The organism is Bacillus sp. FSL R5-0593 (assembly GCF_038603755.1).
Taxonomy (GTDB): domain Bacteria; phylum Bacillota; class Bacilli; order Bacillales; family Bacillaceae; genus Bacillus; species Bacillus velezensis.
In genome coordinates this window covers 1,478,207-1,535,877 of the sequence record NZ_CP152011.1, presented here as the reverse complement: position 1 = coordinate 1,535,877, position 57,671 = coordinate 1,478,207, and the positions used below count along the sequence as shown (strand labels likewise).

General features: G+C 44.6%; 29 protein-coding genes (2 of these 29 running past the window's edge). 8 read left to right on the top strand and 21 right to left on the bottom strand.

The genetic code is table 11. From position 1 onward, the window contains the following. The 6 genes from NYE36_RS07790 to NYE36_RS07765 all read right to left on the bottom strand — a co-directional run. On the bottom strand, positions 1 to 6,682 hold the 5' portion of the coding sequence (locus tag NYE36_RS07790; protein WP_094032411.1) for an SDR family NAD(P)-dependent oxidoreductase. It extends 323 nt beyond the left edge of the window; 6,682 of the gene's 7,005 nt are visible here — the first part of the coding sequence; it begins with the start codon at positions 6,680 to 6,682; its stop codon lies beyond the left edge, outside the window. After that, positions 6,675 to 15,383: a type I polyketide synthase gene (locus tag NYE36_RS07785; RefSeq protein WP_094032410.1), complete on the bottom strand. Its 8,709-nt coding sequence runs from the start codon at positions 15,381 to 15,383 to the stop codon at positions 6,675 to 6,677. Before NYE36_RS07785 ends, NYE36_RS07790 begins: the two co-directional genes overlap by 8 nt. A gap of 47 nt (positions 15,384 to 15,430) precedes the next feature. Then, a complete protein-coding gene (locus NYE36_RS07780; protein WP_094032409.1) occupies positions 15,431 to 20,203 on the bottom strand; it encodes a type I polyketide synthase in 4,773 nt (1,590 codons plus the stop codon). Further along, complete coding sequence (locus tag NYE36_RS07775) at positions 20,203 to 32,463, bottom strand: SDR family NAD(P)-dependent oxidoreductase (protein WP_265450910.1); 12,261 nt, start codon at positions 32,461 to 32,463, stop codon at positions 20,203 to 20,205. The genes NYE36_RS07780 and NYE36_RS07775 overlap by 1 nt, the downstream gene beginning before the upstream one ends. A gap of 21 nt (positions 32,464 to 32,484) precedes the next feature. Beyond that, positions 32,485 to 34,791, bottom strand: coding sequence for an ACP S-malonyltransferase (gene fabD / locus NYE36_RS07770; protein ID WP_144463976.1), 2,307 nt, complete (start codon positions 34,789 to 34,791; stop codon positions 32,485 to 32,487). Between the two features lie 456 nt (positions 34,792 to 35,247). Further along, positions 35,248 to 35,886: a YkyA family protein gene (locus NYE36_RS07765; RefSeq protein ID WP_032865273.1), complete on the bottom strand. Its 639-nt coding sequence runs from the start codon at positions 35,884 to 35,886 to the stop codon at positions 35,248 to 35,250. Between the two features lie 244 nt (positions 35,887 to 36,130). Between NYE36_RS07765 and NYE36_RS07760 the strand changes: the two genes are divergently transcribed. Both NYE36_RS07760 and def read left to right on the top strand, forming a co-directional pair. Next, entirely contained in the window at positions 36,131 to 36,310 is a 180-nt protein-coding gene (locus tag NYE36_RS07760; protein ID WP_007409651.1) for a YjcZ family sporulation protein, read from the top strand. 111 nt (positions 36,311 to 36,421) lie between these two features. Then, positions 36,422 to 36,976, top strand: a complete 555-nt coding sequence (gene def, locus NYE36_RS07755) for a peptide deformylase (protein WP_053573396.1) — start codon at positions 36,422 to 36,424, stop codon at positions 36,974 to 36,976. Between the two features lie 34 nt (positions 36,977 to 37,010). On the opposite strand, the gene NYE36_RS07750 is transcribed toward def, so the two are convergent. After that, positions 37,011 to 37,784, bottom strand: a complete 774-nt coding sequence (locus tag NYE36_RS07750; protein WP_061581544.1) for a Cof-type HAD-IIB family hydrolase — start codon at positions 37,782 to 37,784, stop codon at positions 37,011 to 37,013. 354 nt (positions 37,785 to 38,138) lie between these two features. On the opposite strand from NYE36_RS07750, the gene NYE36_RS07745 reads away from it, so the two are divergent. Then, positions 38,139 to 38,348: a DNA-dependent RNA polymerase subunit epsilon gene (locus NYE36_RS07745; protein WP_003154548.1), complete on the top strand. Its 210-nt coding sequence runs from the start codon at positions 38,139 to 38,141 to the stop codon at positions 38,346 to 38,348. A 5-nt stretch (positions 38,349 to 38,353) separates the two neighbouring features. Then, on the top strand, positions 38,354 to 40,021 hold the full coding sequence (gene rnjA, locus NYE36_RS07740) for a ribonuclease J1 (protein ID WP_003154550.1): 1,668 nt from the start codon (positions 38,354 to 38,356) through the stop codon (positions 40,019 to 40,021). Between the two features lie 32 nt (positions 40,022 to 40,053). Here rnjA and ade read toward each other — a convergent pair whose 3' ends face one another. The 5 genes from ade to NYE36_RS07715 form a co-directional block, all read right to left on the bottom strand. Then, on the bottom strand, positions 40,054 to 41,787 hold the full coding sequence (ade, locus tag NYE36_RS07735) for an adenine deaminase (protein ID WP_094032406.1): 1,734 nt from the start codon (positions 41,785 to 41,787) through the stop codon (positions 40,054 to 40,056). A gap of 148 nt (positions 41,788 to 41,935) precedes the next feature. After that, positions 41,936 to 42,601, bottom strand: a complete 666-nt coding sequence (gene ktrC, locus NYE36_RS07730) for a Ktr system potassium transporter KtrC (RefSeq protein ID WP_003154554.1) — start codon at positions 42,599 to 42,601, stop codon at positions 41,936 to 41,938. Positions 42,602 to 42,641: 40 nt separating this feature from the next. Continuing rightward, entirely contained in the window at positions 42,642 to 43,469 is an 828-nt protein-coding gene (locus NYE36_RS07725) for a gamma-glutamylcyclotransferase family protein (protein WP_015239773.1), read from the bottom strand. A 1-nt stretch (position 43,470) separates the two neighbouring features. After that, positions 43,471 to 44,775: an ATP-binding protein gene (locus NYE36_RS07720; protein WP_064108138.1), complete on the bottom strand. Its 1,305-nt coding sequence runs from the start codon at positions 44,773 to 44,775 to the stop codon at positions 43,471 to 43,473. 172 nt (positions 44,776 to 44,947) lie between these two features. Continuing rightward, positions 44,948 to 45,232, bottom strand: a complete 285-nt coding sequence (locus NYE36_RS07715) for an AbrB/MazE/SpoVT family DNA-binding domain-containing protein (protein WP_003154557.1) — start codon at positions 45,230 to 45,232, stop codon at positions 44,948 to 44,950. A 270-nt stretch (positions 45,233 to 45,502) separates the two neighbouring features. On the opposite strand from NYE36_RS07715, the gene mreBH reads away from it, so the two are divergent. From mreBH to NYE36_RS07700, 3 genes are all read left to right on the top strand, one after another. After that, positions 45,503 to 46,510 carry a cell shape-determining protein MreBH gene (gene mreBH, locus NYE36_RS07710; protein WP_003154558.1) on the top strand — a complete coding sequence of 336 codons (1,008 nt, stop codon included), beginning with the start codon at positions 45,503 to 45,505 and terminating at the stop codon, positions 46,508 to 46,510. Between the two features lie 71 nt (positions 46,511 to 46,581). Continuing rightward, the gene (locus tag NYE36_RS07705; protein WP_003154559.1) at positions 46,582 to 46,716 is read left to right on the top strand and encodes a protein YkpC; all 135 of its coding nucleotides are present in this window, start codon (positions 46,582 to 46,584) and stop codon (positions 46,714 to 46,716) included. A 100-nt stretch (positions 46,717 to 46,816) separates the two neighbouring features. Next, positions 46,817 to 48,049, top strand: coding sequence for an aminopeptidase (locus NYE36_RS07700; RefSeq protein ID WP_094032405.1), 1,233 nt, complete (start codon positions 46,817 to 46,819; stop codon positions 48,047 to 48,049). A 31-nt stretch (positions 48,050 to 48,080) separates the two neighbouring features. On the opposite strand, the gene NYE36_RS07695 is transcribed toward NYE36_RS07700, so the two are convergent. After that, positions 48,081 to 48,989: a ketopantoate reductase family protein gene (locus tag NYE36_RS07695; RefSeq protein WP_064115428.1), complete on the bottom strand. Its 909-nt coding sequence runs from the start codon at positions 48,987 to 48,989 to the stop codon at positions 48,081 to 48,083. Between the two features lie 112 nt (positions 48,990 to 49,101). Further along, positions 49,102 to 50,721, bottom strand: coding sequence for an ATP-binding cassette domain-containing protein (locus tag NYE36_RS07690; protein WP_007409642.1), 1,620 nt, complete (start codon positions 50,719 to 50,721; stop codon positions 49,102 to 49,104). Positions 50,722 to 50,883: 162 nt separating this feature from the next. On the opposite strand from NYE36_RS07690, the gene NYE36_RS07685 reads away from it, so the two are divergent. After that, complete coding sequence (locus NYE36_RS07685) at positions 50,884 to 51,153, top strand: hypothetical protein (RefSeq protein WP_144463977.1); 270 nt, start codon at positions 50,884 to 50,886, stop codon at positions 51,151 to 51,153. Between the two features lie 37 nt (positions 51,154 to 51,190). On the opposite strand, the gene lepB is transcribed toward NYE36_RS07685, so the two are convergent. The 7 genes from lepB to NYE36_RS07650 all read right to left on the bottom strand — a co-directional run. After that, positions 51,191 to 51,772, bottom strand: coding sequence for a signal peptidase I (gene lepB, locus NYE36_RS07680; RefSeq protein ID WP_003154568.1), 582 nt, complete (start codon positions 51,770 to 51,772; stop codon positions 51,191 to 51,193). Between the two features lie 130 nt (positions 51,773 to 51,902). Next, entirely contained in the window at positions 51,903 to 53,807 is a 1,905-nt protein-coding gene (locus tag NYE36_RS07675) for a PTS fructose transporter subunit IIABC (RefSeq protein ID WP_025284667.1), read from the bottom strand. Between the two features lie 14 nt (positions 53,808 to 53,821). Then, positions 53,822 to 54,733: a 1-phosphofructokinase gene (gene pfkB, locus NYE36_RS07670; protein WP_003154572.1), complete on the bottom strand. Its 912-nt coding sequence runs from the start codon at positions 54,731 to 54,733 to the stop codon at positions 53,822 to 53,824. Further along, the gene (locus tag NYE36_RS07665) at positions 54,730 to 55,485 is read right to left on the bottom strand and encodes a DeoR/GlpR family DNA-binding transcription regulator (RefSeq protein ID WP_015417380.1); all 756 of its coding nucleotides are present in this window, start codon (positions 55,483 to 55,485) and stop codon (positions 54,730 to 54,732) included. The genes pfkB and NYE36_RS07665 overlap by 4 nt, the downstream gene beginning before the upstream one ends. A 282-nt stretch (positions 55,486 to 55,767) precedes the next feature. Beyond that, on the bottom strand, positions 55,768 to 56,961 hold the full coding sequence (locus NYE36_RS07660) for an ABC transporter permease (protein WP_015417379.1): 1,194 nt from the start codon (positions 56,959 to 56,961) through the stop codon (positions 55,768 to 55,770). Then, the gene (locus tag NYE36_RS07655; protein WP_007409637.1) at positions 56,958 to 57,650 is read right to left on the bottom strand and encodes an ABC transporter ATP-binding protein; all 693 of its coding nucleotides are present in this window, start codon (positions 57,648 to 57,650) and stop codon (positions 56,958 to 56,960) included. The genes NYE36_RS07660 and NYE36_RS07655 overlap by 4 nt, the downstream gene beginning before the upstream one ends. Continuing rightward, on the bottom strand, positions 57,651 to 57,671 hold the final stretch of the coding sequence (locus tag NYE36_RS07650; protein ID WP_012117453.1) for an efflux RND transporter periplasmic adaptor subunit. It continues 1,116 nt past the right edge of the window; the window shows 21 of its 1,137 coding nt (coding positions 1,117-1,137); its start codon lies off the right edge, out of view; the stop codon is at positions 57,651 to 57,653.

Here is a 57,671-nt window from a genome sequence, read left to right as displayed (position 1 = left end):
GCATCTGATTTTTTATGGATAAGGCAACCTTTATAATACTCGCTATCCCCGCTGCGCTCATTAAATGTCCGAAATTCGTTTTTACGCTGCCTACTCCGCAAAATTGCCTTTCTTCCGTAACCTCCCGGAACACTTCTGTCAGCGCTTTTAATTCAATAGGATCTCCTATCATCGTACCGGTGCCATGCGTCTCGACATAACTGAGAGTATCTGCATCAATTCCGCCTTTTTTCAGGGCTTTTTTTATCACTGCGCTTTGCGCTTTCGGATTAGGTGTTGTCATTCCCATTGTCTGTCCGTCATTATTAACCGCGGATGAGTCAATTACCGCGTAAATTCTGTCACCTTCGGCAAGGGCGTCATCAAGTCTTTTCAAAAGGACTGCGCCGCATCCCTCTCCCGGTACAAATCCATCTGCCTTCTCATCAAATGTATGACATTTTCCTTCAGGTGAAAGCGCCCGAGCCTCACTCAGCATGACGTAAGGCTTTTGATCCAGCAAAATGTCAACTCCGCCCGCAATCGCCATATCTGACTCTTTTAACATCAGGCTTTGACAAGCGAGATGGACGCTGACCAATGAAGAAGAACAAGCCGTGTCTACAACCAGATTCGGTCCTTTCAGATTAAAAAAGTGTGAGATATGCGCGCCTATGAAATTTTGTCCTATACCCACGATCGTATTTTTTGAAGGGGAACCTATTTTGGACATAAACGTCCCGGTCCGCGAACCGATGAAGACGCCGACTTCTTTGTTTGATACTTCTTCTTTTGTATAGCCGCCGTCTCTCAATGTCTGGACACTGACCTCAAGGCATTTTTTGATTAACGGATCAAGCTCTGATGCCTCACTTTTGTTCATATTAAAAAACGCGGGATCGAAAGACTCAATATCTTGAAGAAATCCGCCCCACTTACTGATACTTTTTCCCTTTTCATAGGTGTCAGAGTAGTATGAAGAAATATCCCATCGCGACGCCGGGACTTCGCGGACACTATTTTGTCCTTTCTTCAAATTTGTCCAGAACGTTTCTGTGTCCGGAGCATCCGGAAACTCACAGCCCATTCCGATAATAGCGATTTGGTTCAGACTGGTTTGTTGTATTTGAGATCCGCTGTCCCGTACTTCGGAAGCATTTTGATTTATATGTTGCTCTTTTTTCCGAACCTCAATGTTTTCTGAATCAATTTGAGGACTGATCCCCTCACTTGCAAATAATTCGTTGAAATAGACACCCAGTTGTGAAAAACTCGGATACTCCAGAAAAGCTGATGGTTCAATTTTTATTTGAAATGCAGCTTCCGCTTTTTTGACAAGCTGAACCAGTAAGATTGAATCAACACCGTAATCCGTAAAAGACGTATCCTGATCTAAATTCTCATAAGGTATTTTCAGCTCCGCGGAAAAAATCTCCATTAACTTCCTGATCATAGCTTCATTGTCTCCCTGACCAGAGATCTCTTTTTCTTTAGCATCCGGGTTATTTATAGCAGCTTGAATTCTTGTCTGAAGCAGCTGCTCCAGATTGAATTTCTCCGGATGTGTCTTTGCCGGCATAAGGCAGGGGTATCCGTTTATCGTCATCATTTCATCCAGCATGGCAATACCTGTTTCTGTTGAGTGTGAAAGTAAACCAAGTGCCTGATATGATGGACTGGTCACCTCGCCCATCCCAATGTCCTTCCAGCTCGGCCAGTTAATTGATTGATAATACGTTCTGCCGGCTGCATGCTGATACGCCGCAAAGTAATCCATAAAAGCGTTCGCTGCGGCATAGTCACTTGTTCCGGCGCCTAATAAAGGAAAGGCGCTCGCAACAGATGAAAACAAAATGAAGAAATCAAGTTTGTCATCAATAAAAATGTCATGAAGTACCTGCATCCCCTGTACCTTTGGCTCAAATACTTCTCTTATTTCTTGATCAGATTTATGAATAAAAGCCGGATTCGAATGATTGGCTGCACCAGCGCAATGAATCACCCCGCCGATTTTGCCGAACTTCAGTCTCACCTTTGAAAAGAAGCGTTGTAATGTTTCTTTTTCCGTGAGCGGCCCGGAATACACTTCCACCTGAACTCCCTTTTGATCCAACTCATGCAGCAGTTGTAATTTCGAATAAAGAGATGACTTTTCATCGGTGTCTTTTAACATGCCGGCTATTTTATCAGATTCCGGAAGGTCGGTTACTCCCATCAACACAAGTTTTTTGACTCCCTTGCCGGCATAATGTCTGGCAAGTTCTGCTCCGATCCCTCTTGTTCCCCCTGTAATAATCAGGGTTTGATCCGTACGGCATACTGGCAGACCGGATAGTTTCCGGTTTATTTCCGCTGCATGTAATTTCTCGACGTATGGAATATAACGTTCACCGTTCCGGTAGCAGATTTCACTATACAGCCCGTCAGCGTAAGCTTCATCTGTGATTACCTGTCTCAATTCCGCCGCAGTCCCGACATGACCGTCTACATCTATTGTTTTTGATTTTATCTTTTGATACTCCGCACTCAGCATTTTATATAGTCCGGCTGTTTCGGCTCCGGCTAACGACGGCTTGTCATTCAGAAATGTCTGCAGCCCTCTGGTCACATGTAAAACGAAAAGCTGTTTACGTGTCTTTATGATTTCCTGCAGCAGTGTCAGCTTCCCGATTGTGCCGGTGCGTGCCCCGTTTTGATCACTCCGCAAATCTGACAGGTCAATCATGCCGATGATTTCCGGATTTTCTTCTATGACCGCTAGAGCCGTTTTTTTGGCTTCCCCATCCGAATGATCCCAGTTATCTGCGCAAATGACAGCGGATTCAATCAGAGGATCTGAATCAAACAATTCGAATGCAAGCCGCTCACTTTCACTATTAGCCAGGATCATCACCTGTCCTTTCGTAAAAGCGGAGGGCGCAGCCTTTTGTTTTTTCCACGATTTTTTATATACATCAAATGGTAAGTGAGTCGGTGCGTGTGGCAGACTCTGCGGTACGCCTGTTTTTTTCTGTTTCTGTGCAGCTTTTGCGGCAGGCACCCAATATCTGTTCCGTTCAAAAGGATATGCAGGAAGAGAGACAAGCTTCGGTAATTCCGCAGTGTACATCTCTTCCCATTGAACGTCTCCTCCGTTCACCCAGTGAATGGCCATTTCTCTTGCACTTTTAAAGCGGGCGGCTGACAGGGCATCCTTTTGACCAGCGTCTCGGCGGGCCTTTCCCCTATATAAACCGTTTAACTTATGATCTGACCGCAAATACATCGTCAGCTTATTGCGAAGATCGTCAATGCTGCTAACCTCAACAGCGAGCCGCTCTTCCATAGCGTTTCTCCCGGTCTGCGAGGTGTACGCGGCATCAGCTAGTGACGTTTTTGGCCCCAGTTCATTTATATATGCATCAATCAAGAGTCTGAGCCGTTCTTCATTTTTGGCAGAAAGCAGAATAATTTGCGTCTTGTTGCTCTTTACCGTTTCCATCTTTTCTTCATTCTTATACTCTTCGATGATAATGTGGGCATTAGATCCTCCAGCGCCGAAAGAACTGATGCCTGACCTTCTGGCTTGATTTTGCGGCGTCTCCCAATCGGTCAGTTCAGACTGCACGTAAAACGGTGTTTCCTCAAAATCAATATTAGGATTTAAGTTATCGGAATGAAGGGAAGGAGCAAGCTGTTTATACTTCATTTGCATCAGCACTTTTGTGATAGAAGCAATTCCCGCCGCAGCCTCTAGGTGTCCGATATTTGACTTAACCGAACCAATTGCACAACGATAATCGCTTTTCGAGCTGTGCAAAGCTTTGGTTAAACCTGAAATTTCAATCGGGTCTCCCAAAGATGTCCCGGTGCCATGCGCTTCAATATAACTTATGCTGTCTGCATCAATCCCCGCCTTATCAAGAGTTTCACTGATGACGTTTGCCTGCTCGCCCGGATTTGGCACAGTGTATCCGTTTGTTTTTCCGCCGTGATTTACAGATGTTCCCTTAATCACACCGTAAATCCTGTCCCCGTCAGCCTTCGCGGCAGAAAGCGATTTCAAAAGAACGGCCCCGACTCCTTCTCCCGGCACATATCCGTCTCCTCCCGCTCCAAAGCTTCTGCAGCGCCCATCACTTGAAACAAAATGGTTTTGTGAAAGCAAAGTATATTTATCCGGGTGTAAGGATAAATTCACTCCTCCGGCTATAGCGAGGGTGGATTCTCCTCTTTTTATACTTTCACATGCAAAATGAACAGCAGAAAGTGAGGAAGAACACATTGTATCAATTGCAAGGCTGGGTCCGTGCAGGTCAAAGAAATATGACACCCGGTTTGCGATAGACGAATAAGAAGACAAGAGCGCCTGACGTTCCTCATCATCTGAAGCACCGGCTGCAAATAACTGATAGTGGCTGTAGGTGACACCGACAAATACACCTGTCTTATGCCGTTTCAACTTTTTCTTTGTGTAACCCGCATCTTCAAACGTGTGCCATGCTGTCTCTAAAAATAACCGTTCCTGAGGATCAATTAACTCGGCATCACGAGGCGAAATTGAGAAGAACAGCGGATCGAATTTATCAGCGTCTTTTATAAAACCTCCCCATTTGCTGTCATGACGGGCATTGTCACCTGTGTGATAATATTTCCGAAAATCCCAGCGCTCTTTCGGTATTTCCGTTATACAATCTTTTCCGGAAGAAATATTTTCCCAAAACTGTTCCACATCTTTCGCCATCGGGTAGCGGCCGGCTATACCGATAATTGCAATATCTTCCTCGGAAGGTGCGGATGGTATGCGGGAAACGGAAAGCTTCTGCCGTTTCGCCGGCGCCGAATGATCAATTCGCTGTTCGGCTGCCGGTAAAAACGCCTTCTGCAACTCATGCTGATAGTGTTCAAGAAAATACTCTGACAGCTCTTCAACACTGCTGTATTCAAAGAAAAGAGTCTTAGACACTCTTCCAAAATACTTTTCCAGACGGGAGTTAAGACCTAAAATCGTTAGAGAATCAATTCCGTAACGGTCAAACGTATCCTCGGGTAAAATACTGTCCGCCGGTCTTCCCGTTTCCGCTCCGACGATCTCTGTCAAAAGACGAACCGTTTGCTTTTTCAGATCTTTTTCATGTAATTGCGGCAGGTTACTGTTGTTTTCAGGCACAGTCTCTATCTTTTTATGGTCAGTTGAGAGTAATTCACTTATTCTATCTTTGTCTCCGCTGATAACAGCCAGCTGAGAAGCAGAGCGGCTCATACTGTCCTGAAAAGCGGCAAGCCCTGCTTGGGCGGATAAAAGTTCCAGCCCTGCATGTCTTAAAGCCTGCAGCTCTCCCGGCCCGACTGTCATATTGCCCGCATCCCATAACGGCCAATTAATAGAAAGTGTTTTCCCGGGACGTCCCTTAATGCTTCGATACTGGGTGAATCCGTCCATACATCCGTTAGCGAAGGCGTAGTCGCTTTGACCCGCATTAGGCAGAACGGCCGAAAGGGATGAAAACATAACGAAGAAATCTAAAGGCTCTTCTTCAGCTGCTTTATCCAGCCAAACGGTTCCGAATACTTTAGGCGCTATAACTTCTTCTATGCTTTCTTTCGTTTTTTTTATGATAAATGCATCCTTAACAAGTCCGGCACTGTGCAAAATTCCGTTTAATTCTCCGAATGTCTGCTTAATGTGCTTAATCAAAGCGTCCGTCTCTTTTTCCTTTGAAATATCTGCCGGGACATATAAGGCTTCAGCGCCGAGATTTTCAAGAGCACTTAATTTTTGCGCCGTTTCACGGGAGGCCGGGGAACGCCCGGTTAATATCAGCTTGACTTCTGCCTGTTTCGCCAGATATTCAGCAAACAGATACCCGAGACCGCCGGCTCCTCCCGTAATTAAATACACACCGTTCTTTTTTACACTGAAACTATGTTTCTCCCCATCTTCTTTTTTTACTCTTTGAAGCTGCCTTTTATAATAATGCCTCGGCTCATAACAGGTAAAGTGGTCCGTCTTACATTGATTGTTCCATTCAAAAGAGATGACATCTGCAATATGCTGCTTTGTAAACGGCTCGTCAAACATTGATTTCAGCTCTGCAGCCTTACATGTGAAATTCGGATTTTCGGCCTGTACGGTCTTAAGAAAACTTTCAACCGCGTTATAAATCGGCTGAACCTCGCCCTCGGCATTTTCATACAGATACAAAATTTCTGCTTTCGGACAAAGTTTGTTCGCCATGAAGGCCTGAAACATTTGAAACAAGGAATACAGACTTTTATTGAGCTGCTTTCTCATTGCATCTTCTGTATTTTTGAAGAGCCCGGCAGCCAAAAAATGAATAATATGGCGGGGTCTTATATTTTGAGAACGCAGAACCCCGCATAACGCATCATAATCCTCACCTTTTGCAAAGTTCATTGTAAAACGACCGTTCCGGCAATCTTCGAAACGCTCGCCGGAAGTCACGTAAATGAAAGGCGCCTCATAACCTTCAAGCTGTCTCTTCATTACGGTATACATGCTGTCGTCTTCGCAAAAAAATAAAATTGGCTCTTTCGTATGCGGGAATTTTTTACTGCCTTTAAATTCATGTCTATCCCATACCATTTCATATAGATGGGTTGTCCCCAAGCTCTTAATTAATTCCAGCCCTTCTTCAGGCGTCAGGCTGCATTCTTTCACCTTTTTCACGATTTGCTCAATTTGCATCGTTTTTTCATTCATGGAAAAGCAACTCCTCTATCAGCTCTGACGTCTCTTTCGTATTCATCTCACCTGTTTGTGCTTTTTCAAGAAGCGACATGATTTCTCCATCTGCTGTATCTTTATTTGAGTTGTGAAGCTCAGTGTTCGAGAAAGCCTCAGCCTTCTGCGCTTCATCTTTATTTAAATGAATCCAATGTCTGTTCTTACTGAAAGGATAGAGAGGAAGAGACAGTTTAACCGGTTTGAGTTCCTCCTCATACAAGTCTTCCCAGCTGATTTCACAACCGATCGTCCACAACTGAGCCAGTTTGGCCGGCTTGTTTTGCTGAATCAGTGATTGTACATATGCATGACCTTCGGGGCCGCCGAATAAAGGAGCGTACAGACTATCAAAATCCGTTACATTTCCTTCATAAACACCTTGCAGCCTGCTCCCCTGGATGTAACCGTTTAATTTTTCAAGAAGATCTCCTGTATTCGAGCAAGTGATCGCAAGGCGGCATTCAAATGGTTCCCTTCCGGTTTGCAGCGTATATGCTATTTCTTCAAGACTGATTCCGGACTTCTCTCTAAAATTGCCCTTATACGGTTTATCAGCTGATCGATTCCGGATGCTGCTGATATAGCGGCACAGCTCGCTCAGTGTCTTTAATTCCTGAAATATGTCAAGTGATATTTCTGTGCCGTACATTTGGTTTATAAAAGAGATTAATTCGGAATAAGCCAACGGATCAAATCCGAATTCCGAAAGAGGTGTCTTTGCATCTATATCTGCGGTATCTAAACGCAGGATACCCGCTGCCGCTTCCCGAACCGCCTCTTGCAAATCACGTTCCTGCACCTCTTGCTGACTGAATTGAACTGATAGTTCTTCATGTAAAAACGTTGTTAACTCTTTGGCTTTAACCATCAGTCTTTCCTTTGTTTTGGCCGATAGAACAATGATTTGTTCCCGCTCGCCAGTTACTGCTTTATCTTGTCCGTATTCAAATTCTTCCACGATGACATGAGCATTTGCCCCGCCGAATCCAAAGGAACTGACTCCGGCACGGCGCGGAATTTCATTTCCTTTTCGATCTATTAATCTGGCCCACTTCATAGTTTTATTGACAATATGAAACGGTGTTCCGCTTAATTGAATGTAAGGGTTCAGTTCCTTGACATGAAGTGTGGCAGGCAGTGTTTTATACTTCATGGATAGTAATACTTTAATCAGCCCCGGCATTCCAGAGGCGGGCTCTAAATGACCGATATTCGTTTTTACTGAACCGATGCCGCAATATTGATCATGATTCTTTCCTGGATGCGGCTCAAAAGATCCAAACGCTTTTTTCAAGCCTTCAATCTCAATCGGATCTCCCAGTTCTGTCCCGGTTCCGTGTGCTTCAATGTAAGATATCGTATCAACAGGAATATCGGCATTTTTGTAAACAGACGTTAACAGTTCTGCCTGAGCTTCCGGGTTCGGAGCGGTCAATGAAGCAGATCTTCCTCCGTGATTTGCTCCGGTTCCTCTCAGAACTCCGTAAATATTGTCTCTGTCATTCATTGCCGCTTGCAATGGTTTCAATAACAGAACAGCTGCACCTTCACCGCGGACATAACCGTCGGCAAGTTTATCAAACGTCTTACACCGGCCGTCCCTAGACAAAATACCGAGTTTATCAGTATACATATGCGTGACTGGATCTAAAAGCAGCGAAACCCCGCCTGCTACCGCCAGCTCACTTTCACCATTTTGAATCGAGCGCACAGCTCTGTGGATTGCTACAAGACTGCTTGAGCAGGCTGTATCAATGGACTCACTCGGACCTCTGAAATTAAAATAGTGGGATACACGATTGCTGATGAGCGCCTGGCTGTTTCCGGTTCCCGCAAACGCGTGCGCCCCGTCCGAATGCCTCATCAGCAGCTGGCGGTAATCATTAAATTGAATGCCCGTAAACACCCCGATATTTTTGCCAGACAGCTTTGAAGCTTTGTAACCCGCATCTTCTATCGCTTTCCAGGTTTCCTGCAAATAAATTCTGTGCTGAGGATCCATGAGTTCTGCTTCCCGCGGATTAATATTGAAAAACGCCTCATCGAATTTATCGGCATCTGTGATAAAGCCGCCCCATTTCGAATATACTTCGTTGCTTCCTTTGCCTTCGGCGTATTTTTTCCAATCCCAGCGATCCGGGGGAATTTCCTGGATCAAATCTTTTTCATTGATTAAATTGAGCCAAAACTCATCTGCATTTTTTGCTCCCGGAAAAACACAACTCATCCCGATAATGGCAACTGGCTGCTTCTCCGGATGATGGTCAGCCTGTCTTGTTGTCTTTTTTTCAAACGGAAAACTTCGCGGCGGCTTCACGGTTTTCCCCGTGGTTTTCCCAGCGTGCACTACTTTCCTTTTTTCAGAAATGTTTTTTTCTGCATCTGTATTCCCTTTTGCAACAGTACGCAGTTCACTGTTCAGAAATTCTGAAAGAGACTTAATATGGCTGTAAGTAAAGAAAACGGCAGGTGTCAGCTTTAGTTTGTATTTTTTATTCAGTCGGACAGCTAATGTTTTCAAACTGATAGAATCAAAGCCGAGATTGCCGAAATTCTCTGCCGTATCCAGCTGTTCAATGTTAATTTTCAATAATTCCGATACCATTTGCTTCAGTTCTTCCAGGACATTGTCTGTATAAGCCGGTGCTGTATAAGAAATTTCCTCTTGACGAACCGGAAGCGTATTTACTTTTTGATGCGGCAGATCTTTTCTTGCTGGTGTCGTTTCGGCATCCCCGGTAACAACCGAAATTTGCGGGCAGTCACTTGCCAAAATCGTCTCAAAAGCCGCTATCCCTTCTTCCGTTTCCAAATAATCAAACCCGGATGCGGAAAGATATGCTTCTTCAGCTTCTTTGTTTAAATGCATTCCGCCTTTACGCCACAACGGCCAGTTAATCGAAATGCTCTTGCCTTGTCTCTCTTGCCGGCGGCTCTGTTCGGATCTCCAATTTATATATTGATCTTGAAAATAATTGCCCAACGCATAGTTAACCTGTCCAAAATCTCCGAAGACCGAAGAAATAGAAGAAAATACGATAAAGAAATCAAGCGGCTCATCTTTCGTTAATTCATCTAAACATACCGTGCCTTCAATTTTAGCAGTCATGCCATCTGAAAAATCAGCCAGATTCATCTCTGTAAATAACCGATCATCGGCATGACCAGCTGAATGAATAACGCCTTGAATGGAGCCCCAAGTCCGTTTCGTTTCTTCTATGACCCGTCCCATCGTCTTTTGATCTGCGGCATCAGCTTGATAATATACCGCATCTCCTCCAAGCGCCTGCAGCCGGTCAATGTTATGGCGTTTATCAGCTGTTAACGGTGACCTTCCCGTCAATACTAATTTTGCTTGATATTGAGAGGCCAAATATTTTGCGAAAATCAGGCCCAGACCGCCCAAACCGCCCGTTATGAGGTAAATCCCTTCCTGTTTCAGCTGATGAGAGTGCTCTGTATGATTGAATACATAGTCTTTTAATGTCTTAACATACCTCTTGTCATTAATATATTTAACTTCTTCAGCCTGCCGTTCCGCGCCTGAAACCATTTCGTTAAGACAAAATTCAGCCATTTTTTCAATTGATATACGTTCTGAAAAACCGATTGACTTCACATTCTCTGCGGATGGCACCAACATATTTGCCGTTTTTAAACAGCCTGCAAGAGCGCCCGTATACGGATCATTCACGCCTTCTTTAAAAGAGTGAACAAGAAGCAGAGAATGAAGATAAAGAGAGGCGTCACTGCGGGCGCTCAGGGCTTTTAATAAATAAAAAATTGATTCCAGGCCGCTGAGAAGGCGGTCACCCGCGTAAAATGTTTCTCCCGTGTGCAAGATGACATCAGGAGCAACCCCCTTTTTCTCCAATTCTTCGAATAAACGAATGTAATCTGAAGTCACTTCCGGTTTTACACAGAATGTCAGCAGATTTTGATCGGTCTGCCGCTGATCCGGCGTGACGAGAATGACACGGCTGTCTGATTGATTTTTCAGAGCTTCAGCTAATGCTTCATCTTTTGCAAAGACCAGAATTGTTTTTGGCTCCCTATCTTTGATTTCAATCAGAGGGTTTTTTTGATCCCACTTATGCTCATAAAAACGTACATTTTTATTAGGCTTTTCGCCAAAAACCAGCCCGCTCAGCTCCATCAAAATCCCGCCGGCATTGTCTAATACATACACATCATAAGCCGAATCGCTTTCTTCAGTTTGTTCTGCATATACATAAACGGGTTCAGTCTCATGATCAAAAATCGTACATTCCTTAATGTTTTCCGGGAGCTCTCCGGCATTTTCCCCCGCAAGGTATATGACGGCTTGATATACGCTCTCAATCACTTCCGGTTTGATTATGCACCCTTTCGGCGCGGCCTTTGCTTTTATTTTTAAAAGCACCTGTCCGTTCCTGCTGACGCAGTACTCTACCGCTTTCAGACTGTCACTGCAGCTGTATCCGAATTCGGCAAGCCGCTGATAAAACGCTTCGTACGGTATGCGGTCTGCGCGCTGAGACAGAATCGGCTCAAGATGAACATTTCCGTTTTCGTACGCCCCGCCTTCTAATTCGAGCCGCCCTAAGGAATAAATGGATGAGTCGCTCTGTTTTTCTATAGAATACGATGCACCCTGATTATCCGGGGTTAATACAATCCGGATCTGCTCATTGCTTCCGCTTTGTAACATCGGTTCTCTAAAGGAGAGCTCTGTTAATTTAATAATCGGATTCCCTGAAGCCATCGCTCCGGCAGCTCTCGCCATTTCAATCTGGCTGAGAAACGGAAACATTTCCTTGTCTTGATACTTTGTTTTTATATACAAACCGGTATCGCTTACATTGATAAGAAACTTCTGTGCTTTAAAATCAGATATATTGCATGAAATGTAAGGGTGCAGATCGTTATTAACGTTCATCCGGCGGCTAACCATATTTTGCGCATCTATTCTGCACAGCTCTTTGGCAAATGGATATCCGGGTGCTGATACCCGTCTCAAAGTGACATCTTTATAAAGTGACAGCCAATCTACTCCGTTACCGCCAACCCAGTATTCAGCAATCTTCACAAGATCCCTGTTTGCGGCTGCTTCTTCAATTTCAGCTTTGTTCATCCTTTGAGCTTCTGTTGTGTCTTTGCCGCTTGTAAAAATATGATCCCTCGCATTTCCGAGAGTATAGTCTGTCAGCCCTTTAAGCAATTCATCTCTTGTGGAGGCGATAACAGCCAATCTGTGCGGCATTTCTTCTCTCCCGGTTTGTAAAGTAAATGCTGTATTTCTAAGTGTTTCTAATGAATAATCTCTGGCTGCTATTTGTTCTTTTGCGCGTTTTGCATATTCTGCCAGCCTGTCGGCATTTTTTGCAGAAAAAACAAATAAAAGCTGTTCTGGTTCTTCAGCCGCGAGAGGAGAGATAGCTTCATCCGCAAATTCTTCTAAAATAACATGGGCATTAGCTCCTCCTGCCCCGAAAGAACTGATTCCGGCACGCCTGGGAACGGATGACTCCCATTTTTCGGCACTGTCCGGTACATAAAAAGGTGTTTTTTGAAACGGTATATTTTCATTCAATTCAGCAGAATGAGTCAGTGACGGAACAATCGTTTTATGTTTCATTTGAAGAATAACTTTCGTAATGCCCGCTATGCCTGCAGCAGCCTCAAGATGTCCGATATTTGATTTAATCGATCCGATCGCGCATGTTTTCTTATCGCGTTCGGCATCTGAAAATGCTCTGGTCAGACCGGTGATTTCAATCGGATCTCCTAAGGCGGTGCCTGTTCCGTGAGCTTCTATATAGCTGATGCTTTTTGGATCAATAAATCCTTTTTTTAAGGCTCTCGTAATGACCTCACTTTGAGCTTTGGGATTCGGCACGGTATACCCATTCGTCTTAGCACCGTGGTTGATGGCTGTTGCCTTAATAACTGAATAAATCTGATCACCGTCCGCAATAGCCTTTTTTACAGGTTTCAGCAGCACGGCACCTGTCCCTTCTCCCGGCACATAGCCGTCTCCTCCGGAACCGAAGCTTCTGCACCGGCCATCACTGGATAAAAATCCGCCTTGAGTCAGGAGTTCATATTTATGAGGATGAATGGATAAATTGACGCCTCCTGCAATTGCAATTTCACATTCATTCCTGATTAAACTTTCACAGGCAAAATGAACAGCCGTTAATGATGAGGAACACATCGTGTCCAAAGCAATACTTGGTCCGCTGAAATTAAAGAAGTACGATACCCGGTTGGCGATTGATGCATATGAGGAAGAAACGGCCGCTTCGTGACCAACGCTGTACAGCTGATAGTGGCCGTACATAACCCCTGCAAAAACACCGACGTTTTTTCGTTCAAGCGTTTTCTTTGCGTACCCCGCATCTTCTATGGTGTGCCAAACCGTCTCTAAAAACAGTCTCTCCTGCGGATCAATTAATTCAGCTTCGGCAGGAGAAATATTAAAGAACAACGGATCAAAATGATACACATCGTCAATAAATCCCCCCCATTTGCTTTGGTTTTTTACTTCGTCGCCCGCCGCAGGCTGATAGTGCAGCCCCGAATCCCACCGATCCTCAGGTATCTCAGTTATACAGTCTTTACCGTTCAATAAGTTTTCCCACAGAGTATCAAGATCATTTGCCATCGGGTAACGTCCGCTGATACCGATAATCGCGATATCATTGTCATGATACTTCTCCTGCTGCAACTGATTTTTCATCTGGATTTTCTGTTTCCCGTTAACTTCGGCTGTCTGTTCATGATCTTTTTTCTTCTGAGATGGGGTGCTGCTCCCGTTTTCTCCTAACCGGAGTTTATGAAGAAGAGTATCCCTGTGCTCCTCAACGAAATACTGTGACAATTCTGCCGCAGTCTGATATTCGAATAACAGCGTTTTTGAGAGCGCGCCGAAATGTTTTTCAAGCTCATTCGTCATATTGATAATCATAACGGAATCAAGTCCGTATTTTTCCAATGCCTCTTCTGCATCTATTTTGTCCGCAGGCATCCTGAATTCTGCAGCAATCACTTTTATGATGAAATCAGATGTTTCAGCTTTCAGTTTCTCTGAATCAAATGATTCGATATTTCTCCCTGTTCCTTCATCTGCCTGAATATTGTCTTTTCGTTCATATAATTGCTGAACATGATTGTCAATTTGCTCATCTCCGTAAAATACAGTAAATTGCGAAAAACCGGAGGACAATGCGACTGCAAACGCTTCTTTACCTTCCTCTTTTTCTAAAGGATAAAAACCCGCCTTTTTCATTGTCTCTACCGTGCGCTCATCCACTTGCATGCCGACTTCTTTCCACAGCGGCCAGTTCAGAGAGAGAGAAATCGTATCAGAATCCTGAGCAGAACGCATATTCATGAAATGATCCATATAACTGTTTCCGAACGCGTAATCAGATTGCCCGACATTTCCCAACACTGCGGAAGTAGAGGAGAAGCAAATGAAAAAGTCAGGATTTTCTTTCTCAACAGCATCATTCAGCCACATCGTACCCAATACTTTCGGTCTGATTACCTGATCGAATTCCTCTCGTGACTTGTTAAGAAGGAAAGAGTCACGGATGATTCCCGCGCCCTGAATGACCCCGTTTACTTTTCCATAAGAAGTTTTGGCTGTTTTGACTACATATTCGGCTTCTTCCTTATTGGTAATATCAGCCTGAACATAAACAGCTGACGAACCGGCATCCTCTAATCGTCTCAGCTGTTTTCTTATATGATCTGAAAGCGGAGATCTCCCCGTTAAAACAAGGCAGCATTTTGTTTGAAAAGCCAAATATTCCGCAAAGGTAAATCCTAATCCGCCCGCGCCGCCCGCGATAATATATACTCCATTTTCTCTCAGCGGCACATCTCCGCTTCGGGAATTTTTTTCGGGTTCATACGTTTTGAGCTGTTTGACATAACGCTGCATGTCTTTATAACGAATCTCTACATCTGAAGGCTGGAAATCACTCAGCTCATTGCGTATGATATCAGCTGCGTGAACAGCTGCTATTGACTGCTCCATCTCAATGCTTTTTGCTGAGATTAACGGATTTTCCAGCTGCAATGTCCGCAAAAATCCGCTTGCCGCCGCGTAAAGAGGCTGTTCTCCAGAAAGATGCGAAAAATATCCATATAACAGTTTGATCGGTTTGCGGCAGTTATTTTTGAAGAGCGCCTGTTGTAGTAAAAACAAAGAATAGACTCCGCTGTCGCATTGTTCACGAATCGCTCTCTCTGTCTTTTCAAACGGCATGTCTGACCATAAATGCACCGCTTCCCGTATATCTGACTTCTCTTCTTCTATAAGCCATCCTAACAGGTTTATGTAATCTCTTTCAGAGCGGGGGTCGATTTCAAATACACCGTCCCCGGTTTTTCGAAACTCTTTCCCCGGCTTAACCAAGATAACCCTTGTATCATGCAATGCAGCAAGTTCTTTACTCACATCTTCATTTTTATCAAATAATAAAAGGCTGCCCTCACGCCGGCCGCCTTTTACATGAATGCTGAGATCTGTCCGCTGCCAGACCGTCTGATAATATATCGCCTGTCCGTTACCCCCTGCGGAATGAGAACCAAGCTGCTGTATCCGCTTTACTCCTTCTTCCAAAGAAATGATGCCGCTTTCTATGTCAGAAAGTACTTTTTTTCTAATATGACGGGCTTCTTTCATAAAAATCTTCATCCCCTTTACAAATGGCACTGCCGCAAAATGATAAACTAATCCTGCATACGTTCCAGCGCATAATCTGCTTCCTCCGCAGTCAGTTCGCCCGCTTTTAATTGTCTGAGGAGCTCTTTTACTCTCTCGTTCTTTCCATTGGAATCCGCTGTTGCACGAGTCTGTGCCTCCGCGGAAAACGTTTCTTTTTTACGAATGGTTACATCCTTCAAACCTGCAAGTCTTTCTCCTTGTTCATTAAGCAGCTGAATATCGTAAATAAGCTCGGATTGACCTTTTTGGCCTGTTTTACGCGCATGAGCCCAGCATTCTGCTGAAACTTTTTTCCGAATCGTAATCTCTCCTATTGAAAAAGGAACATAAACAGATGCCTCTTCTCTTCCGTCCGTAATGCCGAACAAAGATTGCAGAGCCCCATCAATTAAAGACGGATGCAATGTATAATGTTCAAGAGCATATGCGGCTTCTTTTGGCAGCAATAAGTGTGCAACCGCTTCTGTTTTTCCGACCCATAAACGTTGAATCGGCTGAAAAGCGCGCCCATACAGGAACCCGTTTTCCCGAAAATACTCGTAACATTCATCTTGTTCACGGACAAAAGCACTTCTGTTTATCATCTCTTGTCTGTCGATGTTCTCTATATCATTATCACTGTAATGATGATCATAATCTAATTCCCCCGTCACAAATCCAGTCCTTACAGCAGCATCCTCATCAGGTGAGATGTTAAATAATATGCTGCCGTCTTTTACGGAAATGTGAGTGTAAATGGTCAGGCTCTCTTGCAAAAGCATGGCCGGTCTGGCAAATATCACGTTTTTTAAACGAGTGACCTTTTTCTTTCGATATGACCGCGTTCCCGCTGCGCATGCCATTTCAAGAAAAGCAGCTGCCGGGAGAATGCTCTTGTTTTTTACGATGTGGTCTTTTAACCAAATCTCTTTTTCTCTTAATGTCGTTTTAAAAAACTGCTGTTCCAGAGTAGATTCATTCGAATCCAGAAGCGGGTGCAGTGAAGACTGCCGCGGCAATATTTCCGGAAATGTTGCACTTTGGTTTCGAGGCACCCAGTAAGACTCCTCAGCAAATGGATATAAAGGAAGCTTGACCTTTTGCGGGGTATATTCTTCATATAACTCTCTCCATTGAATATCAGCCCCGAAAGACCATAATTTTGCAAGAAGATTCAAGTCCTTTGTCTCCATCATCACCTCGAGGAATTTATCTTTCATCTTTTGATCATGAAAGATAAAGACTTTATCAAAATCTTTCGTAACATTCCCTTTGTATACGCCCTCCCCAATTGTTCCTTCAGTACAGAAAGTTCTCAGTTTCTCCTTTAGTTCCGGCAAATCGGAAGCTACAACAGCAAGTCTGTCTTCCATCGGTTCCCTGCATGTCTGCAATGTAAAAGCGATATCAGCTGCCGAGACCTTTGTCTCCCGCTCTGTGAATTGCAGAAGGCGCCGGGCGTATTCTTTCAGCCTGTCTTCATTTTTGGCAGAGAGAACTGCGGCAAACGGACCGCTTATTGTTTGTGTGTCCGCATGGTTTTGATATTCTTCCACAATGACATGGGCATTTGCTCCGCCCGCTCCGAACGAACTGATTGCTGCTCTCCTGTTGGAGGCGCCTGATTCTTTCCGCCACTCTTCTTCTTTCTGCTGAACGTAAAAAGGCGTCTTTTCAAATCGGATATTTTGGTTCAGCTGTTCCGAGTGAATGGATGGCGCCAATTTCTGATGCTTAAATTGTAAAAGAACTTTTGTAAGGGCTGCTATTCCTGCAGCAGACTCCAAATGTCCGATGTTAGACTTCACTGAGCCTATTGCACAAAATTGTTTATCGTCCGTAAATTTCTCAAACGCTTTTGTCAATCCTGCGATCTCAATCGGATCTCCGAGCGAGGTACCCGTTCCGTGTGCTTCCAAGTAGCTGACGGAACGCGGACTGATGCCCGATTTCTTGAAATTTTCAGCAATCAGCTCAGCTTGTGCATTCGGATTCGGAACCGTAAATCCATTGGTTTTTCCGCCATGATTTACAGATGTTCCTTTAATTACTCCGTATATATGGTCCTGATCAGCAATTGCTTTTTCCAAAGGTTTCAAAAGAACGGCGCCCGAACCTTCTCCCGGGACATAGCCGTCTCCGCCCTCTCCGAAACTTCTGCACAATCCTTCGGTGGAAACAAAATTACCTTGACTCAGCCAAAGGTATTTGCTGGGATGTATGGACACATTAACGCCGCCCGCAAGCGCAATTTCACTTTCCCCTCTTTTAATGCTCTCACATGCCAAGTGAATGGCCGTCAGCGATGAGGAACACATCGTATCCAGTGCAATGCTCGGACCGGAGAGATTAAAAAAGTATGAAACCCTGTTCGCAATAGATGAAAAGAAGGAACTGAGCGCAATCGGATTGCCCCGCGCAGTTTCTTCTGCGCCGAATAATTGATATTGTCCGTACATGGCTCCGACAAACACACCGGCTTTCATACCGTCAAGCTTCTCTTTTGTATATCCAGAATCTTCAAACGTATGCCAGGAGGTTTCGAGAAAAATTCGCTCCTGAGGGTCCATCAGCTCAGCTTCTTTATGAGAAATGTGGAAAAACAGCGGATCGAATTGATCAACACCGCTGATAAAACCGCCCCACTTACTGTTGATTTTTCCCTTCTCCATTTTGTCAGGACTGTAATTCGATCTGAAATCCCAACGTTCCTCGGGGATTTCAATAATACAGTTTTTCCCTCCGGCAATGTTTTCCCAGAACTCCTCAAGAGTATCCGAATTCGGATATCTTCCGCTCACACCGATAATGGCAATATCCTCACCCGGCTGAACCTTGCTCGGTGCAGATGCAACCCTCTGCTGCCGGTGCTGTTTTTTACTCAGATTTTCTCTTTTCTTCGGCACTCTTGTTACCGGAGCTGCCCCTGCGGCCTTAAGCACTTTTTCTTTAAAAGATGTTAGGAAGAAGTTTGAAAGCTCTTCAATGTTCTGATATTCAAAAAAGATTGTTTTGGGAAGATCCCCGAAAGTATCTTCAAGCTTTGAAATAAGTGACATGATCATAAGTGAATTGATTCCGAATTTCTCAAAAGAGTCTTTCGCATTTATTTTATGAGCTTGGATTTTCAAGACACCGCTGATGATCTTGATTAAATAGTCATTTACTTTTTCTTTCGCAGCATGTTCCTCTTCTTCATCGTGTTCCGCCGTGAGTGTATCTTGATCTGCTGCAGCTGTATTTCTTTGAATCGAAAGCGCTTTTATCATTTTATCCCGCTTTCCTTCTGCAGGCATTAAGCTGGTAAATGAAGACCGCAGCATTTTCAGAAACGCTTCCAAAACAGAGGAAGTTCGCATCGGAGTCATTCCGTATTTTTCTTTTATTTGGTTGATTCCATTGCTGTCGAGACTCATCCCGCCATCTTTCAATAACGGCCAATTGATTGAAAGGGTTTTTCCGTTTCGGGAGAGCTGAGATCGAAGCACTGCAAAACTGTCCATAAAATGATTTGCGTACGCATAGTCACTTTGGCCGGCATTTCCGTAAGCGGAAAAAGAAGAAAAGAGAACAAAAAAATCAAGATCTTCGTCTTTTGTCAGCTCATCCAGCCAGATTGTCCCGTAAACTTTCGATTTCAGTACGTCCGTAAAATCACTGAGACTTTTATTTACAAGAAATGAGTCACGAAGGATGCCGGCAGCATGAATGATCCCGTTTATGCTGCCGTACCGCTGTTTAACGCCGAAAATGAATCGCTCTGCCTCTGTTCGATCTGTGATGTCCGTCCGCTGATATTCAACAATAGAGCCGCTCTCATTAAGCTTACTGATCCGTTCTTTTTGATCAGCGGTTAAAAAAGAACGGCCTGTAAGTATAATCACGGCTTGGTTTTCTTTAGCGATGTGTTCCGCAAACAGCAGCCCGAGTTTTCCCGCTCCTCCGGTAATGATATATATGCCGCCTTTTTGATACGTTACAGATCCGTTATCGTGTTCAGGAATATCAATATGCTGCAGCCCTTTCACATAACGGGTATATGAGTCTATTAAAATCTCACATTCATCCGTTTGAAAGCGCTGTATTTCACTGATTGCAGCATCCCACATCTCGGAAACCGGAGGATTTTTGTCAGAATCCTCATGGCGTATCTGTATGGTTTTCGCTTTAAGCTTAGAGCTTTCCATGTTTACCGTTTTCATGAACCCTCCGACAGCTTCATGAAACGGCTGATTCAGACCGCTTGTCCAATAAATATGCAATAACGTAACAGGTTCGTTTCTCCGCATTAAAGCTTTTGATAATAAAAAGAGCGAGTTGATCCCTCTGCGAAGAGTTTCATTAACGGATTTTTCAGTGAATTCTCTGATTTCTCCGTTCCATAAATAAAGCACGACATCAGGTGTAAATCCGTTTTCAGCCAAATCAGACAGCAGCATTTCGACATGATTTTCATCAGAAGGATTGATTGTGCATCTATTCCCTTCAATTCTATAATCAGAATCGGGCGTTACGAGAATGACACGGTTATGATCTCCATTCATCATCTCGGCATGCTGAAAAAGACGGTTATCCTGATCAAAAATCAGCATATTCCCCGGTGCCTGCTGATTCGGCATATCAATGTTATTTGTTCTTACCCAATCGTTCTTAAAGAAAATGGTTGGGGACGGAGCTTGCGATTCCGGCTCCGCCTTTTTTTCCATTTGTTCTTTTCTGTAAGTGCGAATTAGCTCCAGTCCTGCATCAGGAGACATTTGCTGTTCTTCAATTAAGGAAAGTATTTGTTTGATCTGCACTATTTTCCCTCCAGCAGCTGATAAACTTGGTCAGCAGAAAGTTCACCGTTTTTCAATTGTTCTAATAAGAAGAGAATTTCCTGATCTTCATTTTTACGTCCTGCGGTTAATTCTCCCCCGGTCACTTTTCTGACAGAAAAGTCTTTCATGCTCACGGCTATTTCGCCGCTCTCGTTAATAAAATCAATGTTATACGTATAAAAACCGGTTTCTCTCACCGAGACATGGCATCGGGCAGTAAGCGCCCTCTTAATGTGAAGCTCTCTAAGTGAATATGGAACAAATAAGCCGTCTTTCTCATTATCTCTTAACAAAAATGCCGCCGCTTGAAAACCGCCGTCAATTAATGAAGGATGAAGTGTAAAATGTGAAAACCCGTTCGCTAAATGAGCCGGAAGCTCCAATTCTGCCATTAACTCCATATCACCGCGATATACGGCTTTCAACGTTTGAAAACTGCTATGATATGTCAGGCCCATACGACTGAAGCGGTGATAACACTCTTCCCGGCTTATGACAGCCTTACTGCTGCGTTTGAACTTATCAATATCGACATACTCAGCATTGTTGTTTATGTCCCCGAATACTGTTTCACTTTGTGTGCAGATTTGCTGCACGCCATCCGGACCCTCTTTACATATCGTTACGTTCAACTTATCTTGTTTCATTTCCAAGTCGGTATAAATGTGCAGCGTTTTTCCTTTATATAATATAGGTCTGTTCCACATCACGTCTTTTATTTTATATACTTCACTTTCTCCGCTTATTTCCGCACAAACAAGAGCCATTTCAAGCGAAGCGGCTCCTGGCAGCACATAGTCTCCTGAAACAAGATGATCAGTGACGAAAAATTCAGTTCCGGAAATAACAGTTTTAAATGCTTGTTTCTTTAATGTTGAGACATTCTCGCTGATTAATGGGTGAAGACTTTTGCTATTAACCTTAACCTCGCTTTTGTTCTTTTTCGGGGTGAACCAATAACTCTCTTTTGCAAACGGATAAGTTGGCAGCGGCACTCTATTCAATTTCTTATTGCCGATTGTCTTCCATTCAAACTCGGCTCCATTGGCCCACCATTGTGCGAGCAGCTCCTCTTTTCCGCTATGAAGAGCCTCCTCAATCATATATTCAGAAACAGCTGTGGGCTCTTCAGTGTTTTCGCTTATAAATACGCCTTTTTGCACCCTGCTGTCATCAAGAAAGCTGACGTATTTATCTCTCAGCTCAGTCAGACTCGCTGCACATACGGCAATTCTTTCGTTCATTGCTTCCCGGCCGTTTTGCAATGTAAATTCCATGTCACTGGCATTAACGGTCATCTCACCGGCAATCACGCGATCCAAGTACTGAACCATATGCCGGATATACTCAAGTAATTGATCTTTGTTTTTCGCAGATAAAACAAAAATATGTGTGTTACCGTTGTTTTCCGGCACTTCTTTTTGAGGTTCCCTATATTCCTCTAAAACAATATGCGCGTTCACACCGCCGAATCCGAATGAGCTGACACCCGCTCTCCTCGGCAGATCGTTGTTCTCTTTATCTTTTATCGGATTCCACTTTTGAGCGGTTTCTGTGATATAAAATGGCGTATTTTCCAGTTTGATGTATGGATTGAGTTCTGAAAAATGGGCGAGTCCCGGAAGTTTGCGATATTTAAATGCCAGTAACACTTTCATCACTCCGGCTATTCCGGCAGCGGTTTCGAGATGGCCGATGTTTGTTTTCACAGACCCGATTCCGCAGCATTTCTGTTTCGCAAAAGGAATGTCCCATTCTAGATATAACGTTTTAAATGCCTTTATGATGCTGTTTACTTCAATCGGATCGCCAAGACTTGTCCCTGTGCCATGCGCTTCTATATATCCCGCAGTGGCAGGGCTGACCCCCGCCTTCCGCCAAGCTTCGGTTAATAAGTCCGCCTGTGCGTTCGGATTCGGAGCAGTCAAAGAATTGGCGCGGCCGCCGTGATTTACAGCTGACCCTTTAATCAAACCATATATATGATCACCGTCTGCCTGTGCTTTGCTGAGCGGCTTAAGCAATACTGCAGCCGCCCCTTCACTTCTTACATAGCCGTCAGCGCTTTTATCGAACGTTTTGCACTTTCCGTCTTTGGAAAGCATACCTGCTTTATCAAAAGCTATAAACAGAGTAGGGCTTGTCATAATATGCACTCCGCCTGCAATCGCCATTTCAAAATCGCCTCTTTGAATCCCCTCAGCCGCACGATGGAGTGCAACTAACGAACTTGAACAGGCAGTGTCAATCGGTTCGCTCGGACCCGTCAGGTTCAGCTGGTAAGAAATACGATTTGCCAATATACAATGATTTAAACCGGTTGCGGTCTGCGCCTGAACAGAGACGCCATTTTCATTCAGACGTTCAGCATAATCCGTTGTGGCGACCCCTGCAAACACCGCGGTTTTCGTCCCTGCCAAATCAGACGGCTTATAGCCCGCATCTTCTATTGTTTTCCATACAGTCTCCATAAAAATTCTTTGCTGGGGATCCATTAATTCTGCTTCGGCGGGAGAAATCCCGAAAAACAACGGATCAAAACTGTCCGCGCCTTTGATAAATCCGCCTTTTTTTATTTTTGTTCTATTGACGTCCCTGATCGGATCGCCGTCAAACTCTTTCCAGTCCCAACGATCTTCAGGAATGTCTGTAATCATATCCCGCCCTTTTTCAATTCCTTCCCAAAAGTCTTCCAGCGAATCTGTTTGGGGGAAACGGCCGCTTATTCCCACTATTGCAACCGGTTCATTCATATGTCTTTCCTCTTGCCTGTTTTTGCTTTCAGGCTCAAGGGAATGTTCATAGGTTTCCGGCGGAGGCGTGCTGTACAATGTTTTTTCGTCAGCTGCAGAAAAAGATTCTGTCTCAGCAAAAAGAATTTCTCCGTATTGCTCGATTACATAATCAGTTATTTCAGCCAGTGAATTGCATTCAAAGAAAATGGACGGCAATAATTCCGTACCATATTGTTGATTGATTTCATTTCCGAGTCTGGTAAACGTAATCGAATCAAATCCGTACTCGCCGAATGAAGTCTCTTCTTCTATTTCCTTTCTGTCAATCTTCAAAATACTTGACATCATCTTTGCGATGCCCTCAATCAGATTTTCTCTCCGGTCTTTCGCCGCAGATTCATCTGAAGAAAAAGAACCGCAGAGATGAAGCTCCTCGGAATACTCACTCTTTAAAAACTCAAGAAGTTCATTAAAATCAGTAAGACCGAAAAAATCTGACGGCATCATTGATATTCCTAAAGTTTCGTTTAATTCGTTGCCCAGCATTGTAAACATAATTGAATCAAATCCGTATTCACTTATCGGCAGTTCAAAATCAAATTCCCGTTCTTCAATTTTTAATACGCCGGTGATGATGCGCGTCAAAGTGCTTTTTAAAGATTCAGTTATTGACAGCTCTTTCGGTTCGTGATTTTCGTCGGCGATTGCCGGATCACTTTTTCCGCTGTCAATCGTTATCATTCGTTCCAGCTTTAATTCATTACCGCTAAATACCATTATTTGATGTTCACACCCTGTCATTGCTTGATCAAATGCTGCAAGGCCTTCCCGTTTTCCCAGAGGCAGCATTCCGAAACGGTCATAAAGGAACTTCTCTGAATGAATATCAATTTGCATACCGCCTTCTTTCCATAAAGGCCAATTAATCGAGACTGTTTTTCCAGGTTTATTTTCCGCCGCTCTCATTTCCGCAAAATAATCCATAAACCGGTTTGCATAAGCATAATCAGTTTGTCCGGCATTCCCGATTATTGCGCTGATAGATGAAAACATAACAAAAAAGTCCAGAGGTTCTCTGTCTGTATACCGGTCAAGCCATATTGTTCCGTAAACCTTGCTGGCCAAAACTGAATCGAGATCCTCTTCACGCTTATTGATGAGTAATGAATCTTTTATCACACCGGCGCTGTGAATAATTCCTTTAACAGGACCTAATTTGTTTTTGACGAGTTGTATCAGTTTATTGACATTTTCCTTATCAGAAATATCGGTTCTTACATAAAAAACCTCTGATCCGTTTTTTTCGAGCTCTTTTACATTGCTTACGGCTTCCTCAGAAAGCTCTGACCTGCCGATAAGGACAAGTTTTATTCTCCCTTTTCGCACAAGATGTCTGGCGAAAATCAGTCCCAGACCGCCTGTTCCTCCTGTAATGAGGTAAACTCCCCCTTCTTTTACTTCCGTCTTTTCGGGGGGCTCGGCACTTTCAATTTCTGCAGAGTGCTTTACCTGCCTGATTCCATCTCTGTATCTGATTTCTGAAGTTTCATCGCTGATGATTGTTTCTTTCACAAGGTTTTTTAATTCAGGCAGACCGGCGTTCAGCTGTAACTGAATTTCGTCGCTGTGTATTTCAATATTTTTACCGGACAACATAGGATGTTCTAAATGAAGCGACCTAAAAAAGCCGCTGATTGCCATTTGATAAGGTAAGATTTGATTTTCCCTTGTGAAAAATACATGTGATATCAGGATTTTATGTCTTGGGATTGTTGCTAACAGAGCTTTCGTTACATTGAAAACCGGCAAAACAGCCTCTTCCAGCTTTTCACGAATGTTCTGCTCAATTCCCGTTTCAGGGCTCATCCCGATTAAAATGACGCGGTCAATTGTCACTTGTCTTTCTTTAAGAATCGCCAGCAATTTCTGATAGCCGTCAATTTTGACGCTGTTCAATTCAAAGGAATCAGCTTCTTTTTCTTGAAAACTGCCGCCATGGCGGACAAAGATCATGTTCAGGCCGATATCTTTATATGCCTGGCGGATCAGCGGTTCTGATATATCCCGACGGAGCGAAATCACAAGGCAGCTGTTTAAACCGCTGGCTTCAGGCTGGTGAAGCAGAGGGGCCCGCTTCCACATATCAGTGTAATACTTAACTGAATGCCGCTCATCCTGAGTCTGCGGTGCAGCCCTTAATGTCTTCAACGCTAAGTTTTTTATTTTAAGACTTACAGATCCGTTTTCATCCATAAATAGTATATGAAACCTTTTGACATCATCATGTTGTCTTTCATCGGCAGCTGTAATGTAAGCATAGCCGTTTGCCGAAGGTGCGTGAAGAATCTCCAGCTCACCTAATTCAAAAGGCAAATATGCGGTGTGATCGTCTTCCTGACCGGACGTAAACCCTGTTGTGGATTGAAAAATGCCATCCAATAAACACGGTTCCAGCAGCGTGCCGGATTTTTTATGAATGCTCTCAGGAAGTGATATTCGTGCAAGAACAGCATTTTCATGAATAAACAGCTGTTTTATTACCTGAAAACTGGTTCCATAGTCCAAACCGCTCTGCCGGAAGGTCCTATAACACTCAGCGCCGCTGATTAATCTTTTCTGTCCGGTTAACCAGCTGTCCAATTGAAAATGCTCTGTATGAGAGGCATCTTGATCTCCGCATGTGATAATGTTTCCTTGGCAGTGAACTGCCGCTTCAGGTTGCATATCGGTTTTCACCACAAATCTGCCGTCTTTTTGATTCGGCAGCAGATCTATCATTATCGTCTTTTCTTTTTCAACGGTTATCGGAACCGCCCATACAACCTGACTCAGTTTTATAACTGATTTTCCGTACAGCCTCTCTCCCGCTTCTCTGGCCGCTTCGATGATTGCCGCTCCGGGCAGAACCATATTCCCATGCACAACATGGTCTTTTACATAATATTCAGAATCTGAAAGCGTTTTATAAAATCGGCACTCACCTGCTGAAAAATCAAATAAAGGAGCTGTACCGGCTGCTGATGTTGTTTGCGCCTTATTTGACACCCACAGTCTGTTTTTTAAGAAAGGGTAAGTCGGCAGGGCAATTTTTGCCGGTTTTCTGCCGGTGCGGAAGTCATCCCAGCTTAAATTGCCTCCTGATACCCAGAATTCAGCCATTTCGGCTAATGTGGTGCTGCCGGATTTGAGCGGAAGATCCGATTGCCGCTGTCCGCGTTTATGATTCAGTTTTTTCCCTCTAAATATTTCGTGATCGTCAATTCCATTATAAAAGTGATTTAATTTCAACATGAGATCATCGATATTATTTGAAATGACAGCAAGCCTTTCCGGCATGGCTTCACGCCCTTCAAGAAGGGTATACGCAATATCAGAAAGGTGAAGCGGCTTGTTTGTTCCCGCTTGCTGTAAAAACTCGCCCTGCTTATGACGGGCCTTTTGAAGATATTCCTCCAGCTGTTTTGCTGATTCCCGTAAACTCAGTGAATGCTTGGCTGAGAGTACGATAAGTTCCTCACTTTCCTCACGCCTCGTATGACAGTCAGCAGCAGACTCATACTCTTCCACAAGGATATGAGCATTTGCCCCGCCCGCTCCGAAAGAACTTAATCCCGCGCGCCGCGGATATTTGCTGTCAGAATGTTTTTCATTCGCGGGTTTTATCCAGTCGGCGGTTTCCTGCTGAAGGCAAAAAGGTGTCTCTTCCAGATAAAGATCCGGATGCACTCGTTCAGCATGCAGTGTTGCGGCTATTTTTTTATACTTCATTTGTAAGATAATCTTTGTCAGGCCGGCAATACCCGCGGCCGCTTCCAGGTGGCCGATGTTAGATTTAATCGATCCGAGAGAGCAATATGAAACATCTTCGGTATAAGCTCTAAACGCCTTGGTTAGGCCTCGGACTTCAATCGGGTCACCCAGCGGCGTTCCCGTGCCGTGGGCTTCAATAAAGCTGACACTTCTGGCGCTCCAACCGGCCGCTTTAAGAGCTCCTTGAATTAAATCCGCCTGTGCGGCAGGATTAGGCACCGTATAGCCATTTGTCTTTCCGCCATGATTAATTGCCGTTCCTTTAATGACTGCGTACACAGTATCTTTATCACGTATGGCATCTTTAAGCGGTTTAAGAATAACGGCCCCTACACCTTCCCCGGGCACGAAACCGTCGCCGCCTTCTCCAAAACTTCTGCATTTTCCCGATTTTGAAAGCATTCCCATCTGACATCGGTATAAATAGTCAGAAGGATGAAGATACAAATTTACTCCTCCCGCAACCGCAACCGAGCACTCACCCTTTGTTAAACTTTGGCAAGCCATGTGAATTGCCGTTAAGGATGAAGAACAAGCCGTATCTACAGGGACACTGGGACCTGTAAAGTCAAATGTGTAAGACACTCTGTTCGCGAGAGACCATGGGAACGAATTTGGAAGTACATCGTTTTTGTCCGTCGGTATTCTTTCGCCGAGCAGCTTGTAAGAATTGGTCGTCACTCCCGCAAATACACCGACATGTTTTTCGGTCTGCTTTCTCAACCCTTCAATGGTATATCCCGAATCTTCAAATGCTTTCCACACGGTTTCGAGAAATATTCGTTCCTGAGGATCCATCGCTTCTGCTTCTCTCGGCGATATTTGGAAAAACAAAGAATCAAATGATTCAGCATTCTTTAAAAATCCGCCCCATTTGCAATAAATTTTCCCCTCATGCGCTTTAGCGGGGTCTGGATCATAGTAGGTCTCATAATTCCATCGTTCTTTCGGAATTTCTGTGATTGCGGTTCTCTCTTTTGATAGAAGCTCCCACAATTCTTCAATATTTTCAGCCCCGGGATAACGGCCGCTGATACCGATTACCGCTATCCCGTCAAGATGTTCTTTTTCCTCCGCCGCAGGTGCAGTGATGTTTTGTTCCGGCCTGGCGGGGGTAATGCTCTGAATCTGTTTTCCTTTTTCCTCCCGTGAAAATAAACGCCCCAGCCGATCCGGATATTCCTTTATAAGATGATCCGCTAAATCTCTGATTGTATGAAATTCAAATAAAAGCGTTTTCGAAATTGCTCCCAGTGACTGCTCCAGCTTTGTGTTGCATTGATGAATCATAACCGAATCCATTCCATATTCAGCCAGATGCACATCTTGATCGATCTCTTCCCGTTCTGCACCGACCTCAGAGGAGATGATATTGGTTAAAAACAAAACTGTCTGATCCAAAATATCGCCTTGAGCCAAAGGAATGGCACTGCCTGTCTCTGTTTCGTCCGTCAAAAATCTCTGCCGCATAAATTGTTCAAAGCGCTCATGATCACCGCAGACTGCAATATTATGCAGCTGACCCGAAGTTACAATCCGCGAAAACCATTGCGTTCCGTCTTCAGCAGGAAGTTCTTCGAGCCCGGAACCATGAAAAAGAGACGTCCGCCCTTGACCTGACAGGTTCGCCCCCATTCCGATGTCTTGCCATAAAGGCCAATTGATTGTCAGCGTGCGGCCGCTGCGCAGAGAATTTTGCCGTTTCTGTTCCCGATATTCGGCAAAATGATCTAAAAAGCCGTTTGCATATGCATAATCACACTGGCCTTCGTTCCCTGCAATAGAGACGACTGAAGAAAAAACGGCGAAAAAATCTAATTCCAGCGACTTCGTTGCATGATCAAGATTCAATGCACCATGAACTTTCGGAGCAATCACCTCTGAAAGTTCCTGCTTTGTTTTTCGAAAAAGCAGCGAGTCTCTGATAACTCCTGCACAATGAATGATGCCATGAAGACCTGCATGCTGAACGGTAATACCGTCAATCATTTTTTTTACCGCTTCTTTATCGGATATATTCGCCTGTATATAATAAACCTTTGCTTTAAAGCTGTTCAGGTATTCTAAATGTTTCTGCTTATCTCCGTTTAAAGCAGATCGCCCCGATAGAATAATGGTGGATCTTTCAGTTTTCGCGCAATATTCAGCGACTTTACTGCCAATCCCCCCGAATCCCCCTGTAATTAAATACACTTTATCTTTTTCAGGGTATTGAACGGTCTTTCTGTTTGTTTCTCTCTGCTTCACTAACATCCGTGCATATCTTACGCAGCCTCTGTACTTGATATAAAGATGCCGATCAGGCGCTGTATTTATTTCTTTATAAAGAATGTCAGCCTTCTCTGAAAATGAAACGGATGCAGAATCATGTTCAAAGCAAACCGTCTTACAATGCAGCTGCGGGTATTCTTGTTTTACCGAATTTAAAAAACCGTTCATACCTTCAAAATACGGCAATTTTTCTTTTTGATTCGCGCTGAATGTATAAATGAACGTTACTTTATTTATAAGGTTCTCGCTGATTAAAGCCTTAGTCAGATAAAACACGGAATAAATTCCTGATTCGAGTGTTTCTTCCAGTTCAGGCTGTTTTTCAGACCACGTATGCAAAATTGCATCGGGCGCTGCGCCTTTTTCCTTTAACAGACGAATGACACCTTGATAATCTTCGGGACGCTGCCTGTTGATCGTGAAAACACTGTCGCTTATCTGCTCTAAACGCTCACCGGGCATAATAAGATATGCGGACGTATTCTCTCTTTTTTTCAGCTCTTCAAAATAGTCTTTATTCCCGGAGAACAACAAAATAGTACAAGCTTGTCGGCTGCCCGCTTCATTCTCAATTGCGGTTTCTTTCCATACCGGCGTATAAAGTGCCTGATTCTTCTTTTCTGAAAAAGCCGCGTCTGATTTTACCGGCTGAGGGTTTAAAGAAAATTGAGAGCGCTCAAACGGATAAGGCGGAAGCGGGGCTTTTCTTTTATGATCATCACCTAGTTTCGCCCATTCAATCTCTTCTCCTGAAAGCCACATTTGCATAAATGAATGATATAGAGCCTCATCGGCTGGTTTGTCCGCTTCAAAAGCAGCCGCTTTGTTTAGTTTTGCTGATGGAGGTAGCGATCCGAATTGAAAAACTGAAAAATCAGAAATATTCACATCCGGCTCCGTTCCCTTTTCTTCCGTGTGAAGCGGCATATGGTCCGCTATCTCCTGAGACACGGCATCCATTTGATTGTATTCTGTCATCAACGGAAAACGAGTTTTATCATAAAAACCTGCCGGCTGCTCATTAATACAAGCAACAGCCTGTTTAATTCCGTCTTGCTTTTTCAATAACATGCTCAGAAAAAGTTCTTTAGACAAGATTCCTTCATCCAGTAAATTTAATATTTCCAGAACATAATCATCATTAAAGAATCCATCATAATCTGTTAAATCCCATCTCTTATACAGTCTTCTCATAGAGGCAAGGATAGCCATGATCGCCGCTTCCTCATCAGCCGGCAATGCATTTCTTTTATCCGCCGTGCGATTCACAATATAAGATAAAATCTCGATTTCCTGAGTCTTTCCCGCTTTATCCCACTCTTCTAAAAACCCTTTAAACGTATATTGGTGCTCAAGAAGCAGCCGTGTTTTCCCGTACAGGCGGTCTGCAAAATCAGCCGGGAAGCTCAGACCGTTCAGCAGCACCCTTACATATTCTTCATTTAATCGAACCGGCGGGTACGTTTTTGAAGTGTACGGATTGACAAATGGAATGGACGGCGGCTCACAGGATATGTGCGAAAGTTTTTCAGCGCCTGTGATGACAGAAATGGCCTTTTCAATTTTGATGATATCCGCTGCTGCAAGAGCGACGTAATATCCGTCTCCGGCGCCTGTAATGAGGCTTGGCTTAAAACCGGATGCCAGGATACTTTTTATGATTTCCGTATTGATAACTAAAGAATACAAGCGGATTTTCTCAGGCGTCCATTTTCTTTTAAATGAACTGTGCAATGTTGGTATACCCTTCAGCACCGGCCTTACTTTCTTTTCTAAATCAGGGAACACCCGTTTCAAAACGGCAAATTGTTTATAACTTTCCCATTTGAAGTCACCGATGGCAAGCGCCCATTCAGAACCTTGTTTCCTCCGAAAACTTAATCCCTCTTTAAGCTGATTTTTAAATTCCTCCTTGCTGCCTGCCAATAAACCAGCCCTGTAATCAAACGATGTCCTTGTTAAAAGGGTGCTGCTGATCACTTCATTTGATATTTTGCAAAATTCCTCTGAATCGTCAGCAAAGGTTCTCCAATGATGTATCATTTGTTTCATGCTTTCTTCACTTTTAGCGGAAAAAAGGAAGGGTATCCTTCCTTTTCTGTCAGATTCGTCTTTTGTATGTATAAATTCTTCGATGATGACGTGAGAGTTGACACCCCCAAAACCGAAGGAGCTGATTCCCGCCCTGAGCGGAGCCCCGTCTGCCGCCTTCCAATCACTTGAATCAAGCGCCGGCCTAAACGGTGTTTTTTCAAACTGTATAATTGGGTTTACCGTATGTACATTCAGGCTTTTCGGCACCCTCCGGTGTTTCATCATCATTAGAACTTTTATCAATCCGGCCATTCCCGCTGCTGCTTCTGTATGACCGATATTTGTTTTCACACTTCCGATCCTGCAATATTGAGTATCCTCAGTATATTGCCGATACGCTTTTGTCAATGCTTCTATTTCTATCGGATCGCCCAGAGATGTTCCTGTGCCATGTGCTTCTACGTAAGAAACCGTCGCAGCATCGACAGCAGCGTTGTGTAAAGCTTCTGAGATGACCCGGCACTGCGCTTCTGCTCTGGGAGCGGTTATGGAACGGGTTTTACCGCCATGATTAACAGCTGTCCCTTTTATGATCCCGTATATATGGTGACCGGCTTTTACTGCATCACCAAGGCGCTGCAGCAATACAACGCCTGCCCCTTCTCCGGGAACGTACCCGTTCGCTGCTGCGTCAAAGGTTTTACATTTGCCGTCAGGACTCAGCATTCTGGCTTTGGAAAAAGAAATATATTTTCCGGGTTGGAAATTCAAGTTTACTCCCGATGCGATTGCATAATCGCTTTCTTTTGTCCGCAATGACTTAACCGCTTCATGTAAAGCAACAAGCGATGATGCACAAGCGGCATTTACAGACATGCTTTTTCCGGTCAAACCGAATGTGTATGAAAGCCGGTTGGAAAGCATAGCTTCGAAACTTCCTAAACAGGCATAACTGTCGATTTCCGATTCAGCATGACCTGTCTGCCGGTAGTCAGAATTCATAATACCCGCAAAAACAGAAGTGGTTTTACGCTGGAGATCCTGCAAAGAAACCCCGGAATCTTCGATGCACCGCCAAGTTTCTTCTAAAAGGATTCTTTGCTCAGGATCCATGTTTTTCGCTTCCCGGGGAGAGATATTAAAAAACTTATGGTCGAAATGGTCAGCTTTATGAATAAAACCTCCCCACTTGCTGATTGTTTTGTTCGGTATACTGATATCAGCTGAATAATAAAGTTCGGGATCCCACCGTTCAATCGGCACTTCCCGGATGGAATCTTTGCCGCTATTTATGTTTTCCCAGAATTCATGATAATGATCTGCATCGGGGAATCTGCAAGCAACCCCGATTATCGCGATATCCGCACTCTGTTTATTCAAATGAACCATTGGCCTCCACCCGCTCCTTCTTTAGTGTAGAAATAACGTATTCAATCTGCGCCTTAGCAGACTTTCGGTCTCATTCATCAATTTTTCACCAATGTCATCGACATGTCTGTTTCTCCATGATTCCAAATCCGTGCCCTTTACCCAATGATTAAAAGCGCCTAAAGACGGGCCGCAATGAACTTGGAAATTCACCTTTTGTTCTTCCTGCCCTTCCAAAGCAAGCAGACATCCTCTCTGCAAATACCACTTAAATAGTAACAGCATCTTATATTTTTGATTGCGCTCAGCTTTTTGGGCCAGGTTCGGCTGTTTTTCTATTAAGCTTTCGTAGATTTCATCAACAGTCTTGTTAAAATAATCGTTTTCGAGCTGAATCTTTGTCTTTTCATCTATCTCACTCAAAGACTCATATTGTAGGTAGATTTGAAATAATTTATTTGCCCTGACCGGAAACAGCGTGCCCTTTTTCAGCACCTGCACCTTTGTTCCGAACTCAAACAGAGTCTCCGAAGGCGCATAAGCAGTATCGCATATTCCTGTCTCACTCAGCATTTCTTTAACAAAACCGCTTGTTTCGGCTTCAACTGTACATTGATTAATGGATCCCGTCATAATAAAATCAGCGCCCATTAAAAAAGCAGACGCGGCAGACTCGGGAGTCCCGATTCCTCCCGCAGCCCCGATCCTTATCTTCCTTGCGTATTTGTGTGTTTCCATCATTTCATCCCGCAGGTTAACAAAAAACGGCAGCATCGCTGTCAATGAGCCCTGTTCAGTATTACTTCCGCAATCTGCTTCAATAATGATATCGTCTGCTGCCGGAATACGGCTGAGCCACTCCGCCTGCTCTTCCGTCAGCATACCGTGCTGACACATTCTCTTTACGATACTTGGAGGAGGCGGACTCAGAAATGCGGCCGCAACTTCCGGCCGTGAAACTTTGGCAATGATCCGATTATGAGGTATGACCCTGCCGCTTTTGTCTATCTTCAACTGATGCGCTTTGTAATAAATTAATGGTGCGCTGACGGAAAAATACGAAGACGCTTCTATTACTCGTACGTCATGCTTGATATATAAATCTATCAATTCCTTTTCTCTATCTTGATGATCCGGCTCAAATCGCAGATTCATTCCGTAGGGCTGGCCATTTTTGAGTGTCTTCTTAATAGAAATAAGGGCCTGTTCAATTTCCCTTATAGGTAAACCCGCTGTCCCAAAGAACCCCAGCATTCCTTTCTTCCCGAGGCGGATCAGCATTTCAGCGGAAGAAATCCCCCTATGCATCGCACCTGCCAAATACGCGTATGTCAAACCGTAATCTTCTTTGAAAGATTGATCACCCAATCGGGACACCGGTGAAGCTGCACCGCTCTCTATATTTTCGGCCAAGAGGCTATGCTCTTTCCCGCTTTCCGAATTGTCCTTGTTCCCTTCAGAAAAAAAGAGACTGTCTTCCGGCGCACTGATAGTAAGCGGTTCCTCATCTCTTTGTATGGTTTGAATTAATTTAGTCAGAATGTTTCCAGGACCGATCTCTTCAAACAGAGTGACGCCTTGTCCCATTAGATACCTAATGCTTTCAGTCCATTTTACCGAGTTTGTTATTTGTTCAATTAAATTCCGTTTGATATCTTCTTGTTTATAAGGTCTTGCCGTATAGTTAGAAATGACCGGGAAATTCAATTCAGAAAAATGAAACTCCTCGATAAATTCCGCAAATTCACGCTGTGCACTTTCCATGAAACGAGAATGAAAAGCTCCGCCGACTTGCAATACGATATAAGCTTTCGCCCCTTCTTTTTCAAAAAAAGAGGCTGCCCGCTTTATCTCTTCTGCAGCCCCTGCTATCACAATTTGTGAAGATGTATTGTAATTGGCGATATCTATCTGGCCGAGTTCATACTTTTGAAGTATTTTTTTTATGTGATGCTCATCCAGTCCGATCACGGCAGCCATTCCGCCCTCGGAAGCCTCACTCATTAACTCGCCTCTTTTAGCAACCAGCCGGAGACCTGTTTCAAAATTAAAAACGCCGGCCGCAAAAAGCGCAGTATATTCACCCAGACTATGTCCTGCAACAGCATCAGGGCGTGTATGACCTTCTTTTAAACCCTTTAAATATTGCAGTGCGCTCACTGTATAAATTGCAGGCTGTGTATACTTCGTATCAGTCAGCCTTTCTTTTTCATCTGAAAGGCATAAATCCTTTATGGAGTATCCTAAAATATGATCTGCCTTTTTAATGAGCTCACTGAATTCATCGAATAAGTCTCTGCCCATTCCTTTAAACTGCGCTCCCTGTCCGGGAAAGACGTAAGCAAGCATTTGTTTTCCTCCTGTTCCGTATTTCTGCCGTTTCTTTTCGTTCCGATTTTGATTAACGTTTTTCACTTCAATTTTAAAATTGTCGTTTACTCTCAGCACCCTTACTTAATAAGCATTACTAAGAAAAATAAAAAAACCTTTATGCCGGATAAAGGTTTAAAAGCAAAAAGCATGTACAAATATCATATCGCCGTAAATATAAATAGATAGAATTTTCTGATAATTAAAATCGCATTTTCATTCTGTTTTATATATATCAATATAATAAAAACATTCCAACGTGCCGAAACAACGATTGGTTTTATGTGAATATTTCCCTAAATAAATACTATACCATGATTTACTTGTTGTCAATGGGAAACACACGTATATACCAATTCTTCAGCCGCCTTTTTACAGGCGGCTGAACTCGGTTGTTATCAGTTCATCAGCCCATGCCGATATGCCTTCACTATACTATTTGCGGAATAATAGTTCTTTCTCTTTGTTGTAGTCTTTAGTAAATTGATTGAACTCATCTGCTTGTTTATGCACCTTTTCGTAAACTGAGTTTACTTTGCTGATTTGCTCTTCCAGCTGCGCTAATGTGAGCTTTTTATCTTTAATCAGTTTATAAAGGTCCTTATCAAGTGAAATGGCTTTTTCGTACTTTTTGTACAAAAGATCATAAGATGCATACCTTTTCTCCATTAAAGCGACAGCATGCCCGGCTTTTTCTTTTACTTTCTTATCCTTTATTTCTTGAGAAGTTTTTTTTGCGGATTCAAACGCTTTTTTTGAATCATCAATACTGTCTTTTTCTGCTTTCAGATGTTTTTTTCGCTGATTTGCATTGCTCAGAGCCTGATCAGACAGTGTGACAATTTTCTGGTAATCATCCATATTCAGTTTAACCGCGCTGTCGTATAGCTTATGCTCTTTTTTCTCCAATTTTTCTAATGTTTTCTGCTCTTTTTGAAACGGTTTTTCCGCTTGAACGGCTTTTTCCATCGAGTCATGAAGCGATTCAACCGGATCTTTTCCCCCGCAGCCGGCAAGAAGCATACTTGCGGCGCCGAGCGCTCCGATTCCTGCTAATACCTTTTTTTGAATCATATTCACTTAAAATCCCCCAATCTTGACAATTTCCACTATAGAAGCCCGAACGCTTTTTGACAATAGCTGAGCTGTAATTGGCATGACCGTGTAAAGACGCTTACGGTGCTTTCAAAGAATACTTGCGTAAAAAATTGAGAAAACAGGGCGGATGACCATACATCTTTTTGGCTTTTACATAGTTTATAGTAGACGCCGGCCCTGCTGACAGAGGGTCAGCGTAATTAAAAGAGGAGGTTTTTTTATGTACGGATATGGATTTGGCGGCGGATTTGGCGGCGGTTGTTGCGGCGGCGGATATGGTTATGGCGGCGGTTACGGTTACGGCTGCGGCGGCGGATACGGCCGCACATTCGCATTAATCGTCGTATTGTTTATCTTATTAATCATCGTCGGTGCCGCTTATTTAGGCTGCGGCTGCTGACATTATACACCATGACATCGGCCGGCCTGCTATGGCCGGCCAATTGTTTCATTGCGCCGCGATAAAGAAATTCGCTATAATTTACATATTAAGCTTTAGGAGTGAAGTTTCTTGATTACTATGGAAAATATTGTACGAGACGGACATCCCGTGCTCAGAGAGATCGCTGAAGAGGTACAGCTTCCCGCTTCTGACGAAGAAAAACAGCATCTTGCTGATATGATTGAGTTTGTGAAAAACAGCCAAAATCCTGAATTAGCCGAGAAATACAAGCTTCGTCCGGGCGTCGGTCTTGCCGCTCCCCAAACAGACGTAAAAAAACGGATGATCGCCGTCCATGCAGAAGATGCGAAAGGCACTTTATACAGCTATGCTCTTTTTAACCCTAAGATCGTCAGCCACTCAGTGGAAAAAAGCTACTTGACGAGCGGAGAAGGCTGCCTGTCGGTAGACGAACCCATTCCCGGCTATGTGCCGCGCTACGCCCGCATCCGCGTAAAGGCGGTGACGCTTGAAGGAGAACAGATTGACATCCGCCTCAAAGGTTTTCCGGCCATCGTGTTTCAGCACGAAATCGATCATCTGAACGGCGTGATGTTTTACGACCATATTGATAAAGAAAATCCGTTCAAAGAACCTGAAAACGCCATTGCCATTGACCGTTAAAAATAACCGGCACTTCCCAAAGTGCCGGTTTTCTTTATTTCAAAAGGCCCAGTTCTTTGACGGCCCAGCTGATTCCTTCCTCATCCACCGGCTTTGTGACGAAATCGGCGGCAGCTTTTAATTCCGGAACCGCATTTCCCATCGCCACCCCGGTGCCGACAAAACGGATCATCTCAAGATCATTTAGTCCGTCGCCGAATGCATAAGTGTCACTTACGCCGTACGGAAGCCGCTCAAGCACTCTTTTAATGCCTTCCGCTTTTGAACCGCCTTTCGGAAGCACATCCGTTGACAATTCATGCCAGCGGACGTAATCAAACTCCGGAAAAGCGGCATATGCTTTTTCTTCATGTCCGCGGCAGAATAAAAGCAGCTGATAAATTTCTTTTCCTTTATAAAATGTTTCATCAACTTCGGGATAAGGCGCTTTCAGACTGCCGATTCCTTCCGAGACGTGCGGATGTCCGGGGACGGTCGTTTTCATCGTGTCTTCCGCCATAAATACGACGGGGTGCTCCCCTTCTGCCGCCTGCTTTAATAAACGCGCAACCGCATCTTCAGGAAGCGGATTTTTATAAATGACCTCACCTTCAAATACGACATACTGGCCGTTGTATGAAATAAATGATTCAATCTCAAGCTCTTCCAGAATCGGTTTTACCATAAACGGGGACCTTCCGCTGGCGATAAAAACGTGATGGCCAGCCTCTTTAAGCGCCTTCACGGCGTTTCTTGCGCTATCGGGAATATGTTTATCATGGTCATAGATCGTGCCGTCAATATCAAAAAAGATCAGTTTTGGATTCATGTCAATTTCTCCTTTTTCCCGTTTATCAGTCGTGTCTTTTTCAATATCATCATACAGAAAGTTTTTCTTCCGGAAAACCGCCTTGATGAAATTCCAGTTTTACCCACGAAAACAAATTCATTTTTTCCGCATACTACTGCTATAAAGGGCTTTAAAGGAGGTATACGATGCTGCGCCGATTACGGAAGAAACTCAGAAGACAGTGGGGCGGAATGCTCCGGAAAAAAGTCATCGCGTAGAAGGGATCTTTCGTTTTTTGAAAGTCCCTTTTTTGCTCGAGACTTTCCTTATAATCCGTTTTCGAATATAATAGAATAAGCGAGTCTAACATACGGCATTTAAGGAGAGATTTGGATGATTTATAAGGTATTTTATCAAGAGAAGGCTGACGAAGTACCTGTTCGGGAAAAAACAGATTCACTTTACATTGAGGGCGTTTCAGAACGGGACGTCAGAACGAAACTGAAAGATCAGAAATACAACATTGAATTTGTTCAGCCTGTGGACGGTGCTTTTTTAGAATATGAGAAGCAGAGCGAAAATTTTAAAGTATTGGAGTTATGAGCGGAATGAAATTTGTAAAAAATGACCAGACTGCCGTTTTCGCCCTCGGCGGATTGGGCGAGATCGGGAAAAATACGTACGGGGTGCAGTTTCAGGATGAAATTGTACTGATTGATGCGGGAATCAAGTTCCCGGAAGATGAACTTCTCGGCATTGATTACGTAATCCCCGATTACACGTATTTAGTAAAAAATGAAGATAAAATTAAAGGTCTGTTTATCACCCACGGTCACGAAGACCATATCGGCGGTATTCCGTACCTGCTCAGACAAGTAAATATTCCCGTTTACGGCGGTAAACTCGCGATCGGCTTACTTCGGAATAAACTTGAAGAGCACGGGCTGTTAAGACAGACCAAATTAAACATCATCGGTGAAGACGACATCGTGAAGTTCCGCAAGACGTCAGTATCCTTCTTCAGAACGACACACAGCATTCCGGATTCATACGGAATCGTCGTCAAAACACCGCCGGGCAATATCGTACATACCGGGGACTTTAAGTTCGATTTCACACCGGTAGGCGAACCGGCAAACTTGACAAAGATGGCTGAAATCGGGAAAGAAGGCGTTCTGTGCCTGCTTTCTGACAGTACAAACAGTGAGGTTCCTGATTTCACCATGTCAGAACGCCGCGTAGGCGAAAGCATTCACGATATTTTCCGAAAAGTGGACGGCAGAATTATATTTGCGACATTCGCTTCGAATATACACCGTCTTCAGCAGGTGATTGAAGCAGCCGTTTTAAACGGCAGAAAAGTTGCTGTATTCGGACGCAGTATGGAATCGGCTATTGAAATCGGACAAAATCTCGGTTACATTACCTGTCCTAAAAATACGTTTATTGAGCATAACGAAATCAATCGTATGCCTGCCAATAAGGTAACGATTTTATGTACGGGAAGCCAAGGTGAACCGATGGCGGCGTTATCACGCATCGCTAACGGGACGCACCGGCAGATTTCCATTAATCCCGGAGATACGGTCGTCTTTTCTTCCTCTCCGATTCCCGGAAACACAATCAGCGTAAGCCGCACCATCAACCAGCTGTACCGTGCGGGCGCAGAAGTCATTCACGGTTCATTGAATGACATTCATACATCCGGACACGGCGGACAGGAAGAGCAGAAATTAATGCTCCGCCTGATCAAACCGAAGTTCTTTATGCCGATTCACGGTGAGTACAGAATGCAGAAAATGCACGTCAAACTCGCGACTGATTGCGGCATACCTGAAGAAAACTGCTTTATCATGGATAATGGCGAAGTGCTGGCCCTCAAAGGCGAAGAAGCCGCTGTGGCAGGCAAAATTCCGTCCGGCTCCGTTTACATTGACGGAAGCGGAATCGGTGATATCGGCAATATCGTGCTCCGCGACCGCCGCATTCTTTCAGAAGAAGGCCTTGTTATCGTTGTTGTCAGCATCAATATGGATGACTTTAAGGTTTCGGCGGGGCCTGATTTAATCTCAAGAGGTTTTGTATACATGAGAGAATCCGGTGATTTGATCAATGACGCGCAGCAGCTGATTTCGAACCATTTGGAGAAAGTTATGGATCGGAAAACAACGCAGTGGTCCGAAATTAAAAACGAAATTACCGATACACTTGCTCCGTTCCTATACGAAAAAACAAAACGCCGCCCGATGATCCTTCCGATCATTATGGAGGTCTAAAAAAAACTGCACTCGTAATGAGTGCAGTTTTTTTATTGCAGCGGAATATGCTGAAAGGCTTTGACATCAAACAGACCGGCTGCTGTCATTTTAATATCCGGAATCACCGGAAGCGCTAAAAACGATAATGTGAGAAACGGATTGAAATCACCGGTGAATCCGAGCAGAGGAAGCTTTTCATGAAGCACGCCCAAGCTGTCATTGACCCATTCCGCCGACTTATCAGACAAAAGCCCGGCGATCGGAAGCGGAACGGAGTGAAGCAATTCTCCGTTTTTCACGGCTGTTAATCCTCCTCCGGTGTCACGGAGCTTGTTGATTGCTTTTGCCAAATCGGCATCGTTTGTACCGACGGCGATGATATTATGGGAATCGTGAGAAATGGTTGTGGCGATGGCGCCTTCTTTTAACCCGAACCCTTGTACAATCCCGAGTCCTATCATTTTTTCGCCGCTGTGCCGCTCTGTGACGGCGATTTTTAATAAATCATTTTCTGTATCAGGACAAAACGCGTCAGCAGACGGTGCAGGCACTTCTTTTTTTCTCGTCTCCAAATGATTCGGTATCATTTCGATTACATTCATTTTCTTGCCCTCTTGAATCGGTATATGAAAATCCGATTCAGTCAGCGGCGCTTTCAGCCGCACTGTATCCAACAGCGCCTGGTCCGGCGAATAGGAACCGGCAGACTGTTCATAAACCGTGCGTCCGTTCTCGGCAACGGTCCGGCCGGCGACCATGGTCTTCGTGACGGCAGCCTCCCGTACATCTGAAATGAACAGCAGATCTGCGTCAAAACCCGGCGCTACCGCCCCTTTTGTTTCAAGACCGTAGCACTCAGCCGCATTTAAACTGGCGAGTTGATACGCAAGGAATGGATCAAGTCCCGCCTTTATCGCCATTTTGACTTGGTGGTTCACACTTCCTTCTGAAAGCAGATCATCTACATGCTTATCATCCGTGCAAAAGAAAAAGCGCCGCGCGTTTTTTTCATTCACCGCCGGCAGCACATTGAGCGTATTTTTTGCCACCGATCCTTCGCGCAGCATGACGTACATTCCCCGTCTGATTCTGTCCAGCGCTTCTTCTTTTGTCGTCACTTCATGATCATTTGACACCATTGCGGTTCTGTATATATTGATGATATCTGAAGACAGTCCGGCTAAATGCCCGTCGATCCGTTTTCCGTGACGCTTGGCATCAAGCAGTTTCTGAAGCATATCCTCTTCACCTTCCGCAACAGATACATAATCCATTACTTCCGCAAGCCCGAGCACCTCTTTCTCCTGATAAAAAGGCTTTAAATCCTCGGCTTTTAATACGGCTCCTGAGCGTTCAAAGCTAGCGGCGGGAACACAGGAAGGAAGCATGAAACGGATGTTCAGCGGCGCCTTTTTCGCCTGCTCTATCATAAAAGAAATGCCTTTTGCTCCGGAAACGTTCGCAATTTCGTGAGGATCAGTAATGACAGTAGTCACTCCGTGTGGGAGGACGGCTTTAGCAAATTCAATCGGAGTAACCATAGAGGACTCGATATGAACATGTCCGTCAATAAATCCCGGAACGATCATTTGACCTTCTGCATCAATGACTTCTTCCCCTTCATATTCGCCCAGCCCGACGATCACTCCGCCCGTAATGGCGATATCTGCAGAAATCCATTCCTGGTTAAATACATCCATGATTTTTCCGTTTTTAATGACGGTATCGGCTTTTTGTCTGCCGGCTGATACATTCAGCCGTTCAGCCAGTGTTTCTTTGTTCAAAATGAGGCCTCCTCTTTTTCTTTATATGGTACAATATGCTATCGGATCGCCTGATCATAGTCAATAAAAATTGCAGAATATACCGCTTACATGATAAATGTCTTTCTATTCTGACATAATAAAAGACCGTCCTTTTACGGACGGCTTTTCACTTTGTGTGAAGCACTCTTTTTTCAAATCGGGAAATGTCCGTAAGAGAGCCGATAACGATGAGAATATCTTCTTTTTGGATCATTTCAGTCGCCAGCGGAGATACGATCACTTCTTTTTCTCTCTTGATGGCCACGATATTAATGCCGTACTTCGCCCGGATGTCCAGATCAAGCAGTGTGTTGCCCGCAAGCCTGCTGTTGGCCACGATCTCCACAATGCTGTGTTCGTCGGACAGCTCCAAATAATCAAGCACATTATTTGATACGATGTTGTGGGCGATGCGTTTTGCCATGTCACGTTCAGGGTGGACGATGTGGTCGGCCCCGATTTTCGCAAGCACTTTCTCATGATAATCGTTCTGCGCTTTAACCGTGATCGTGTTCACGCCGAGTTCCTTTAAGATCAGCGTCGTTAAAATGCTCGCCTGTATATTTTCGCCGATTGCCACAATGACGTGGTCAAAGTTGCGCAGCCCTAAGTTTTTCAGCACTGATTCATCGGTTGAATCGCCGATGACCGCGTGTGATGCGATTTTGGCGTATTCATTTACTTTATCTTCATCAATATCCATCGCCATGACCTCAAGGCCTTCTTCACTTAATGCTTTGCAAATACTTCCGCCGAAGCGTCCGAGACCGATAACGGCAAACTCTTTTCTCATAACAGTACTCCTTTAAACAATATCTCTAATAGGAATAGTATCACATTTTCGGCAATGAGTTCATATAGCGTTTAAGCTTTTCTGAAAAGGCCGGCGATAAATACAAATCCGCTCCGCGTTCGATTTCTTCCTGATAGTGACCCGGAGGCGCAATTTCCTCAGCTTTATCAAGAACGAGAAATGTCAGGACGCCTCTGTATACACGGCCGCCGGCACACACTTCTATGAACGCGGGACGGTATGTGTGGTTATCAACACCTTCTCTTTTGTACAGATAGGTTGCCGCTTCAAACGGGAGCTTGTACAGCACGCCTTCAGTTCGTCCCCCGTCTTCAACAAGATCGGCTCTGGAACCGTCAGGACGCCTTAATGTGAATCTCGTCGAATACCCTTCAACAACCGCCCCTCCGACCGGCTCGGCAAAAAAGTGGTCGACCCCCGCCTGTTTAAACCGGGCATTGTCCATACAGGAGCCGTATGCGAAATAATAAACCGGACTGTCATCCTCCCGTTTCATAAAACGGTATTCTTTCCAGTCTCCGCTCTTGATACGGCTGAATGAGGCACACTGGTCGGGCTTTACGACATATGCGAAGGCGGTTTTATTCCCGGCATCCGTCGTCACGGCAACCTCTTTTCGATCAAAATCAGCATAATACGCATCCAGCTTACGGATCATCTGATGATCTGTTTCATACAATTCCCCGTACACAAAAGCTGTTTCTGCTAAAGACGCCGCAGGCTGACCTTTATCCGTTTCGTACAGCACGCCGTTTATCGCAGCCTGCTCGCACACACACGGAGCGCCTTTCAGCAGTTCATGATTTTCTTCACGCTTCCGTAACAAACCGTATACAAAAAGAAGCAAGTTATTTTTCCTCCTTTTGGACAGCAGCCGCTTCTAACGGCAGAATCACCTGAAACGTACTGCCTTCTCCATTTTTGCTCTTAATGTTAAGTTTACCATTATGCTCCTTCAGAATTCGTAAACAAATCGGAAGACCGAGACCCGTTCCCTGATCTTTTGTTGAGAAAAACGGTTTCCCGATGTTTTCAAGCTTTTCTTTCGACATGCCGTTTCCTTCATCCTGTATGCTGATCACCGCGTATTCTTCATCCCGTTTTGTATAAATATGAATATTCCCGCCGTCAGGCATCGCTTCAATCGCATTTTTAATAATATTGATAAATACCTGTTTCAGCTGGTTTTCGTCACCGTTGACCATACAGGACTCAGTCTGCCTGAAATCCTTCTCAATCACAGTGTTCGACAGCACCGCGTTCGTGTCAAGAAGCGTTGCCACCTGCCGTAAAATATGGTTGAGATGATGAGCGGTAAACGTCACGGTCTGCGGCTTGGCGAGCAGAAGGAGCTCCCCCAGCACAAGGTCAATCCTTTTAATCTCCGAAAAAATAATATCAAAATAATCCGTTCTTTCCGGATACTGGGCTTTCATCAGCTGGAGAAAGCCGCTGACTGATGTTAAAGGATTTCTTACTTCATGGGCGATTCCTGCCGCAAGCTCCCCGGCAATGGCCAGCTTTTGAGATTGCATGGCAAGGCGTTCGTTCGTTTCCAGAAGCTCGTCGACCGCTTTTTTCCGTTCACTGATATCAGACATCGTCCCCAGGCTTCCGACAAATTTCTGTCTGCGGTCATAATACAGCTTATAATGGACTTCTCCCCAAAAGATCGAGCCGTCTCTTTTAATATATTTGGCCGTAAACATTCCTGACGGGGACTGCTGCTTGATTTGGGAGATAATATAATCAATAATATGTTTTTCTTTTATAAAATAATCATTATACATCGTGCCCATACATTCGCTGATGGAGTGGCCCGTAATCGCCGTCCAGGCCTGATTCAAATATGTAATATTCCCTTGAGCATCCGTCTGAAAAACGATTTCCTGCAAATTGTCCATGATCCGGTTTTTCTCATCTGAAAGCGCCTTTGCTTTCTGCTCGCTGTCCTTCAGCTCCGTCAGCAGCTGCTTTTTATTATCCACATAATAAGCCAGCAGCCAGACGCTGATTAATGTGACGGCGGTAAAGGTGATGTCAACTGGCCAGTTAATCGGATTCCGTTCAATCATATAAAATAAATAATCCCAAAACATAATAAAAATCATTGCCAAGATTAAGGAAATGATACGCGCTTGATATTTTCCCATAGTCCCACCTGCCGCTAGCATTTCTACATATATTGTAACATTGTTGACTGCATTATTGACTAAAAAATGATAACTATTCCCAATTAATTGAGCAGGTTCGCTTACTTTTCCCGTGAGTTTTTGCACAAGTTCATAATAAAAGGACGGAATGATGCTCCGCCCTTTTTGCTGATTATGATCTATCTTTTAACGCTTCCTCGATTTCCTCAAGCAGCATTTTCGCTCCTTCAGGACTTAAAATAATTTTGCCGTTGCCGTACTCCTGATTTTCGGGAGTAATTTCCCCCGTCATTAAGCAAATGCCGTGCGGCTTGTATTTTTTCAAGACAATTTTGTCTCCGTCAACGAAAAATTCAATACTATCTTTAATAGCGATATCCAATGCTCTTCTCAATTCAATCGGCATGACAATACGCCCGAGTTCGTCTACTTTTCTTACTACACCAATTGATTTCATAGAAATCCCCTACTTCCTTTAATGTCTCTTCTTTATGTCCAAGGAAAATCCTTCATAAACGTAGACGAAAGGAACGGAGCAAAAGTTTCTCAGCATCCGGAACTGAATGTTTTTTTACAGAAGAAAATCCTTTTGAAATATGGGATACAGACTTTCCCTCCTTTTTTACAAAAACATTTCATTCCCGGCGGAAACCCCCAAAAATCGTGGTTTTTCTCAGAAACTTTAAATGTAGAATCAATTAAATCAGGATAGGGATTGGGTGAAAACATGTTTCAATCAACTGAGATCGGAATCGACTTAGGAACCGCTAATATACTTGTTTACAGTAAAAATAAAGGAATTATTTTAAACGAGCCTTCCGTTGTCGCTGTAGATACAACAACGAAAGCGGTGCTTGCCATCGGAACGGATGCCAAAAGCATGATCGGAAAGACGCCGGGGAAAATCGTCGCCGTTCGGCCGATGAAAGACGGTGTCATTGCTGATTATGATATGACAACTGACTTATTAAAACACATTATGAAAAAAGCCGGAAAAAAAATCGGAATGACTTTCCGCAAACCGAATGTCGTCGTCTGCACGCCTTCAGGCTCAACAGCCGTTGAACGACGCGCCATCAGTGACGCTGTCAAAAACTGCGGAGCGAAAAACGTTCACTTGATTGAAGAACCCGTAGCCGCTGCAATCGGGGCCGACCTCCCTGTTGACGAGCCGGTCGCAAACGTCGTCGTAGATATCGGCGGCGGTACGACTGAAGTCGCCATCATCTCATTCGGGGGCGTCGTATCCTGCCATTCGATCAGAATCGGCGGCGACCAGCTTGATGAAGATATCGCCTCGTTCGTCAGAAAAAAATACAACCTGCTGATCGGGGAACGTACGGCAGAACAAGTGAAAATGGAAATCGGATTTGCATTGATCGAACATGTGCCGGAAACGATGGAAATCCGCGGGCGTGACCTTGTAACCGGTCTGCCGAAGACAATCAGACTGCAGTCTAATGAAATTCAGCACGCGATGCGTGAGTCGCTCCTGCATATTCTTGAAGCGATCAGAGCGACACTTGAAGATTGTCCGCCGGAGCTCAGCGGTGATATCGTTGACCGCGGCGTCGTGTTAACCGGCGGAGGCTCCCTTTTAAACGGGATGAAAGAATGGCTGACAGATGAAATCGTCGTTCCCGTTCATTTGGCGGCGAATCCGCTTGAATCAGTGGCTATCGGCACGGGGCGTTCATTAGACGTCATCGACAAACTGCAAAAAGCGATTAAATAATAAGATTGTGCTTCTTTTTTCTCCGGCCGGCTCATATTGTGAGAACTGGAGAAACATTAAGGAGGAAGCATATGCTTAGAGATGTGGGAAGACGCGTAGCAGTAGCCGTCATTTTAAGCGGAATTATTTTGGGGGGTATGAGCATTTCACTGGCCAATATGCCCCATTCTCCGGCCGGCGGCGCCGTAAAACTGAATCACCCGTAAAGACGCAGCAAAAGCTGTGTCTTTTTCGTTTGTGCTCCTTTCTTTCCTTTATGAGGCGATATTTGATATGATGAGAAAAACCGATGAGGAGGAATGAACGATGAGTTCGTTTACTGAAAAGTTACATACATATGCTCAGTTGGCGGTAGAAGTCGGCGTCAATGTCCAAAAAGGACAGCATGTCGTAATCAATGCCTCAACTGATGTCCGGGAACTTGTCAGACTGCTTGCCAAACATTCTTATGAAAAAGGCGCTAAAAACGTCACCGTAAATTGGCAGGACGATGAACTGTCCAGATTAAAATACGAGATGGCACCTTTTGAAGCGTTTGAAGAGTATCCTGAATGGGAAGCAAAAGGAAAAGAAGAGCTCGCGAAAAAAGGGGCTGCGTTTATTTCTGTCGTCTCATCCGACCCCGACCTGTTAAAAGGCACTGACGGCAAACGGATTGCAGCGTTCCAAAAAGCCGCCGGAAAAGCATTGCATACATACAGACAATATATTCAATCAGATAAGGTCAGCTGGACGGTGATCGGAGCGGCTTCAACAGGCTGGGCGAAAAAAGTGTTCCCGGATCAGCCGGAAGAAACAGCCGTTCAGCTTTTATGGGAAGAAATTTTCAAAACGACCCGCGTAAATGAAGAAAACCCTGTGGAAGCATGGAAAAAACATGATCAAAACCTTCATGAAAAAGTGGAACACTTAAACAAAAAACATTACAGCGCCCTGCATTATCAGGCTGAAGGAACAGACTTAACCATTGAACTGCCGAAAAAACATGTATGGGCAGGCGCAGGAAGCGTGAATGAAAGCGGGCACGAATTCATGGCCAACATGCCGACAGAAGAGGTTTTTACCCTTCCGCAGCGTGACGGGGTGAACGGCACGGTTTCCAGCACGAAACCGCTGAGCTACGGCGGCAACATTATTGATAACTTCACTCTTACCTTTGAAAACGGCCGCATTGTCGATGTGAAAGCTGAAAAAGGCGAGGAGATTTTAAAAGGCATCGTCGAAACCGATGAAGGCTCACACTATCTCGGTGAAGTGGCCTTAGTGCCGTACGATTCACCGATTTCACAATCAAATATTTTATTTTACAACACACTGTACGATGAAAACGCCTCTAACCACTTGGCGATCGGCAGTGCGTATGCCTTTAATATTGAGGGCGGTAAACAAATGACACGGGAAGAGCTTGTCAAAGAGGGCTTAAATGAAAGCATTACACACGTAGATTTTATGGTCGGTTCCGAAGATATGAATATCGACGGCATTACTGCGGACGGCAAAAGAGAACCGATCTTCAGAAACGGAAACTGGGCATTTTAATAAAAAAAGGAGGCGATCAGGCCTCCTTTTTTTATTTCGCTTCATACATTTGCAAGTTGGCGCAGACGGTTTCCAAAACAGGTGTATCAACTGACAAGCCTTTCGCTTTCTCAAGCAAAAATCCGTGTAAATGATCACCTTCCGTCACCCTGCCCTTTTCCATATCTCTCAGCATCGACGATTTCATATAGTAAGACATGCTTGTCAATGTGCGATAACTCTCTTCTTCCAGACCAGGATCTTTCGGGATGCCGGCAGCCTTGAAAATGGCTCCGATTTCAGCAAAGAGGCGCTTTGCGGTGTTGCGGCCGCCTTCTGTTTCTAAAATCGGTCCGACCGGCTGTTGAAACAGAGTGGTCACTCCTGCCTGCGCGGCAATAAACATATATTTTTTCCAAATGTCCTTTTCAATATCCCGGCTGATGATGACATCCGCTTTCACACCTCCAAATGCGTTTTCCAGCTCGTTCATACGTTCTGTGCGTTCCCCGTTCCATTCACCGAAAACAAAGCGGTGGGCAGCGCTCGTATGAAGAATGCCCCCTTTGTCGTTAAGGGCGCTCTCAATAAAGCAGAGGCCGCCCAGCACCTGCCGTTTTGAAAAAGCTTCAAACAGCTGGTTATAGTGCCTGTATCCGTTTAAAAAAGGAATAATGACCGACGAAGGTTTGACAAACGGTTTGACATCCCGAATGACGTCCTGCAAAGAATACGCTTTTGAAGCGATGATAACCGCGTCAAATGCTCCTTCTTCGCCCGCCATGATTAATTTCGGCTTGATTGAAACATCACCTTTTTCACTTTTGACGGTCAATCCCGTCTCTTGTAATTGTTCCGCCCGTTTCTTGCGGACGAGAAACGTCACGTCATTTCCCTTTTCTGCAAGACGCGCGCCGATATATCCGCCCACTCCTCCAGCTCCGACAACTAAAAACTTCATGATGCATTCCTCCGTCTCTTTTCAAGTTATGTATTCATTTATTGTAACGGGAAGTCAGAAGATTGAAAACTTTTTTCATAAATAAAAAAGCAGAGTCTCCCCTGCTTCTTTATTACGCGTATAGCTCTTCAAGCTTTTTCTGCACATCTGCGTTTTCAAGAAATTCGTCATAAGACATTTGTTTGTCAACAATGCCTTTAGGCGTTAATTCAATGATGCGGTTGGCAATTGTCTGTACAAACTGATGGTCATGAGATGAAAACAGCATAGCGCCTTTAAAGCTGATTAAGCCGTTGTTAAGCGCCGTAATGGATTCCAAATCTAAGTGGTTTGTCGGTTCATCCAGAATTAAAATATTCGCGCCGGAAAGCATCGCTTTTGAAAGCATGCAGCGCACTTTTTCTCCTCCGGAAAGAACGTTTGATTTTTTGTTGACTTCTTCTCCTGAGAACAGCATGCGTCCTAAGAAACCGCGCAGAAAGCTTTCGCTTTGGTCATGCGGCGAGTACTGGCGGAGCCAGTCAACAAGGTTCGCATCGCTGCCGTCAAAATATTCGCTGTTGTCTTTAGGGAAGTACGCCTGAGAAGTGGTCACGCCCCATTTAAATGTGCCGCTGTCTGCTTCCATTTCCCCGGAAATGATTTTAAACAATGTCGTAACGGCAAGTTCGTTGCGGCCCGTAAAAGCGATTTTATCTTCTCTGTTCATAATAAAGCTGACGTTATCAAGCACCTTAACCCCGTCAATCGTTTTTGTTAAGCCTTCAACCCGCAGCACGTCATTTCCGATCTCACGTTCCGGCGTGAAATTGACATAAGGATAACGGCGTGATGACGGTTTGATATCATCAAGCGTGATTTTATCAAGGAGTTTCTTTCTTGATGTCGCCTGCTTTGATTTAGAGGCGTTGGCGCTGAATCTGGCCACGAACTCCTGAAGCTGTTTAATCTGCTCTTCTTTTTTCTTGTTGGCTTCCTGAGAAAGCTTTAAAGCAAGCTGGCTGGATTCATACCAGAAATCATAGTTGCCGACGTACACTTGAATTTTATTAAAATCAAGATCGGCGATGTGCGTGCACACTTTATTTAAAAAGTGACGGTCATGGGATACGACGATGACTGTGTTCTCAAAGTTGATTAAAAACTCTTCCAGCCACTGAATCGCTTTCAGATCCAAGTGGTTGGTCGGTTCATCAAGCAGCAGAACGTCCGGCTTGCCGAACAGCGCCTGTGCCAAAAGCACTTTCACCTTTTCTGAACCGCCTAAGTCAGCCATTTTCTTCGTATGCAGGTCTTCAGAGATGCCCAGGCCCTTTAACAAAATAGCGGCTTCACTTTCAGCTTCCCATCCGTTTAATTCTGCAAACTCTCCTTCAAGCTCAGCGGCGCGGATGCCGTCTTCATCTGAAAAATCAGGCTTCATATAAATCGCGTCTTTTTCCTGCATGACTTCGTATAAACGTTTATGTCCCATAATGACGACTTTCAGCACTTCGAAGTCTTCATATTCAAAGTGGTTCTGCTTCAGAATGGCAAGACGTTCGCCCGGGCTCATATGGACATCGCCGGTCTGCGGCTCCAGCTCACCGGATAAAATTTTCAAAAATGTTGATTTTCCGGCACCGTTTGCGCCTATTAATCCGTAGCAGTTGCCCGGCGTAAATTTAATATTGACATCTTCAAATAACTTGCGATCCGCAAAACGCAAGCTCACATTATTTACAGCAATCATTTAGAATCCTCCATCGTGTCTATCATCATTAAAAGTATACCATGAATAAAGGGGAAGAGAAATGTTTCCCTGCGAATATACGGGTTTGAAAAGATGCAGGCGTCAAACCCGGAGCCCTGTGATACAATAGATATATATACATATTCATCACGGAGGAACAAGTTGAAGCTTTTAACACTCACAGAATATTGTCTTATGATTTTCTTTACCGGGGTTTTTCTGGCCGTCACAGGCTTTACCGCACGTGACATCGGCTTGTACGTCGGAATCGCCCTCATTTATACGTTTTCGCATCTCTTTTCAGAACGGATGCTTGAAAAACGCGGCAAAGAGAAGCAGCAGGTGAATCTTTTTTTCAGCGTTCTGGCCATTGTCGGATCAGTGCTGGCCACGGTAATGTTCATCGCCATCGCCGCCTCGTTTGCCAAATAAAAAACGCCTGCTGTCCAAATCGGGCAGCGCGGCGTTTTTATTTTGTCTGACGCATATCATGAAACGGGAAGAACACAAACTTCGAGGTGCCGACGATCCGGTTTTCGGCAATTAAACCGAGTCCGTTCCGGCTGTCCATTGAGTTCAGCCGATTGTCGCCCATGACGAAGTATTTGCCTTTCGGAACCTTTACGGGGCCGAAATCTCCCGTCAGGTTGACTCCCAGTTTTTTCGCTTCTTTTTTATTGCTCGCGAGGTACGGTTCTGCGATTTTTTTGCCGTTTATATAAAGCGTGTCATTTTTCATTTCCACCGTTTCTCCAGGTTTTCCGATGAGCCGCTTTACATAATGGACTTTCGATGTATCGCCGTTAATAATGACGATGTCCCCCCGCTCGATTTCTCCGATATAATTGACGCTTTTGTTGACAAACAGCCTTTCACCGTCATGTAATGTCGGGTACATTGATGATCCTTCCACTAAGTACGGTTCAAACAGGAAATGGCGGATTAACAGCGCAAGTGCGACTGCTATGATGATGGCCTTTCCCCATTCCCAATATGTGTTGGATTTTCTTTTTACCGATTTTTCAGAAGTAGGTTTTTGTTCTTCAGTCAACGTGGTTCCTCCTAGACGATCACTGTTTCAGTTCATGTACCATCTTTACTTTATCATAACTCATCATAAAATACATAACGCTTCTATGCGTACATGATTGAAAAAAGCGCCCGTAAAGGACGCTTTTTGCTTATTTCTCTGCAACCGGTTTTTTGACGATTCCCAAGATAACCGCCGTTACAATCGCTCCGATCACGATGCTCATTAAGTACAGCAGCGGATGGTTCGTAATGAATGCAACGAATATTCCTCCGTGCGGTGCAGGAAGCGTTACCCGGAAAAACTCTGTCAACCCGCCCGCTACCGCAGAACCGACAACGGCTGCAGGGATGACGCGAAGCGGATCAGCCGCTGCAAACGGGATGGCGCCTTCTGTAACGAAAGCTGCTCCCATGAAGTAGCACGTAATACCGGCTTCACGGTCACGTTTAGAGAATTTGTGTTTAAAGAATGTAGTCGCCAGTGCGATTCCAAGCGGCGGAGCCATTCCGCCCGCCATGATGGCCGCATGCGGTGCATAGTTTCCGGCATCGATCATCGCAATTCCGAAAGTGAACGCCGCTTTATTAAGCGGGCCGCCCATGTCGATAGCCATCATACCGCCTAAAATAATACCCATTAAAACAAGGTTTCCGGTTCCAAGGCTTTCAAGCCAATTTGTTAAGAAATTCATGAACGCTGCGACAGGTGTGTTTATGACAAATTGCATCAGAACTCCTGTGATAAAAATACCGAGCAGCGGATAAATCAATACAGGTTTTAATCCGTCAAGAGTCTGAGGAATAAAGACAAACAGCTTTTTCAAAAGGACTACGACATAACCGGCTAAGAATCCGGCAATCAGTCCGCCCAAGAATCCGGCATTCGCCTGCGTAGCCATAAATCCGCCGACCATACCCGGCGCAAATCCCGGACGGTCCGCAATACTCATTGCAATGAATCCGGCAAGAACGGCAACGATCAGTTTTAACGCATTATCGCCGCCGATAAAGTTCAGCGCTGCGGCAAACGTGTTGTATGTCGGGTCTTTCGGATCAGCTGAATGAATTCCCCAGAAGAATGAAATCGCAACGAGAATTCCGCCGCCGACGACAAATGGCAGCATGTTGCTGACACCGCTCATTAAGTGTTTATAGAAAGTACTTCCGATGCTTGTGCCTGATTTCTGTTTCGGGCCGTCTTCATTTGAAGCGGAAGATCCTCCGCCGCTGCCCTCGTAAATCGGCGCATCTTGGTTAACGGCTTTTTCAATCAGTTCCTGAGGACGTCTGATACCGGCCGTTACAGGCACTTGAAGAACATGTTTGCCTTTAAAGCGTTCCATTTCAACCTGTTTATCAGCCGCCACGATAATCGCAGGCGCGTCTTCAATTTCTTGAGCCGTCAGCTTATGTTTGATACCGCTTGAGCCGTTTGTCTCGACTTTAATGTCAACGCCGAGCTCTTTCGCTTTTTCCTTCAGTGCGTCAGCTGCCATAAACGTATGGGCGATACCTGTCGGACATGCCGTAACGGCAAGGATTTTGCCTTTTCCTGACGGCGCTGCCTGTTCTTCCTGCTCTTCTTCTTCCTCATCGTCATCTTTGTCATGCTGATTGATGATGTCAATGATCGCATCTTCTGATTCAGCTTCAAGAAGCTGTTTGCGGATTTCCTCACGCATGAGAAGCGTTGAAAGTCTTGATAATGCCTCAAGGTGCGTATTATTCGCTCCTTCGGTTGCCGCAATCATAAAGACCAGGTGTGCCGGCTGACCGTCTAATGATTCATAATCCACACCATCTTTTGAACGGCCGAATGCGATGGCCGGGTTAATGACGCTCGCCGTCTTCGCATGAGGAATGGCAATGCCTTCGCCGATTCCCGTCGAGCTTTGGCTTTCACGATTTAAAATGGCTGCTTTGTAAGCCTCTCTGTCATTTAATCTGCCGGCTTTGTCAAGCACTGTCACCATTTCATCGATAACGTTTTCTTTCTCTTTGCTTTCTATATTGAGATGAATTGTATCTCTTGTTAACAGCTCAGTTATCTTCACTTTTCTTTCCTCCTCTATAGACGTGTGACTTTAACTTCAGGAAGAAGCTGCTGTACAAACTCTTCAGTTCCGAGTTCTTCAGAAAATGCCGTCGCGCTTCCGGAAGCAACTCCTAAACGGAACGCATCTTCCAAAGGCAGCTGTTTTGAAATTCCCGCAAGGAATCCCGCGACGACGGAATCACCCGCGCCTACCGAATTGACAAGCTTTCCTTTAGGAACATTGGCGAGGAAAACCGCCTCTTTCGTAAATAAAAGCGCACCGTCGCCAGCCATCGAAACAATCGCGTGTTCAGCGCCTTGTTCAATCAATTTTTTACCGTAAGGAACGGCAGCTTCGGCTGAATCAATGACCGTATTGAACATTTCCCCAAGCTCATGATGATTCGGCTTCATCAAAAACGGTTTCATTTCTGTCGCTTTCATCAGCGCTTCACCGGAGATGTCCACCACTACCCGGGCATTCTGCTTTCTGCATGCCTCAGCAATTTTTTCATACGTGTTATGCGGCAGGGAAGAAGGAATGCTTCCCGCTAAAACGACGATGTCTCCCTCTTCCAGAGCGGAGAACTGTTCTAAAAAGGCATTGAACACTTCGTCTGAAATCGTCGGGCCCTGTCCGTTAATTTCCGTTTCATCGCCCGTTTTCAGTTTTACATTTATACGCGTGTCTTCATCCACCTCAGAAAAAGCCGTTTCCAGACCTTCCTGCTGCAAAAATGACGTGATATAATTTCCGGTAAATCCGCCGACAAACCCCAATGCTTTTGACGGCACATGGTGTCTTTTCAGTAATCTCGAAACGTTGATGCCTTTTCCGCCGGGATACTTCGTGTCATAGCTGGAACGGTTTAAACCGCCTACTGCAAAATCTTCAACGTGAACGATATAGTCAACAGACGGATTGAGGGTTACAGTGTAAATCATGGTTTCACTACCTTTACGACAGTTTTTTCTTGGTAATTATCGAATGCAAGTTCTTCAGCTTCAGTGGTAATGATAGCGGCATCGCCCAAGGCCGCGAACGCTGCGAAAGAAATCTCGCCGAATTTAGAAGGATCGGCTAAAACATACGCATTTTTCGCCTGTCTCACAGCCTTTGTCTTCAGAAGAGCCTCATCCGGATCGGGTGTTGTAAAGCCGGCTTCAATGTGCACGCCGTTCACCCCGAGGAAGCTTTTGTCAAAACGGTACTGGCTGACCGCCGTTAATGAGGCGCCGCCGATCATCGCACCTGTTCTATGCTTCACATATCCTCCGAGAAGATAAAAGGGAATCCCTTTCCTTATTAAAGCGTCGATATGCATAACTCCGTTTGTGACAACCACAATGTCCTTAGATGGATCTATAAAATCAATCATGTGCAATGTAGTTGTTCCCGCATCAAGATAAATACAGTCACCTTCTTCTAATAAAGATGCCGCTTCTTCTGCGATCTTCAGTTTACCCTGAAGGTTTTTGGAGGATTTTTCAAGCATATCGGGTTCTTGCCTGCTGTTGGAAAGTTTAGACGCCCCGCCGTGAACGCGCTTTAAAAATCCGCGCTCTTCGAGTGTTGATAAATCTCTTCTGATCGTTGATTCAGAAGCATTTGTCATGCTTATCAGCTCTTGAATCTTCACCACATCACGCTTTTCAATCTGATCAATAATAAGCTGATACCTTTCAGGAGTGAGCATATTCCGCCTCCTTTGGAAACGTATTCATTTCGGCTGCAAGATAATTGTAAACGCTTTTTTTACTTCTAGCAACTAAAATCACTCAAATTCATTCAATAACTATCAAAATCTTTCACATTTGTTCATATTAACGTATGTACATAGGGTTTGTAAACTGTAAATTCGACAAAAAGGGGGACAATTGTATGACATTTTCTTTTTATCATAAATGAAAAAAGTCTATTATATTCATTCAATCATTAAAACACAAAAAAACCCCATGCAGACTGCATGGGGCGCCGGTTATTCATACCTTAATGCTTCAATCGGATCTAAGCGTGATGCTTTGTTGGCGGGCAGCATGCCGAAAATGACACCGATCAGCATACTGAACAGCACACCGATACAAACCACCTGCCAGGAAACGAGCGACGGCCAGCCTGCGATAAGGGAAACGAGTGATGCTCCCCCGTAGCCGAGACAGATTCCGATTAAGCCGCCGATTAATGTAAGCACAACAGATTCAATTAAGAATTGTGTCAGAATCTGTCCTCTCGTGGCACCGAGCGATTTGCGGATGCCGATTTCTCTTGTCCGTTCCGTCACTGATACGAGCATAATATTCATGACCCCGATCCCGCCGACAACGAGAGAAATACCGGCGATCGAACCGATGATCGTCGTCATGACGGTCGTGACCTGGCCGATTCCCGCCGCGATTTCTTCCATATTCATGACTTGATAGGCCTCTTTTGTACCGTGATTGTCATTTAAGAGACGGGCCGCTTCTTTTCCTGTTGATTTGATTTGATCAGCTGACTCCGTCTGAACGGAAACGTTGCTGTAGTCGTTAGTACCGAAAGACGTTTTCAGCATGTTGAACGGCACATACATTTCACTGAGTCCTAACGATAAAAAGCCGCTCTCTTCTTTCAGTACGCCGATTACTTCAACGGGCTGTCCGCCGGCCCAGACGATTTTTCCGAGCGGAGACGTTTTCCCGAACAGCTTTTCAGCCATTTTTTTCGAGATGATTCCTGCTCTTTTCCCGGAAAGAAAATCATTATCCGTAAATGTCCGTCCATCTTGAACGTCCAGCTTTTTTACGTCCATGTAGCCGCTGTTAATGCCGTTCAGCGTAATATCCGTGTCTTCTTCATGGTAACGGGCCGTCATGGATTTTACCGCGGAAGCGACAACCTGCTTTACGCCGTCCACTCCTTTTAATCCATTAATATCTTCTTCTGTAAAACTCGCTTCCTGTAAGGCGTTCGGATTGGCTGTTAATTCTTCATCACTGGGCATGTAAAACAATTCAATCGTATTGCCCGGCCCGCTGATGGATTGCTTCAGCATTTGCTCTCCGCCCTGGCCGACAGCCACAACAACAATTACTGAACCGACGCCGATAATGATTCCGAGCATTGTCAGAATCGATCTCAGCTTGTGAGCTCTTACGGAACTGAGGGCCATCCGGAGATTTTCTAACAGGCTCATTCCCCCACTCTCCTCTGCTCAGCATCGCGGGAAACGATCATGCCGTCACGGACGAAAATCACTCTGTTTGTACAGTCCGCCACTTCAGGCTCATGAGTGACGAGCACCACGGTCACGCCCTCTGCATTAAGCTCTGTGAACTGCTCCATAATGGAAATGCTTGTTTTCGTATCCAGTGCGCCGGTCGGTTCATCAGCTAAAATGAGCTTCGGTTCGTTCACAATGGCTCTTGCAATCGCGACACGCTGCTTCTGGCCGCCTGACAGCTCATTCGGCATGTGACGCATCCGATCCGCCAAACCGACTTTTTCCAGCGCGTGCTCAGCCCGTTCCTCACGCTCTTTTTTGCCGATACCGGCGTAGATCATGGGGAGTTCGACATTTTTTCTTGCATTCAATCGCGGCAGCAGCTGAAACTGCTGAAAGACAAATCCGATTGATTTGTTCCGGACCGCCGCAAGCTCTTTTTCAGTGCATGAAGAAACATCTTCGCCCGCAAGCCTGTAACTGCCGGACGTCGGTCTGTCCAGACAGCCGATGATATTCATGATCGTAGATTTTCCCGATCCCGACGGTCCCATAATTGACACATATTCTCCTTCTTCAATCGTCAAGTCAATTGAACGAAGAACATCAAACGTCTCCTTGCCGATCTGATAGCTTTTTTTCACCTTTGAAAGCTGAATCATCTATGCTTTCACATCCGTTCC

Excerpts from the sequence above, each read along its gene's own strand:
- fabD (WP_144463976.1), bottom strand. The coding sequence starts at position 34,791 with ATGCTTGCTTACGTCTTTCCCGGACAGGGAGCGCAGTTTAAAGGAATG.
- pfkB (WP_003154572.1), bottom strand. The coding sequence starts at position 54,733 with ATGATTTACACTGTAACCCTCAATCCGTCTGTTGACTATATCGTTCAC.
- NYE36_RS07760 (WP_007409651.1), top strand. The coding sequence starts at position 36,131 with ATGTACGGATATGGATTTGGCGGCGGATTTGGCGGCGGTTGTTGCGGC.
- NYE36_RS07765 (WP_032865273.1), bottom strand. The coding sequence starts at position 35,886 with ATGATTCAAAAAAAGGTATTAGCAGGAATCGGAGCGCTCGGCGCCGCA.
- mreBH (WP_003154558.1), top strand. The coding sequence starts at position 45,503 with ATGTTTCAATCAACTGAGATCGGAATCGACTTAGGAACCGCTAATATA.
- NYE36_RS07715 (WP_003154557.1), bottom strand. The coding sequence starts at position 45,232 with ATGAAATCAATTGGTGTAGTAAGAAAAGTAGACGAACTCGGGCGTATT.
- rnjA (WP_003154550.1), top strand. The coding sequence starts at position 38,354 with ATGAAATTTGTAAAAAATGACCAGACTGCCGTTTTCGCCCTCGGCGGA.
- NYE36_RS07745 (WP_003154548.1), top strand. The coding sequence starts at position 38,139 with ATGATTTATAAGGTATTTTATCAAGAGAAGGCTGACGAAGTACCTGTT.
- NYE36_RS07665 (WP_015417380.1), bottom strand. The coding sequence starts at position 55,485 with ATGCTCACTCCTGAAAGGTATCAGCTTATTATTGATCAGATTGAAAAG.
- NYE36_RS07695 (WP_064115428.1), bottom strand. The coding sequence starts at position 48,989 with ATGAAGTTTTTAGTTGTCGGAGCTGGAGGAGTGGGCGGATATATCGGC.
- NYE36_RS07785 (WP_094032410.1), bottom strand. The coding sequence starts at position 15,383 with ATGAAAGAAGCCCGTCATATTAGAAAAAAAGTACTTTCTGACATAGAA.
- NYE36_RS07655 (WP_007409637.1), bottom strand. The coding sequence starts at position 57,650 with ATGATTCAGCTTTCAAAGGTGAAAAAAAGCTATCAGATCGGCAAGGAG.
- NYE36_RS07700 (WP_094032405.1), top strand. The coding sequence starts at position 46,817 with ATGAGTTCGTTTACTGAAAAGTTACATACATATGCTCAGTTGGCGGTA.
- ktrC (WP_003154554.1), bottom strand. The coding sequence starts at position 42,601 with ATGAGAAAAGAGTTTGCCGTTATCGGTCTCGGACGCTTCGGCGGAAGT.
- NYE36_RS07660 (WP_015417379.1), bottom strand. The coding sequence starts at position 56,961 with ATGAGCCTGTTAGAAAATCTCCGGATGGCCCTCAGTTCCGTAAGAGCT.
- NYE36_RS07690 (WP_007409642.1), bottom strand. The coding sequence starts at position 50,721 with ATGATTGCTGTAAATAATGTGAGCTTGCGTTTTGCGGATCGCAAGTTA.
- NYE36_RS07705 (WP_003154559.1), top strand. The coding sequence starts at position 46,582 with ATGCTTAGAGATGTGGGAAGACGCGTAGCAGTAGCCGTCATTTTAAGC.
- NYE36_RS07750 (WP_061581544.1), bottom strand. The coding sequence starts at position 37,784 with ATGAATCCAAAACTGATCTTTTTTGATATTGACGGCACGATCTATGAC.
- NYE36_RS07720 (WP_064108138.1), bottom strand. The coding sequence starts at position 44,775 with ATGGGAAAATATCAAGCGCGTATCATTTCCTTAATCTTGGCAATGATT.
- NYE36_RS07775 (WP_265450910.1), bottom strand. The coding sequence starts at position 32,463 with ATGGTTCATTTGAATAAACAGAGTGCGGATATCGCGATAATCGGGGTT.